Origin of the sequence: Pseudonocardia xinjiangensis, from assembly GCF_050948425.1 — a bacterium.
GTDB lineage: Bacteria > Actinomycetota > Actinomycetes > Mycobacteriales > Pseudonocardiaceae > Pseudonocardia > Pseudonocardia xinjiangensis.
Map to the genome: position 1 here is coordinate 1,187,955 of NZ_CP192009.1, position 57,671 is coordinate 1,245,625.

Genomic DNA, 57,671 nt, shown 5'->3' on the forward strand with positions numbered 1-57,671 from the left:
GCTGCGGGTGAGCCGGGTGCCCGACGCCCGCCTCGCCGGGGAGCTGGCCGCGGTGGCGGCGCTTCGGGCCGGCGACGTGACCGCCGCCCGCGCCGCCCTGAGCGAACACAGCGGCGTCGAGCAGGAGGACCTGCACGCGCTCGCCGAGCGGCTCGGCTACCGCCTGCACGTGACGTGGTGCGCCGCCCAGCCCGGCACCGTCGACGCCGTCTTCGCCACCGGCGACGGACCGCTCGCCGGGGACTACCTCCCGGCCGACGGCGGGCGCGTCGCCAACGACCCGACGGCGGCGCGCAGCGCGAGCGAGCTGACCGCCCGGCTCCGCACCGACCTGCGCGCGCAGCTGCCCGACTACATGGTCCCCGCCACGGTCGTCGTGCTGGACGAGCTGCCGATCAACGCCAACGGCAAGCTCGACCTCACCGCGCTGCCCGCGCCCGAACCGGTGGTGCGCCGCGGCAGCGGCCGTGCGCCCGCCACCGCGGTGGAGCGCACGCTGTGCGCTCTGTTCGCCGAGGTCCTCGACGTGCGGGGGGCCGAAGGGGCCGACCCCGGCGTGGGGGTCGACGACGACTTCTTCGCCCTCGGTGGCCACTCGCTCCTGGCCACCCGCCTGATCGGCCGCGCGCGCACGGCACTGGGTGCGGAGCTGGCGATCCGGGACCTGTTCGAGGCCCCCACGGTGGCCCGGCTCGCCGAGCGCGTCGGCGGCGCCCGACCGGCGCGGCCCGCGCTCGTCGCGGCCGAGCGGCCCGAGCGGGTGCCGCTGTCGCCGGCGCAGCACCGGCTGTGGCTGCTCGACCGGCTGGCCGAGGGGCCGGAGCGCGCGGCGGCCTACCACTACCCGCTGGCGGTGCGGCTGCACGGCGCGCCCGATGTCGCCGCGCTGCGGGCGGCCCTGGCCGACGTCACGGCCCGGCACGAGGTGCTGCGCACCGTCGTCGCCGAGCACGACGGTGTGCCCTACCAGCGCATCCTGCCTACTACCGACCCGGCCGCCGCGCCTGCGCTCGACGTCTCGCCGGTCTCCGCGGACGAGCTGACCGCGCGGGTCCGTGCGGTGGTCGAGCGGCGCTTCGACCTGGGCGCGGACCTGCCCCTGCGCGCTGTCCTGCTGGCCGTGGACGGCGGCCCGGAGCACGTGCTCCTGCTCGTGCTGCACCACATCGCCACCGACGAGTGGTCGGACCGGCCGCTGCTGTCCGACCTGGACGCCGCCTACGCCGCCCGCCGGGCCGGGGTGCTCCCCGACCTCGCCCCGCTGCCGGTGCAGTACGCCGACCACACGCTCTGGCAGGCCGACCTGCTCGCGACTCTCGGTGCCGAGCAGGAGGCGTTCTGGACCGAGGCGCTGGCGGGGCTGCCCGAGGAGATCCCGCTGCCGGTGGAGCACCCGCGTCCCGCGGTCCGCCACGGGACGGGGGGCCGCGTGCAACGGGAGCTGCCCGCGCCGGCGGTGGCCGCCCTGCGGGCGTTGGTCGCGCGCACCGGGACGAGCATGTCGATGCTCACCCACGCCGCCACGGCGGCGCTGCTGCACCGGCTCGGTTCCGGCGACGACATCCCGCTCGGGGTGCCCGTGGCCGGGCGGTCCGACGCCGCGCTGGAGGGCTCGGTCGGGTTCTTCGTCAACACTCTGGTGCTGCGCTCGGACCTGTCCGGCGACCCCACGTTCACCGAGCTGCTGGCCCGCACCCGGGCCACCGACCTGGCCGCGTTCGACCACGCCGACCTGCCGTTCGAACGGGTGGTCGCCGCGCTCGGAGCCCGGCGTGAGGCCGGGCGGAACCCGCTGTTCCAGGTGATGAGCGGCTACCACCAAGTGCCGCCGGAGCCGGACACGCTGCTGGGCCTGCCGGCGCGGCCCTACGACACGGAGACCGTGCACGCCAAGTTCGACCTGCACGTCACGCTCACCGAGCGGCTCGGCGACGGCTCGGTCACCCTGCTGCTGGAGCATGCCACCGACCGGCTCGGCGCCGACGCGGCGAGCGCACTGATGGACCGGCTCGTGCGGCTGCTGGAGCAGGTCGGCGCCGACTCCGACCGGCGGGTCGGCGCGCTGGACCTGCTGACCGCCGCGGAACGGGTCGGTGCCCTCGCTGCCGGTACCGGACCGGCGGTGGCCGTTCCCGCCGCCACCCTGCCCGGGCTGCTCGCCGAGCAGGCCGACCGCACGCCCGAGGCGCTCGCCCTGGTCGTGGACGGCGACGGGGAGCCGCAGCGGCTGTCCTACTCCGAGCTCGACCGGCGGGTCGACGCCCTCGCGCGCGAGCTCGCCACTCGCGGGATCGGCCGCGGTGCGCTGGTGGCGGTGGCGCTGCCGCGCTCCGCGGAGCTGGTGGTGGTCCTGCACGCCGTGGTGCGGGCCGGGGCGGCCTACCTCCCGCTCGACCCCGACCTGCCGGCCGAGCGGCTGGCGTTCATGCTCGCCGACGCCGCGCCCGCCGCCGTGCTGACCACCGCGGCGCTGCGGGCCGCGACGCCGTGGCCGCACCGCACCGGCGTGGTGCTCGCCGTCGACGAGCCCGGGTTCGCCCCGGGCGGAGCGGGACCCCGGCTGGCCTGTCCCGCCGGTCCGGCCGACCCGGCGTACGTGATCTACACGTCCGGCTCGACGGGCCGGCCCAAGGGCGTGGTCGTGCCGCACGCCGGCATCGTCAACCGGCTGGCCTGGATGCAGGACGAGTACCGGCTCACCCCGCATGACCGCGTGCTGCAGAAGACGCCGTCGAGCTTCGACGTCTCGGTGTGGGAGTTCTTCTGGCCCCTGCTCACCGGGGCCGCGCTGGTGGTGGCGCGCCCCGAAGGCCACCGCGACCCCGCCTACCTGGCCGCGCTCGTCGTCCGCGAGCGGGTGAGCACCGCGCACTTCGTGCCGTCGATGCTCGCCGAGTTCCTGGCCCACCCGGACGCGGCGGGCTGCACCGGGCTGCGCCGTGTCGTCTGCAGCGGCGAGGCGCTGCCCGGCGCCACGGCCCGGCGGTTCGGTGAGCTGCTGCCCGGCGTGCGCCTGGACAACCTGTACGGCCCCACCGAGGCGGCGGTCGACGTCACCCGGCACGCCGACGCGGGCCGCACGACGGGCGCCGGGGTCCCCATCGGCACGCCGATCTGGAACACCGGCGCGCACGTGCTCGACCTGCACCTGCAGCCGGTGCCCGACGGCGTGGCCGGCGAGCTGTACCTGTCGGGCGTCCAGCTCGCGCACGGCTATCTGGCCCGGCGGGGCCTGACCGCGTCGCGGTTCGTCGCCGACCCCCACGGGCGGCCCGGCGAGCGGATGTACCGCACCGGTGACCTCGCCCGCAGGTTGCCCGGGGGCGAGCTGGAGTTCCTCGGCCGCGCCGACGACCAGGTCAAGATCCGGGGCTTCCGGGTGGAGCCGGGGGAGATCGAGGCGGCGCTGCTCGCGGCTCCGGCGGTGACGGCCGCGGCCGTCGTCGTCGACGAGTCCGCCGCCGGGGAGCCGCGCATCGTCGGCTACCTGACGGGTGCGGGGGCCGACCCCGCCACCGTGCGGTCGCACGTGGCCGACCGGCTGCCCGCGCACATGGTGCCCGCGGCCCTCGTCGTGCTCGACGCATTGCCGCTCAGCCCCAACGGCAAGCTCGACCGCGGAGCACTGCCCGCCCCCGACCTCGCGGCCGGCCCGGGCGTCGAGGCTCCCCGCACCGAGCGGGAGGCGGTGCTCTGCGCACTGCTCGGGGACGTCCTGCAGGTCGACACGGTCGGCGTGCACGACGACTTCTTCGCCGCAGGTGGCACGTCGTTGTCGGCGATGCGGCTGGTCGGGCGGATCCGGGCGGCCACCGGGGTCGACCTGGCCCCGCGGGCGGTGTTCGACGCCCCGACCCCGGCCGGGCTGGCGGAGCTGCTGGCGGGCGCCGTCTCGGTATCCGGGCAGGGTCCGGTGCGGCCCCCGCTCACCGCCGCGGCGCAGCAGGGGCACCGGCTGCCGCTGTCGGCGTCCCAGCGCCGGATGTGGCTGCACTACCAGCTGCGCGGCGTCGACCCGACCTACGTCGTCCCGGTGGCCTGGCGGCTGCGCGGCCCGCTCGACGTCGCCGCGCTCACCGCGGCGGTCCGCGACGTCGTTGCCCGGCACGAACCGCTGCGCACGGTCTACCCGGACAGCCGGGGGCCGGACAGCCAGGGCATGGCCTTCCAGCAGATCCTCGCGGCACCGGACGTCCCGCTGCCGCTCGTGGAGACCGACCGGGCCGGTCTGGGCGCGCTCGTCGACGCCGAGGTGGACCACGGTTTCGCGCTCGACCGGGAGCTGCCGGTCCGGGCGCGGCTCTACCGGCTGACCGGCACCGACGAGCACGTGCTGCTGCTGCTCGTGCACCACATCGCCACCGACGAGTGGTCGACGGGCCCGCTGGTGGCGGACCTCGCCGCCGCCTACACCGCGCGCGCGGCCGGGTCGATCCCCAGCTGGGCGCCGCTGCCGGTGCGCTACGCCGACTACACGACCTGGCACGAGCGGCTGCTGGCCGCGGTCGCCGACGACCAGCTGGCGTTCTGGCGCCGGGCACTGGCCGGCCTCCCGACCGAGCTGGCACTGCCCACCGACCGGCCGCGGCCGGTCGAGCTGAGCCACGTCGGGTCCACGGTCCCGTTCGCGGTGGACGCGGCGACCGCTGGTCGGCTCCGCGAGGTGGCGCGGCGCCGAGGCGTCAGCATGTTCATGCTGGTCCACGCCGCGGTGGCGGTGCTGCTGCACCGCATGGGCGCGGGCACCGACATCCCGCTCGGCTCCCCGGTCGCAGGTCGCGGCGACCCCGCGCTCGACGACCTCGTCGGGTTCTTCCTCAACACGGTGGTGCTGCGCACCGACCTGTCGGGCGATCCGACGTTCGCGGAGCTGCTCGACCGGGTCCGCGAGGCCGACCTCGCCGCGTTCGACCACGCCGACGTCCCGTTCGAGGCGGTCGTGGAGGCGCTCGACCCGGAACGCTCGCTGGCCCGGCATCCGCTGTTCCAGGTGATGGTCGTGCACCTCAGCGGCGTCACCGGGCAGGCGCCGGAGCTGCCGGGCCTGGCGGCCGAGGTGGAGCCCGTGCAGCGCGCGGTGTCGACGTTCGACCTGTCGGTGAACGTGGCCGAGGTGCCCGACGGGCTGACGGGCACGCTCGAGTACAGCGCCGACCTGTTCGACCGCACGTCGGTCGAGCTGATCGCCGCCCGGTTCACCGCCGTGCTGGGCGCCGTCGCCGCCGACCCGGAGGTGCCCGTCGGGTCGATCGACGTGCTGACCCCGGCGGAACGCGAGCGCGTGCTGCACACCTGGAACGCCACGGCACTCCCGGTGCCGGAGCGGACGTTCGGCGCGCTGTTCGCCGACCAGGTGGCCGCGCGCCCGGACGCGGTGGCCGTGGTCGACGGCGAGCGGGAGGTCGGCTACGCGGAGCTCGACGCGCGGTCGCGGCGCATCGCGCTGCTGCTGCGCCAGCACGGCGTCGGGGTGGAGGACGTGGTCGGGGTGGCCGTCCCGCGCACCGCCGACATGGTCGCCACCGTGCTGGCGGTGGTCCGGCTGGGGGCCGCGTGGCTCCCGCTCGACCTCAAGCACCCGGCGGAACGGCTGCGCGGGCTCGTCGAGGACTCGCACGCGGCACTCGTCGTGGCGACCGCCGCGGTGGCCGACGACCTGCCGGTGGTCGACGGGGTGCCGACGGTGCTCCTCGACGATCCGGCGGTCGCCGCGGGGCTCGTGGCCCCGGTCGCCGACGACCGGCTGCCCGGTGAGCCCGCCGGGCTCGGCCACACCGCCTACGTGATCTTCACGTCCGGCTCGACCGGGCGGCCCAAGGGCGTCGCCGTGCCGCACGACGGGATCGCGAGCCTCGTCGCCACGGCGGTCGAGCGGATGGGCGTCGACGCCGGGTCGCGGGTGCTGCAGTTCGCCTCGGTCGGGTTCGACGTGGCCGCGTTCGAGCTGGCCATGGCGCTGTGCACCGGCGCCACGCTGGTGCTGGCGCCCGAGGAGGTGCGCACCGCCGACCACACCCTGACCGACTTCCTGGCCGCGCAGCGGATCACGCACATGGTGCTGCCGCCGTCGCTGGTCTCGGCGCTCCCGCCGGACTGCGAGCTGCCGGCCGACTCGGTGGTGCTGGTCGGCACCGAGACCGTGCCGCCCGACCTGGTGCCGCGCTGGGCCGGGAAGGTACGGCTCTTCGCCGCGTACGGGCTGACCGAGGCCACCGTCAACTCCACGCTCTGGTGTGCGGACCCGTCCCGACCTGGTCCTGTGCCGATCGGCGTGCCCGATCCCAACACCCGCGCCTACGTGCTCGACGCGCGGCTGCAGCCGGTGCCGCCCGGCGTGGTCGGGGAGCTGTACGTGACCGGACGCGGGCTCGCCCGCGGCTACCTCGGTCGCCCCGGCCAGAGCGCGGCGCGGTTCGTCGCCTCGCCGTTCGGCGCCCCGGGGGAGCGGATGTACCGCACCGGGGACCGCGCCCGCTGGAGCCCCGACGGCCTGCTCGAACACCTGGGCCGCTCCGACGACCAGGTCAAGATCCGGGGCTTCCGGATCGAGCCGGGCGAGGTGGCGGCCGTGCTCGGTGAGCAGCCCGGCGTGGCGCAGGCGGCGGTCGTCGTGCACGGCGCTGCCCGCACGGCCCGGCTGGTCGGCTACGCGGTGGCGGCGACCGGGGCCGATCTGGACCCGCGCGCCCTGCGCGACGGCGTGGCGCAGCGGCTCCCGGAGTACATGGTCCCGGCCGTGGTGACGGTGCTGGCCGACCGGTTGCCGTTGACCCCGAACGGCAAGCTCGACCGGCGCGCCCTCCCGGAGCCCGACCTCGGCGCCACCACCGGTCGCGGACCGTCGACCGCCCGCGAGGAGCTGTTGTGCCGCCTGGTCGCGGAGGTGCTGAGCCTGCCGGCCGTGGGTGCCGACGACGACTTCTTCGCCCTCGGCGGCGACAGCATCGTCGCCATCACGCTGGTCGGGCGGATCCGGGCGGCCGGGCTGCAGATCTCGCCGCGGCAGCTGTTCACCCACCGCACCCCGGCCGCGCTGGCCGCGGTGCTCGACGGGGACGCCCGGCTCGGCACCCGCGCCGTGCCGACCGAGGTGCCCACCCCGCCCGACCCCGCCACCACCACGGGTGCAGCGGATACCGACGACTCCGGACCCACCGCCCCCACTCCGGCGCTGGTGGCGTTGCGCGACTCCGGGCTCCCGGTCGCAGGCCTCGGCTCGCCGGTGCTCCTGGCGGTGCCCGCGGGCCTGTCCGCGGACCGGCTCGCCGCTGCCCTGCAGGCCGTCCTCGACGCGCACGAGGCGCTGCGTTCCCGGCTGGTGCGCCCGGTCGACGGGCCCTGGTACCTGGACGTCGCGCCGCGGGGGAGCGTCCGCGTGGCGGACGCCGTTCTCCGGATCGAGGCCACGGAACCGGTCGCCACCGAGGTGCTCGCGCACGCCCGCGCCGCGAACGATCGGCTCGACACGGAGGCCGGCCGGATGCTCCAGGCCGTCTGGTTCGACGCGGGCCCCGACCGGCCCGGCCGCCTCCTGCTCGTGCTGCACCACCTCGTCGTCGACGGGGTGGGCTGGCGGATTCTGCTGGAGGACCTCGCGGCCGCCGCGTCCGGAGGCCGTCCGGCGCCGGTCCCGGTGCCCTACCGCGAGTGGGCCGCCCGCGTCGCAGCCGATGCCACGAGCCCGCAGCGCGAGGCCGAACTGCCGCTGTGGACCGGGCTGCTGGGCGCGCCCACACCGCTGTTCGCGTCCCGCCGGCCCGGCGCCGATCAGGCAGCGGTCGAGCGGAGCAGGCCGGCGGCCGGCCTGCTGTCCGCGGTGCCCGCCGCGGTGCATGCGGGTGTCGACGACGTGCTCGTCACCGCCCTCGCGGTGGCGGTGGCGCGCTGCCGTGCCCGGTGGACCGGCGACGGCACGGGGCCCCAGGGCACCGGGCTGCAGATCGCCGTGCAGGGGCACGGCAGGCGCCCGGAGCAGGTCCGGCACTCCGGGGACGCGCCCGACGAGGGCGCCGACCTGACCCGCACGGTCGGCTGGCTCGCCGACGTCGTGCCGGTCCGGGTGGACCCCGGCGCGGTGGAGCCCGACGCGCTCGCCGCCGCGGTGGCCCGCGTCCGGGACGACAGGGCGGCACTTCCCGACGGTGGCGCCGGGTACGGCGGCCTGCGCTACCTCAACCCCCGTACCGCGGCGCTGCTCGCCGGGGCGGCGCGGCCCGAGGTGTACCTGAACTACGAGGGCCGGTTCAGCCGGGCCGAGGCGACGGACTGGGCCACGGTCGTCGAGAACGACGCGCTCTTCGCCGACTGGGGCGAGGACCGGCCCGCCGAGTTCCCGCTCAGCGTCCTGGTCCGGGTGGCGGACCGGCCGGACGGGCCGGTCCTCACCGCGCGCTGGATCGCCGCGCCGGCCGGCCCGTCCCCGGCGGAGCTCGGGGAGCTCGTCACGGAGTGGTCACGCGTCCTCGACGAGCTGGAGCAAAGGTTTGCCTAACTTAATCTTGGTTGCCATACTCCGCACGTTCGGCGCGGGCCGCTCGGCCCGTGTCTTCCGCTCCCCGCACGACCTGGAGGTCCGGGTGCCCAGGAGAACGAGGCCACTGCTGGCCGCAGCAGCCACCGTGGTGGTCGCCGCCATGTTGGCGGCCTGCGGTGGAACCGCAGGTCAAGGGGGCTCCCCGGCGCCCGACGCGGCGCCGCCCGCTCCCGCCGGAGCCACCGACCAGTTCCCGGTGACGATCCAGCACAAGCTGGGCACCACCACCATCCCGGCAGAGCCGAAGCGGATCATCGCCCTCAGCTACGAGGAGGACACCCTCGGCGCGCTCGGGATCACCCCGGTCGCCTACGGCTCCAACGACTACCTGCCCGGCGGGAAGTACCCGTGGCTGGCCGGCAAGATCGACCTGTCCGGCTCCACGGAGCTGAAGAACGTCTTCACCGCGCCGAGCCTGGAGCAGATCGCGGGGCTGAAGCCCGACCTGATCCTTGCCACGAACTACTACGGGCTGGAGAACTACTACAGCCAGCTGAGCCAGATCGCCCCCACGGTCGGCTACCCCGAGGAGGCGGGCACCTCCAGCTGGCAGGTGATCAGCCGGATGATCGGTAGGGCCGTCGGGCGCAGCGCCCAGACCGAGCAGGCGATCGCCGCCACGGAGGGCGACATCAGCGCACTCGCCGCGCGCCTGCCCGGGCTCAAGGGCAAGACCTTCAGCTCCAGCTTCTACTACGACCCCGGCCAGCCCTTCGCCGTGATCGACGACCCCGCCACGATCTCGGTGGCGCTCTACACCCAGCTCGGGCTCGTCCTGTCCCCGACGGTCACCTCCACCGTCAAGGACCGCTCGCTGAGCATGGAGCAGATCGGGTCGTTGGACGCCGACTTCATGTCCATCGGCTTCGCCACGCCCGAGCTACGGAGCTCGCTCGAGGCCGCCCCGGCCTACCAGGCGATTCCCGCCGTGCAGGCCGGCCGGGCCTACGAGGCCGACGCCTTCACCGCCCAGACCTTCAACAACCCGACGCTGCTGAACATCCCGTGGCAGCTCGACCAGATCACCCCGACGCTGGAGAAGGTCGCCGCCGGGGCGGCCGGCTAGATCGGTGCCGACAGCAGAGCTCAACGGGATCCGCATCGGCTACGACGTCCGGGGCTCCGGCCCGCTCGTCGTGCTGGTGATGGGGCTCGGCAGCCCCGGCCGGGTGTGGCAGCTGCACCAGGTCCCGGCGCTGGTGCGGGCCGGGCACCGGGTGGCCACGTTCGACAACCGCGGCATCGGAGCGTCCGAGCCCGGGCCGCCGGGGATGACCATCGACGACATGGTGGCCGACACCGCCGCGCTGGTGGAGCACCTGGGCGGCGGTCCGGCGGCCGTGGTCGGCACCTCGCTCGGGGCCCGGGTGGTGCAGGAGCTGCTGCTCGCCCGGCCGGAGCTGGTGTCGCGGGCGGTGGTGCTGGCCGGGCACGGCAGGCTCGACGCCACGCAGCAGGCGCTGTCGGCCGGCGAGTGCGCACTGCACGACGCCGGCATCGCGCTGCCGCCTCGCTACCGCGCGGCCGTCACCGCGCTGCACAACCTCTCCCCGCGCACGCGGGCCGACCCGGTCGCGGTGCGCGACTGGCTCGACCTGTTCGAGATGTCGGACCCCGCGGCCGGTCCGGGGGTGCGGGCCCAGCTCGCGCTCGCCGAGTTCGAGGACCGCGGGCCCGCCTACCGGGCGATCACGGTGCCGACGCTGGTGGTCGGGTTCGCCGACGACCAGATGATCCCGGCCCACCTCTCCCGCGAGCTCGCCGCCGCGATCCCCGGCGCCGAGTACGCCGAGGTCGCCGACTGCGGCCACTTCGGCTATCTCGAACGGCCGGACGAGGTGAACGCGCTGCTGGTCGGATTCCTGGGAGCGTGCTGAACAACTCGGCCCTACTGGGCGATCGAGGAGTGCTTCCCAGGCCGCGGCGAGTCACTACCGACGTCGTGGTCACCGACCACCGTGACACGAACTGCTGTTGCAGTACCAGGTCGACGTAACGCTCCTGATCTCCAGCGCGCGGGTCAGCCCTTCGCTTCGCGGACGTCCGTTCCCTGCTCGGCGAACGCCTTGAAGTCCTGCATGTGCTGTTGCGACTGCTTGCGGAAGGCACCGCGCATGAGAGGCCCTACCAGTCGCATCGGCAAGCTGCTGAACCGGTATTCGTTCTCTTGCGCCCAGAGGGTCGCCTCCGGACCGGATTCAGTCAGTCGGTCGCGCACGTCGCTCCACATGCCCTTGGCGACGATTTCGCGGGCGAAGTGGACGACGCTGTCTCTCGGGATCCCGTGCAGGTTCGCCGGTTCTCGGCGCGTGATGGTCTCGGTGCACTCCATCTTCTGCTGTCCCATCTGCATTACGACGCGCGATTCGGTACCGACCTGCCCGTGCATGCCGCTCAGCGGTTCGTGCAGCACCATGCCGCGCAGCCACTTCGGCAGGTGTGCGGGGTCGGCGAGCAGCTGGGCCACCCTCTCCCGCGGCAGGGCGATCTCGATCGAGACGGTGTACTTCATGGCGGAGCGCTCCAGGTTCTCCTGGCGAAGGATGCACGCTAGCGGCCTCGCCGTATATAAGTCCAGACTTATAGGTCTTCCGCCGCGCCAGCGCGCACGTCCACCAGGGGGTGATCATCCCGCCGGACAGGCATCAGCTTCTCACTACACGCCGAAGTGCCGTTGCAGTATCAGGACAGCACGAGCGCCCGGTAGGCGGCGTCGCGCGCCGCCAGCTCCGCGTGTGACCCCTCGGCGGTGATCCGGCCGTCCTCGACGGAGACCACGCGGTCGACCACGGCCAGCAGGGCCGGGCTGGTGGTGGCCAGGATCGTCGTCCGGCCGCGGCGCGCGGCCCGCAGCCCGGCGGCGATCCTCGCCTCCGTGACGGTGTCCAGCGCGGTGGTCGGGTCGTGCAGCACGAGCACGGGGGTGTCGCGCAGCAGCGCCCTGGCGAGCGCGACCCGCTGCCGCTGGCCGCCCGACAGCGAGCGGCCCTGCTCGGACACGGCGGTGTCCGCGCCGTCCGGCAGGACGGTGATCACCTGGTCGGCCTGGGCGGCGCGGATCGCGGCGTCCAGGTCGGCGTGCTCGGGCGCGCCGGTGGTGATCGTCTCGTGCAGGGTGCCCGCGAACAGCTCCGCGTCGTGGGCCGCCACGAGGACCGCGGCGCGCAGCTCGTCGGGGTCGAGCTCGGCGAGCGGCACGCCGTCGAGCTCGACGGAGCCGGCGGCCGGGTCGTGTTCGCGGCCCAGGCAGCCGAGCAGCTCCGTGGCGGCGGCCGGGTCGCTGACCACCACGCCGAGCAGCTCACCGGGCGCGACGTCCAGGTCGAGCCCGGTGAGCGGGCCGCTGACGAGCCCGCGGATCCGCACCCCGCCGCGGACGGGGGACCGGGGAGCGGCGGTGCCACCGCTGACGGCGTGCGGCGTGCTCAGGAGCGCGGCGACCCGTTTCGCGGACGCCCTGGCCTGCGCCAGCGCCGCGTTGACCCGCCCGAAGACGTCCAGCGGCTCCAGGAGGAACTGGGCAAGGCCGACGGCGGCGACGAGCTGCCCGACGCTGATCTCGCCCGCGATCGCGAGCCGGCCGCCGACCAGCGCGATGAGCGCCAGGAACAGCCCGTTGACCACCAGCACCGCACCTTGGTAGCCGGCCTGCGCACCGGTGGCGCGCAGCGTGGCCGCGAGGGCGGCCCGGCTGGTGGCGGTGTAGCGCTGCACCGCGGTGCCCTCGGCGCCGATCCCCTTCAGCACGCGGACACCCGCCACGAGGTCGGCCGCCACCCCGGACGCCTGCGCGGCGCGTTCCTGCTCCGGCCCGCTGCGCCGCTCCAGCGGCTTGCCCAGCAGGTGCAGCAGGAACAGCAGCGGTGGGGTGCCCAGCAGCACCAGCAGCCCGAGCGGCACCGAGCTGCGCAGCAGCGCCACCGCCGCCACCGCGAGCGCGGCGAGCGCGGCGACGCCGTAGGGCAGCGCGAGGTGGATCGAGGCGATCCGTTTGGCGTCGGCCACGGCGACGCTCACCAGGCTGCCGGCCGGCCTGCCGGCTTCGGCGCCCCCTCCGGGGTGGAGCATCCGCTCCACCACCCACAGCCGCGCCTGCTGGTCGGCGCTGGCCTCCGCCAGCCACGTGACCCGGGCACCCGCGCGGTAGCAGAAGGACAGCACGGCGAAGTCGACGGCGAGCGCCGCCAGCACGGCCAGCAGGGCGGTGCCGTCCCCGGTGCGGACCGCGGCGTCGATCGCCACGCCGACGAGCACCGGGACGAGCGCCTCACCGATCTGGTGGCCGGACAGCAGAAGCGCCGCGAGGCCGAGCCGGCGGCGCTGGCCGGACACCGACGCGCGCAGCACCGACCGTGCCGTGCTCAGGGGGCCGCCCGCGGTCATCGGGCCTCCGACCAGGCGGCCCACAGCGTGGCGTAGCGGCCGCCCGCGGCGACCAGCTCCTCGTGCGTGCCGTGCTCGACCACCCGTCCGTCCTCCAGGACCACCACGTGGTCCGCCGCGGTTGCCTGGGTGAGCCGGTGGGCCACCAGGAGGCCGGTGCGGCCGGCCAGCGCCCGGTGCGCGGCCTGCTCCAGGAGCCGTGCTCCCGCGCTGCCCGCCTCGGCGGTGGCCTCGTCGAGGATCGCGACCGGCGGGTCGGCGAGGACGAGCCGGGCGAGCGCGAGCTGCTGGGCCTGGACGACGGTGAGCCCGTGGCCGCCGGCTCCGACGACGGTCGCCACGCCGTCGGGGAGCGCGTCGACCCAGGACCGGGCGCCGACGAGGTCGAGCGCCGAGTGCAGCTCGTCGTCGGTGGCGGCGGGCCGCGCCAGGCGCAGGTCCTCGGCGAGCGGGCCGGCGAAGACGTGCACCTCCTGGGTGACGAGCGCGACGGTGGCCCGCAGGACCGCGGGCCCCTGCTCGTCGAGCGGCACGCCCCCGATGTCGATGGTGCCGCGGTCGGGCCGGTGCACCCCGGCGATCAGCTTCGCGAGGGTGGTCTTCCCCGCTCCGCTCGCCCCGACCAGCGCGACGCGGGTGCCGGACGCGATCTCGAGGTCGATGTCGTCGAGCGCGTCGTGGCCCTCCACGTAGGCGTAGCCGAGCCCCTTCGTGCGCACCGTGGCGTCGACCGGGTGGACCGGCACCTCCGGCTCGCGCTGCTCCGGCAGGTCGGCCACGCCGATGATCCGGGCGAGGCTCGCCGCCGCGGACTGCACCGAGTCCAGCAGGAACAGCATCTGGTTGATCGGGCCGAACAGGTTGATGAAGTAGAGCGCCGCGGCGCTCGCCGTGCCGATCGAGACCGCGTCGGCGCGGACCAGGAGGAAACCCGTGGTGAGAACGGCCGCCACCCCGACGTACTCGGCGGCGTTGAGTCGGCCGAAGAAGGAGGTCTGCAGCCGCGTGACGGACATGGTGAGGTCGACGACCGCCTGGGACCGGACGCGGACCCGCTCGGCGTGCTCGCGCTGCAGCCGGAAGGCGCGCACCGTGGCCGTTCCGCCGATCGTGTCCAGCAGTTGCTGCTGCTGGGCGCCCCCCACCGTGCGCTGCTCGGCGTAGATCGGGCCGGACCGCCGCAGGTACCAGCGGGCCGTGAGGACCTGGATCGGCACGGCCAGCAGAGCGGCCACCAGGAACCGCCAGTCGAGGACGGCGAGCCCGACGAGGGTCAGCATGATCACCAGCGCGGACCGGGCGAACTGCGGGGCCGACACCCGGACGACCTCGCCGACCACGGACATGTCGCTGGTGACCCGCGCCGTGAGGTCACCCGCTCCGGCGGCCTCGATGCGTTCGAGCGGCTGGCCGAGCGCGCGGGCGACGAACCGCTCCCGCAGGTCGGCGAGCATGCTCTCGCCGACCCGGGTGACGAGCCGGATCCCGACCAGGGTCAGCAGGCCCTGGGCCAGCGCCACCCCGACGAGCAGGAGCACCGGCCCGGCGAGGGCCGAGGCCGGGCCGCCCGCCACCACGAGATCCACGACGGCGCCCAGCAGCGGGGCCACCAGCAGGCCGACCGCGGCGTCGGCGACCAGCGTGGCCAGTGCGAGCGCAGCGGCGGCCCGGCGCGGACGGAGCAGCTCCGCGAGGACGGCGCGGGTGCGAGCGGCCGGGGAGACGGGGAGCAGGGCGCGTGCGGGACCGGTGATCGTCACACTCACGTCGTGAGGTTACCCTTACCTCGCCGGAGGGAAATGCTGCCACCGTCCCGTTCGTCCGCTCCCGGGCGATGAGTCCGCGGCCCGGCCGGCGTCTACCCCTCATGCCCTTGTTCAGAGATCGTGACGCCCTCCCGACGCGCCTGACGGCAGGCAGAGACCTCTGGCCTGCTGTCCACTCCGAGCGGGCGGCCCTGGCGGCCGATCTCGCGGGGCTGACCGACGAGCAGTGGGCGACGCCGTCACTGTGCTCCGGCCTGTCGGTGCGTGACGTCCTCGCCCACCTGACCGCGGCGGGGAGCCTGAGCCCGGTGCGGTGGTTCGCCGGCGTGGTCCGCAGCCGGTTCGACTTCGACGACCAGGTGGCCAGGCGCCTGGCCGAGCAGCTGGGCGACACCCCGGCCGACACACTCGCCAGGTTCCGCGGTGTCGTCACCAGCACCACGGCCCCTCCGCTGCCGAGGATCGCGTTGCTCGGTGAGGTCGTCGTCCACGGCGAGGACATCCGGCGTCCCCTGGGGATCGAGCGCGACCATCCGATCGAGGTCCTCACCCGGCTCGCCGAGTTCTACACCCACTCCGACCTCATGTTCCCCGGCAAGACCCGGGTGGCCGGGCTGCGCCTCGTCGCGACGGACGGCCCCTTCACGACGGGCACGGGTCCACTGGTCTCCGGCACGACACTGGCGATCATGATGGCGACCGCCGGTCGCGCGGTCTACTGCGACGAGCTCACCGGCGACGGCGTCGCGACCCTGCGCATCCCGCGGTGAGTCACTGCTACGCCGCGCGGGGCAGGAAGGGCACTTCGAGCTCCTCACCGTCCTGCACCACCAGCGCGGTACCCGCCGGTACCTCCCGCCACATCCCCGGCAGGTCGACGAGCGGCTCGGAGACGATCACCCTGGCCTCGTCGGAGAAGTGCTGGAAGCGCTCGTTCTCGGGATAGAGCAGGCGCAGGTCACGCACCGACGAGCTGACGTGGAGCGTGTTCGCCTCCGTGTCGCTCGCATACCGGGCGGCGACGAGGCGCGCCCCGTCAGTGACCCCCACGGTCATCTGCAGGGGATGGTCGGACCCGATCCGCCGGCCGGCGGCCTCGATGCACCCCGCCATGCGCTCGAGGCCGCCGACCGGGTCCTCGGCCAGCCCGAACGTCAGCGCGAGATAGAACATCAGCTCCGAGTCGGTGGAGCCCTCGACGGCGGGGAAGAGCTCCGGGTCGACCTGCATGAGCAGGTCGCGCCGCACGCGGGGGAAGGCGTCGATCATCCCGTTGTGGACGAACATCCAGTGGCCGTACCGGAACGGGTGGCAGTTGGACTGCTGCACAGGAGTGCCGGTGGCGGCGCGGACGTGCGCCAGGAACAGCGGCGAGCGGATCTGCGCGCTGAGCTCGCGGAGGTTGTGGTCACCCCACGCCGGTGACGCGCTGCGGAACAGCCCCGGCCCGTCCGCCGTGCCGTACCAGCCGAGGCCGTAGCCGTCACCGTTGGCGATGGCGACGTCGGGGGCATGGCTCTTGCTCTGCTCGATCAGCGAGCGCTCAGGCTGGTAGAGCAGCTCCTCGGGGCGGATCGGGTCGCCGATGTAGCCCAGCCAACGGCACATGCGCCCGACTCTCGCAGGTGCGCCGGGCGACCGCTACGACCCGACGGGCTACTCCTGCCCCGGGGCGCGACCGCGGAAAGGGCGTGCGGCCCGGAGCCGCCGTCCCGATCATGACCGGATGGATCGTGCCCTGGTCAGCAGCATCGCCCACACGTGGCATCCCATCGCCGCGCCCGTCTCGCCGTCGAACGCCCGGACGTTGCTCCGGCGCCTCGGCTGCCCACCGGACGGCGACGTCGTGGACCTGGGATGTGGGCAGGGGGAGTGGCTCCTCGCGCTGCTCCACGAGCAACCCGGGGTTCGAGGGACAGGAGTCGACATCTCGGAACCGGCACTGGCCGGGGCGCAGACCAACGCCGGGCGCCGCGGCGCCGGTGGACGGATCACATGGGTCCATGCGGACGCCGCCACCTGGAGCGGGGGCGGGTACGACGCCGTCATCTGCGTCGGCGCGAGCCACGTGTTCGGCGGCCTGACCGCCACACTCGCTGCGCTGCGCGCACATCTGCGGCCCGGGGGCCGGGTGCTGTTCGGTGACGCGATCTGGGAAACGCCACCGAGCCCCGCCGCCCAGCGGGCGCTGGAGGCCGGTCCCGACGACTACCCGGACCTGGCCGGCTTCCTGGAGCGGGTCGCCGACCACGACTATGAGGTCGGCTACGGCCACATCAGCACGCTGGAGGAGTGGGACGACTACGAGTGGTCCTGGACCGGGTCGCTGACCGAGTGGGCGCTCGCGGAGAACACCACCGAAGCCGACCGGCTGTACGCCCTGGAGGTGGCGCGCAGCCACCGCAGCGGCTGGCTCGCCGGCTACCGGGGACAACTCGGGTTCGCGACCGTCGTCCTGCGCACCTGACCCAGCGGGCGTGGCACGTGTCCCGGTCGTGTCTCAGATTGAGACGGCGCCGGGTCCCGATTCTCGCCGCCGGGCTGTCTACCGTCGGGTCCACGGACGTTTCCGGAGGAGGACCGACGATGGCATCCGCGGTGCGCACAGTGATCAGCCCCGGCCGGTACGTCCAGGGGAAGGGCGCGATCCGGCTGCTGGGGGAGTACCTGAAGCAGATCGGCTCGACGCCGTTGATCGTCGCGGACGACCTGGTGTGGGGTCTGGTCGGCCACGACATCGAGGCGTCGCTGAAGGCGGCGGACCTCCCCGTGAACCGGACGGGGTTCGGCGGCGTCCCCAGCGCGCACGAGGTCGACCGGGTCGTTGGCGTGATCAGGGAGGCCGGGGCGGACGTGGCGGTGGCGGCCGGGGGCGGCAGCACCATCGACGTGGTGAAGGCGGCTGGCCACCTCGCGGGCATCCGCTGGGCGAACTGCCCGACCGTGGCCTCCACCGACGCCCCGTGCAGCGCGCTGTCGGTGATCTACACCGAGACCGGCGAGTTCGAGGAGTACCGGTTCTTCCCGAGGAACCCGGACCTGGTGCTCGTCGACTCCCAGATCGTCGCGAACGCGCCGGCATCGATGCTGGTCGCCGGGGTGGGCGACGCGCTGGCGACGTGGCTCGAGGCGCGCGCCACCGCCCGGTCGAGCTCGCACACCATGGCAGGCGGCCTGCCGACGCTCACGGGCACCGCGCTGGCCCAGCTGAGCTGGGACGTGCTCTGGGAGAACGCGCTGCCCGCGGTGGACGCGGTGCGGGACCACCAGGTCACCCCGGCCGTGGAGAAGGTGATCGAGGCGAACACGCTCCTGTCCGGACTGGGGTTCGAGTCCGGTGGCCTCGCCGCCGCCCACGCCATCCACAACGGGTTGACGGCGGTGGCCGCCACCCACGGGCTCGCGCACGGGGAGAAGGTGAACATCGGCTCGCTCACCCAGCTCGTCCTGGAAGGGGCGCCGACGAGCGACATCCGGGAGTTCGTCGAGTTCACCACGCGGGTCGGGCTGCCGACCACCCTGACGGAGGTCGGGCTCAGCGCGGACGACACCGACGCGCTGCGGACGGTGGCGGACGCCGCGACCCTCGAGGGCGAGACGATCCACTCGATGCCGTTCGAGGTGCGCAGCGACGACGTCGTGAGCGCGCTGGTCTCCATCGAGCGGTTCGCGACCAGGACACGCGAGGAAGCCGGCCTCCCGGCCCCGGTCCGCTACGAAGCCCACTGAGGCAGCGACTCGCGGGCGCGCGCGACATGGACACATGTTGCGGTTTTCGGGGCCGGAGAACAGCGACAGGTGTCCATGTCGCGGCCCACGCCGTGCGCCATGATCGTCTCGTGGACGAGCTGAAGGCACTGGCACAGCCCCTGATCCGGCCGGCGGAACCGGCTGATGCGGAGGTCGTGCACCGGTTCATCGTCGAGCTCGCGGAGGCCGAGCAGTTCCCCGGCCCGGTGCTGGCACAGCCCGGGGACGTGGCGGAGGCGCTGTTCGGCGAGCGTCCCGTGGCCGAGGCCGTCGTGGCGACGGTCGACGGGGAGCCTGTCGGGTTCGCGCTGTTCTATCCCACCTACAGCACGATCGCCGGCCGGCCCGGCATCCACCTGGAGGACCTGTACGTCCGCCCCGAGTACCGGGGGAGCGGGCTGGGCCAGGCGTTGCTCGGTCATCTCGCCGACCTGGCGGTGCGCCGCGGATGTGCCCGCCTCGAGTGGTGGGTGTTGCGCACCAACGAGCCGGCCCTGCGCTTCTACCGTCGTCTGCACGCCCGTGGGCTCGACGAGATCGAGGTGCTGCGGCTGGACGGTGAGGCCCTACGCGAGCTCGCGGCCGCCCAGGGTGACCGCGCGGCGGATGGCGTCGGCGGCATCCGTTCCGGCTCGGGTGGTCAGTGAGTTGAGAGCGGCCACGAGCTGCTTCTCCTCGTAGGTGAAGTGGGTCTCCAGCACGGCGGCCAGCCCTTCCAGCTCGGCCCGGAGGCGCCGGGCCTCGGCCGGGTCGGGCGTGGCGGTGCAGCGGTCGACCAGGTTCTCCAGGTTGTGCAGGATCGTGGTCACCACGTGGTGGTCCTGGGTCAGCTTCCGCAGCACCGGTGCGAGCTCGGGAACGTCGGCCGCGAGCACGGGGAAGGCACCGCTGTCCTCGCCCGTGTGGTGCTCGGTCAGGGCCGAGCAGAACGTCAGGCAGTGGGCCAGCAGATCGCGGGGCCGGGTGCCGTGGCCGTCCAGGTAGGAGTCGACGTCCTCACGCAGCAGGAGGAGCTCCTCGCGGAGCCAGGCGTGCATGTCGATCAGCTGGGTGCCGAACGACATCAGGCGGTCGTCGCGGCTCGGGGATGGGGTCATGGTCGTCCGAAGGTCCGGCGCCTCCATGCCCACGACGGTCTCCGAGCCGGGTGCACGCGACGCTGCCGGTGATCCGATCAGCTCGCTGCCGTCGCCGTCAAGACGGTGACAGGATCGGAGAGACCCTCCCCCGGCTTCGAGGAGACACACGTGAGCAAGGCGATCCTGGACGGCACGTCGTTCAAGCTCGGGCTCTTCTCCGCCAACTGCTCGTCGGGCCTGGCCGTCACGACGGTCCCCGACCGGTGGTCGGGGAGCTGGGAGGACAACCTGCGGCTCGCGCAGCTCGCCGACGAGGTCGGGATCGACTTCCTGCTCCCCATCGCGCGGTTTATCGGCTACGGCGGTGAGACGAACTTCCACGAGGGCGTGCTGGACCCGACGGTGTGGGCGGCGGGTCTGCTCGCGCACACCCGCCGCATCTCCGTGTTCGCGACGGTCCACACCGCGTTCAACCATCCGATCGTCGTGGCGAAGCAGTTGGCGACGGTCGACCAGATCGGCCGCGGCCGGGCCGGCATCAACATCGTCGCCGGCTGGAACAAGCCCGAATACGACGCGTTCGGGGTCGACCTGCCCGAGGACCACGACGAGCGGTACGCGCTCGCGCAGGAGTGGTGGGACGTGGTCGGGAAGATCTGGAGCACGCCCGGGCAGTTCGACCACGACGGCCGGTTCTTCCACCTGCGACACGTGGAGGGGATGCCGAAGCCGTTCGACGGTCCGGTGCCGGTGCTCAACGCCGGGTCGTCCCGGCAGGGCCGCGACTTCGCCGCACGCAACGCGAACTTCGCGTTCACGATCGTCGGCGGCCCCGAGGACGGCGCCGGGATCGTCCAGGCGGTGCAGGCGGCGGCCCGCGACACCTACGACCGAGCGGTCGGGGTGTTCACCCTGGGGCACGTGGTGTGCCGGCCGACCCGGGCGGAGGCCGAGGAGTTCCTGCACGACTACGCGGGCGAGCGGGCCGACTGGGAGGCGGTCGACAACCTCATGGCGCTGCAGGGACTGCACGCGCAGTCGTTCACGCCCGAGATGCTGCAGACGTTCCGCAGCCGGTTCGCCGCCGGCCACGGCAGCTGCCCGCTCATCGGCACGCCGGACGACGTCGCCGACGGGATCGAGCGGTTCCACCGGGCCGGGTTCGGCGGGATGACGCTGTCGTTCCTGGACTACATCGACGAGCTGGGCTACTTCGCGCAGGAGGTACTGCCCCGGCTCGAGGCGAAGGGGATCCGTCTTCCGGTCTGATCCCCGCTGAGCCACTACGTCACGCGACGGAGCGTCCCCGGCGTGCCCCGCGGTGCCGGGCCAGGCGCCGCAGGAGCGGCAGGGCGGCGAAGCCGACGCCTCCCAGCGCGACTGCGCCGACGCCGAGGTCGACCGAGACCCGGCCCTGTTTGGCCCAGTACACGTCCTGCAGGTCGAGCAGCAGCGCGAACTCGTCGACGATCAGAGCGAGGCCGGAGCCGTACGCCCCCGCAACCAGCGGGTGCCGCCGTACGCGGTCGTCCCCGCGGACGGCGACGGCCCCGACCCCGCTGAGCAGGCCGATGCCCCACATGTAGTGGTGGATGTGCGCCCCACCGACACTGACGTTCCGGAACGGGCCCTTCTTGTCCCGGATGCTGTAGGTGACCAGGCGGACCGCCGCGAAGGTGGCGGTGAACGCCAGCCAGGACACCAGCGTGGCCCGTTCCCCGGGGCCGAGGTCCTCGTGGAAACCGGTGCGCAGTTCGTCGACGGTGGAGAGGTCCGCGGCGCTCGACGGGGACGGTGCCGTTGTCGTCATCAGGCCAACGTAAGGCCCCGCGGCCGTCCCTCAGGGACGATCGCCGCTGAAACCCCTGGTAGTGGTGTGTATCGCAGCGCGATCGGGTGCCTGCTGATCGGCGGTGAGGCTGCCGAGCACGGCCAGTGCCTCGGCCGTGGCCGATCCGGGCTCGGCGCGGTAGATCTTCAGTACCACGTCGGGCGAGCCGTTGGGGCGCAGCGACTCGAAGACGAGGTCGAGGTCTCCCACCAGCGGGTGGCGGAGCTGGAACGTGTCGGACGTCTTGTCCTTGACCTCGGCCTTCGACCAGAGCCGGGCGAACTCGGCGCTGCGCACGCAGAGCTCGCCGACGAGGGCCGTGAGGTCGGCGTCGTCCGGGTCGAGGACGGCGGACGCGCGGAGGCCGGCGACGCAGCCCGTGGCGACCTTGTTCCAGTCGCGGTAGAAGGTGCGGGCGTTCTCGTCGACGAAGAGGAGACGGGCCAGGTTGTCGCTGTGGCGGTGGCCGGCGTACAGGGCGCGCCCCAGATGGTTGGCGCCGATGACGGTGTTGCAGCGGTCCAGCAGCACCGCGGGATGGCCGTTCCAGTCGGCGATGAGCGCCAGCAGGTTGGCGCCGACCTGCCGGTGGGCCCGCGCGGCGGCCGGCGCGGGGCCCGGGACGGCGACGGCGAAGAGGTAGCGCTGGGCGTCGGGCCCGAGCCGCAGCGCCCGTCCGAGCGCGTTGAGCACGCCGGCGGACGGGTGCTGCTCGCGGCCCTGCTCGAGCCGCGCGTAGTAGTCGAGGCTGAGCCCGGCGAGCGAGGCCACCTCCTCGCGCCGGAGCCCGGGAACGCGCCGGACGCCGCCCACGGGGAGGCCGACCTCACCGGGCAGGACCTGCGCCCGGCGGGCCCTGAGGAACTCCCCCAAGCGGTTCGCCTTCGCCACCTGGCCATGGTAGGCCGGGGGCACCCCCGGAGCGGGTGGCTCCGGAGGGACCTGCGACACCTCCACCGGGCGCGCGGATCAGCGGCCGATCGGGGTCATGTCCGGGTAGCGGGCGCCGACGGGCGGCTGCAGGGAGCGGAGGCGGCTGCGCTGCTCCGCGCTCAGCACGATGTCGGCCGCGGCGGCGTTCTCCTCGAGCCTGCTCACCTTCTTCGTGCCGGGGATCGGGACGATGTCGTCACCCTGGGCCAGCAGCCAGGCCAGCGCCACCTGTGCGGGCGTCGCGTCCAGCTCCTTCGCGACGGCCTCGACCTCGTCGACGATCCGCAGGTTCTGGGTGATGGCGGCCTCGGCGAAGCGCGGGTTGTTCCGGCGGAAGTCGTCGTCGGCGAACTGGTCGAGCGACCGGATCTGACCGGTGAGGAAGCCCCGCCCGAGCGGCGAGTAGGCGACGAGCCCGATGCCGAGCTCGCGCACGAGCGGCAGGGTCTCGGCCTCCGGGTCGCGCGTCCACAGCGAGTACTCGTTCTGCAGCGCGGTGATCGGGTGCACGGCATGCGCCCGCCGGATGGTGTCGGGCCCGGCCTCGGACAGGCCGATGTAGCGGACCTTGCCCTCCGCCACCAGCTCGGCCAGTGCGCCGACGGTCTCCTCGATCGGCGTGCCGGGGTCGACGCGGTGCTGGTAGTAGAGGTCGATGTGGTCGGTGCCGAGCCGCCTCAGCGAACCCTCCACCGCGATCCTGATGTTCTCCGGCGTGCTGTCGAAGCGGCGCACCGGCCCGGAGCCACCCGGCGCCTGCGCGTCGCGATAGGTGAGCTGGCCGAACTTCGTGGCGAGCACCACCTCGTCCCGGCGGTCCGCGAGCGCGCGGCCGACGAGCTCCTCGTTGGTGAACGGCCCGTAGACATCGGCGGTGTCGATGAGCGTGATGCCGAGGTCGATGGCGCGGTGGATGGTGCGGATCGACTCGGCGTCGTCGGTGCCGGCGCCGGTGTAGGCGCCTGACATGCCCATGCATCCGAGGCCGAGTGCCGAGACGGTCAGGTTGCCCAGTGCTGCGTTCCTCATGGACGCCTCTTTTCTGGTCGAGTGGTTGCGGGATCAGGTGGTTCGGAGGGCTCGGGCTCGCAGCGTGGTCACCAGCCAGAGCAGGAAGGAAGCGGCGCACAGGCCGCCGCCCACGATGCAGACCGCGTTCCAGCCGCCCGCCGCCCACAGGGCCGAGGCGACGACGGAACCCACGGCCCCGCCGACGAAGCTGCCCGTGATGTAGGCCGTGTTGACCCGGCTGCGGGCCTGTGGCGACGCCTGGAACATCTGGGCCTGGTTGAGGATGCGCTGCGACTGGATCGCGACGTCGAGGAGCACGATCCCGATCACGAGCCACGGCACGGAGAACCTCCCGATGTCGCAGACCGCCCAGGCCACCACGGCGAGCAGCCACGACAGGCCGGTGGCGCGGACGGACCAGCCACGGTCGTGCAGCCGCCCGGAACCCTGCGCGGCGACGGCTCCGACGAGTCCGGCGAGTCCGAACAGCCCGATCACGAAGGTCGAGTAGCTGTACGGCGGCCCGCTGAGCAGGAAGGTCAGCCCGGTCCAGAAGACCGAGAACGCGCCGAAGCTGACCGCTCCGTAGAGCAGCACGATCTGCAGGGTGGTGTCGCCGCGGACCAGCCCGGGGATCGAGCGCAGCAACGCGCCGTACGGCTGCCTCTGGCGCGGGATGTCGTGCGGGATCGTCCGGGCCAGTACCAGCGCGAGGAGCAGCATGACCACCGCGGCGATCACGAAGACCGCCCGCCAGCCCAATGCGCCCGCGATGAGCCCGCTGACGACCCGCGCCGCCAGGATGCCGGTGAGGGCTCCGCTGAGCACGATGCCGACCACCCGGCCGCGGTCGGCGTCGGTGGCGAGGTCGCTCGCGAACGGGATCAGGATCTGCCCGGCGACGGTACTGACGCCCACGGCGACCAGCGCAGTTACCAGGATGGCGATGCCGGGGGCGACCGCGCACGCGGCCAGGCACACCGCCGAGAGCAGCATCATCAACGGGGCCAGCCGCCGCCGGCTGCGGATGTCACCCAGCGGGACGATGAACATGATCCCCAGCGCATAGCCGACCTGGGTGGCGGTCACCAGCAGGCCCGCGGTGCCCTGCCCGACGTGCAGGTCCCGGGCGATCACGTCCAGCAACGGCTGGGCGTAGTAGAGGTTTCCCACCGCGGCGCCGCTGGCCACGGCCAGCAGCAGCACCACCCCCCGGGAGAGCGGTGCTCGTTCCACGGCGGCGGCCCCGGCCTGCCTGGCCGGAGCCGTATCCACACGTTTCACGTCGAGAGCTCCTCGTGACCGGTTCGAGAACGCGGGATCGCCGCTGGCGATCCCTCGATCCACGGTAGGAGCCGGAGAGGGCCGGTGGGGGGGTGAGCCGCACCCCCCGTGAGTGGCCTCCGTCGTCGACGGGCTACTCGTTGACGACCTCGAGCCGCCGGCCCGTGGTGAGCGGACCCAGGATGCCGACGTCCACCGCCACCACGACCATCGCGGCGCACACGATCGCGAAGAGCGCGCCGACACCGGCGTCGTTCAGCACGGGGACGAGGACGAACGGCATCGCCGCGGTCGTGAGGCGGGACAGCGCGTACGTCCCGCTCGACGCGGTCGATCGCAGATGCGTCGGGAAGATCTCGGCCTGGTAGATGTGGTAGGCGTTCGAGAAGACGTTGCTGACGGCCGTGTAGAGGAAGCCGAACACGAGGATCGTGAGCATCGAGTTCGAGAAGCCGAACGCCAGGCCGAAGACCGCCATCAGGAGCCCGGCCCCGACCACCAGGTACTTGCGTTCGACCCGCTCCACGACGGGCAGCGAGAGCGCCGACCCGATCGGGTAGCCCAGGTAGGTCACCCCGGTGAACAGCAGGGACTCCGAGATCGGATAACCCTTCGCCGTGAGCACGAGCGGGACCATCGTGCCGAACCCGTAGTAGCCGATGGTCTGGAAGATGTGGAAGACGACCATCATGCCCGTGCGCCTCTTGTACGGAGGCACCAGCAGGGCACGCGCGCCGGTCGGCACCGGTCGGGTTCGAGGGCGGCCCGCGTCCGCGGCGGGCGGGCTCGGCGGGGCGGGCCGGACGGGCTCCGACGGCAGGCCGTGTGCCTCGTTCTCGAGCCGGGTGACCACCTGGTCGGCCTCCTCGGTGCGCCCCACGGACTCGAGCCATCGCGGCGACTCCGGCAGTCCGCGGCGCAGGAGGAACACGACGAAGGCGCCGAGCGCGCCGATGACGAACATCCACCGCCAGCCCGCGACACCTAGCCACGTCGTCATGGCGAGCGAGTGGGCGAGGAAACCGAGCACCGGCACCCCGATGAAGCCGAGCGTGTAGGCCCAGGCGATGTACCGGCCGCGGCGGCGCGCCGGCAGCAGGTCGGTGAGGTAGGTGTCCGCGAGAGGCAGCTCGGCCCCGAGGCCGACCCCGGCGAGGAACCTCGTGGCGACGAGCCACACGGCGCTCATGCTGAACGCCCCGAGCAGGGAGAACAGCGAGTAGATGGAGAGGTTGAGCAGGAACGCGCCGCGCCGTCCGAGACGGTCGGCGAACCGTCCCAGCACGAGCGCCCCGACGAACATCCCGATGAACGTCGAGGAGAGGACCAGCGGGAGCTCGGCCTTGGAGAGCCCGAACTCGCCCACCAGCACGCTGCTGAGCACGCCGGTCAGGAAGACCTCGTAGAACTCGAAGAACAGGCCGAGGCCCACGGCGACGGTGGCCCGCCGCTGGGTGCGGGTGACCGGCAGCCGGTCGATCCGCTCACCCACCTCCCCTGGCTGGTCGCGCGGGGCCTGTTCGAGTGGCCCCCGTGTCCCACGTGTCTCGGTCAATCGATCCTCCTTGAACGGTCGGACAGTCGGACACATTGGTGGAAGTGGAACCCACGATGTGAACGTCGACTCACCATGCTGCGACCGCGAGATGGGACCGTCAAGAACCCGTGCCCGGCATTGTGGGACGCGGACGGGACAGACCGGACGAGCCGGTGGCGAACGCCCCCGAGCCCGGCCCCGGCGGTGCCGGGAGCGGTGTCCGGAGGGGCCGCGGAGGGATCGGCCGCGGGGATCGCGGGGTCAGTCGCCGGTGGCGGTGGCCCTGATGTCGGCGACCGGGGCGGAGAGGTTCTCGGCGCGCATCTCGGCGCGGAAACCGATGCGCCGCGAGGCGTCGCGAGCGAGCTCCATGACAGTCGGAGCCCACCGGCCGGCCTCGGCCGGGCCCAGCCGCTGGAGCGGGGCACCGATGCCCAGGGCGGCGACGAGCTCTCCGCTGAGCCCGAACACCGGTGCACTGATGGAGGCGGCGCCGGCGTCCCGCTCCTCGAAGCTGGCCGCGTAGCCGGCGCGCCGGATGGCGGCGAGCTGTCCGGTGAGCTCGTCGATGTCGACGGTCGTGTGCTCGGTGAACCTGCCCAGGCCGTGCCGGACCGCCTCCTGGCGCGCGGTCGGATCCCAGGCGAGCAGCACCTTGCCGGCCGATCCTGCGTGCAGCGGCATGACCATGCCCACCACGAACAGCCGGATCACCGGATGCCGGGACTCCGCGAGCGAGACGACCGTGCGGAAGGGGCCGTGCCGGACGTAGAGGCACGCCGTCTCACCCGTCCGGTCGCGCAGCGCCTGCAGCGCGGGCCGGGTGAGCCGGACGATGTCGAGGCCGAACGTGCCCGGCGCGGCCCACTGCACGAAGTCCAGGCCGATCCGGTAGCGGTCGTCGTCGCGGTCGAGGAAGCCCTCGACCACGAGGTTGCGGACCAGTCGCTGGCAGGTGCTCGGAGGCAGCCCGGTCGTCCTGATGATCTGCTGCAGGGTCAGCTCCGGCTGCTCGATGCTGAACGACCGCAGGATCTGCGTGATCTTGCGCAGCACGAGTACCGGCACCACAGACGTGCGGCCGTCATCGTCCGGCATGCCTTCACTCCTGTCCCGCTGTGAGATGACGCATCGTATCGATCTCTGCCTTGACGCCCGATCGTCGTATCCACATGCTAGATATCGAAGTCATATGGTGGGCGTTCAGGGATGACTGCATGACAATCCTGAGGGCTGCGGCACGCGACACCGCCCGGCGGCTGCGCGCAGGAGGAGTGACCTGAATGGACGCCGAGCGAGACGTTCTGATCACGGACGTCGTGCTCCGGGACGGCCTGCAGGACGAGCCCATCTCCGTCGCGCCACTGGACCGCGTCCGCGTCGCCCGCCGGCTGCTCGACGCCGGCCTCGTCTCGCTGGAGGTCGGTGCCTTCGCCAGCCTGCGCCGGGTGCCGCAGATGGCCGGGTCCGACGCGGTGCTGCGCACTCTCGTCGCCGAGAGCACCGCCGCGCTGTACACCCTCGTGTTCACCGAGTTCGGTGCCCAGCAGGCCGTCGAGGCCGGTGCCCGCTCCGTGCGGGTCGTCGTCTCCGCGACCGACCGGCACAGCAGCGCCAGTGTCGGCGTCTCCACCGCGGAGGCACTCGACCGCCTCGGCCCGGCCTTCGGGGTGTTGCAGGCCGCGGGCGTGACCGCCGAGGCGTGCGTCGCACCGGCCTTCGTGTGCGCGTTCGACGGCGACATCCCGCCGGAGCGGGCGGCGGCGACGGCCCGGCGGCTGGTCGAGCTCGGGGCCGTGGTGGTGCACCTGGCCGACACGGTCGGGGCGGCCCAGCCCGGCGCCGTCACGCGCACGGTCGCCGCGGTCCGCGATGTGGTTCCCGATGTGCCGCTCGGCCTGCACCTGCACGACACCCACGGGATGGCCCGGGCCAACGCGTGGACCGCCTTCCAGCTCGGCATCACCCGCTTCGACGCCGCGATCGGCGGTCTCGGCGGCTGTCCGTTCGCCCCCGGGTCATCGGGCAACATCGCCACCGAGGACCTCGTCCAGATGTTTCACCGCGAGGGTATCCGCACGGGCATCGACCCGGAGAAGCTGCGTCGCGTCCGCGACGAGCTCTCGGTCGTCCTCGGTCATGCGCCCCTCTCGGCACTGTCGCGTGTTCCTCCGGACGTGCCCGGAGCCGCCGGAGGTGACCCGGCGCGGTGCGGGCCGCCGCTGGTCCCATGAAGATCGGGACGCTCGTAAGCTCGAGGCGTGGGGCTGCCCGACGTGCTGGTGTGCGGAGCCGGCATCGCCGGTCTCACGCTCGCCTACTGGCTGAGCCGGCACGGGTTCCCGACCACCGTGGTCGAGCGCGCACCCGCGCTCCGGGCCGGCGGGCAGTCCGTGGACCTCCGCGGGGCGGGATACGCCGTGGTCGAGCGGATGGGGTTGCTCGACCGGATGGGCGAGGTGGCCCTCGACCATCGAGGGTTCGCGTGGGTCGACGCCGTGGGGCGGGTGACCGCCCGGATTCCGGCGGAGCTCTTCGGAACTCCGGAGCGGATGTCCAAGGTCGAGGTGCTGAGGGGTGATCTCGTCCGGGTGCTCCACGGCGTCGGCGTCGGTGCGGTCGAGTACCTGTTCGACGACACGATCTCCGCCATCGTGCAGGACGGCAGCGGCGTGACCGTCTCGTTCCGGAAGGCGGGTCGCCGCCGGTACGGCCTGGTGCTCGGGGCCGACGGCGTGCACTCCGTGGTGCGTCGCCTGGTCTTCGGCCCGGAGGCGCGCTGCGTCCGGGCCGTGGGCGGGTACACCGCGTGGTTCACCGCTCCGGACGCCGGTGATCTCGACGGCTGGTTCGTCACGCACAACGCTCCCGGTGGCCGCGCCGTCTCGCTGCGGTCCGGACGCTCGCCCGGTGAGTCGAAGGCCCGGCTGAGCTTCACCTCGGCGCCGGGGGAGCACGACCGGCACGACGTCGCCGCGCAGCAGGACCTCGTCGCCCGCCGGTTCGCCGGGGTCGGCTGGAAGGCCCCGGCGTTGCTCGGGGCGATGCGCGCGGCGCCCGACTTCCGGTTCGACTCGATCAGCCAGGTCCGCCTCGCCCGGTGGTCGCGGGGCCGGGTCGGCCTTGTCGGTGACGCGGGCTACTGCCCGACGCTGCTCACCGGGCTGGGGACCAGTCTCGCCATCGTCGGGGCCTACGTGCTGGCAGGCGAGCTCGCGACGGCCGGCGGTGACCACCGCGCCGGGTTCGCCCGCTACGAGCAGGTGTTGCGGCCGTACGTCAGGAGGGGGCAGAGCCTGCCGTTGGGCATGCACGGCTTCGCACCCACCGGTGCGGGCGTGATCCGGCTGCAGGCCGCGTCGATCCGCTGCGCGACGAGCCGGCCGTTGCGTGGTCTGCTGGCCCGGCAGCTGGGCCGGGTCGGGCAGTTCGCACTCCCCGACTACGGCCGCGGCTGACGGCCTGCGCCGTGGCGCCGGGCCGGTAGCGTCATCCCGGCACCCGGCCGGCCCGCCGGGGCGTACGTGCGCCAGCACCCGGATTGCGATCGTCGTCACGCACCGGCGACAGGAGCCACGGTTCCAGCAAGGCTCGTTCCACCGCAGCCTTCTGCAGCCCTCGTACCCCGAGAGGAACCATGTCCGTCCCCACGCCAGACGTCCTCCCCGCACCGGACGCCACCGTCACCGTCGGCGCCTACCTCGCCACCCGCCTGCGCCAGCTGGACGGTCCCCACGTCTTCGGTCTTCCGGGTGACTTCAGCCTCGGCCTGCTCGACGAGATGCTCGCCGTCCCCGGCATCGAGTGGGTCGGCTGCACCAACGAGCTGAACGCGGCCTACGCCGCCGACGCGTACGCCCGCGGCCGTCGCGGGCTGGCGGCGGTGGTCACCACCTACGGGGTCGGCGAGCTGTCGGCCATGAACGGCATCGCCGGCAGCTACGCCGAGGACGTCCCGGTCGTACTGGTGAGCGGAATGCCACCCACGAAGGCCCGGGCCGAGGGTCTCCTGCTCCACCACACGCTGGTGGACGGCGACCACGACCACTTCGTCCGTGCCTACCGCGAGGTGACCGCCGCGGGCACCGTCCTGCGCGCCGCGACGGCGGTGGGGCAGATCGACCGGCTGCTGCTCACCGCGATCAACGAGGGCAAGCCGGTCTACCTGGGCATCCCCGCCGACGTGGCGGTCGCGCGCGTCCCGGCCGCGAACCTGGCGCTGCCCCTGCGCCGCTCGCCCAGCGACCCGACGTCGATCCAGCAGTTCCGGGCCGCGCTGGTGGCTCTGCTCGCGGCAGAGCCTTCACTGACCGTCCTCGCGGGGCCGCGGGTGCACCGGCGGCGACTGGAGGGCGAGCTCGCGAAGCTGGCCGATCTGCCGGGCGTCCGCATCGCGACGCAGGCGGGCGCGAAAGCCATGCTCGACGAGCGCCACCCCGCGAGCCTCGGCACGTACATGGGCGCCATGACCAGGTCCGCGGCCACCCGGGACGCCGTCGACGGCGCGCCGCTGCTCGTACTGGCCGGCACGACGCTGAGCGACGTGCTCACGGGGCTGTTCACCCACCGGTTCTCGCCGGAGGACGCCGTCGAGCTCGGCTTCGAGAGCGCCCGGATCGGCGCCTCCCTCTTCCACGGCCTGCACATGGACGACTCCTTGCGGATCCTGCACGAGGTGGTGGCCGAGCGGGGCTTCCCACCGTTGCCACCGCTGCCGAAGGAGCCACGGCCCGGCGTCCCGGATGCGCCGGACTCCGACGTGCTGACGCAGGGCCAGTTCTGGGCGGAGGTCCAGCAGTGGATGCCCGAGGGGGTGACCGCGATCGCCGACGCCGGTACCGCCCTGTTCGGGGCGCTGGCCCTGCACATGCCGCACAACTCCGACCTGCTGGCCCAACCCGTCTGGTCGTCGATCGGGTACACCCTGCCCGCGACCCTCGGCATCTCTCTCGCCGTGCCGGAGCACCGCAGCGTGCTGTTCATCGGTGACGGTGCCGCACAGCTGACCATCCAGGAGCTGGCCACGATCCTGCACGGTGGGCACACGCCGATCATCGTGCTCATCAACAACGCCGGGTACACGATCGAGCGGGCCATCCAGAGCCCGCATGCGGTCTACCAGGACATCACCAGCTGGGACTGGGCGGCACTGCCGTCCGTGCTCGCCCCCGGAGTACCGGTGCTCACCACGACGGTCCGCACCCGGGAGGCCCTGGCCCTGGCACTCGTGCAGGCCCGGGAGTGCACCGACCGGCTGGTGCTCGTCGAGGCGGTCCTCGACCCGTCCGACGCCCCCGAGCTCCTCGTCGAGCTGGGCCGCGGCGCCGCGCGCGCGAACGGGGCGCCGCCACCCGCCGGGTGACCGATGTCCCATTCGGAAATGCTCCTCGCCGGCCAGGTAGTTGTAGCGTGCTAACTACCTAGCGAGCTTCTTGGGGTGGACATGCCCGAACTTGACCGGCGCCACAAGACGGCGATCCTGTGGATCTGTTGCATGGGGCTGTTCATCGTCGGGTTGGACAACACGATCGTCAACCTGGCCCTGCCCTCGATCGGCCGCGAGCTCCAGGCCTCGGTGTCGAGCCTGCAGTGGGTGATCGACGCCTACACCGTCGTGCTCGCGAGCCTGCTCATGCTGGCGGGCTCGACGGGCGACCGGTTCGGTCGCAAGCGCGTGTTCCAGATCGGTCTGGTCCTGTTCAGCCTCGGATCGCTGCTGTGCAGCATCGCGCCCGGCATCGGGCTGCTGATCGTGTTCCGGATGCTGCAGGCCGTCGGCGGCTCGATGTTGAACCCGGTCGCGTTGTCGATCATCACGAACACGTTCACCGAGCGCCGCGAGCGGGCGAAGGCCATCGGCGTCTGGGGCTCGGTCGTCGGGCTGAGCTGGGCGCTCGGCCCGTTGTTCGGCGGCGTGCTGGTGGACAGCATCGGCTGGCGGTCGGTCTTCTGGATCAACGTGCCGATCGGGATCGCCGCCGTGCTGCTCGTGGCCCGGTTCGTGCCGAACTCCCGGGCGGCACGGCCGCGGCCGCTCGACCCGGTCGGGCAGGTGCTGCTGATCGTGCTGCTGGCCACGCTGACCTACGCGATCATCGAGGCGCCCGGCCTGGGCGTCCGGTCGCCGTGGATCATCGGCTGCGCGGTCGTGACGATCGCCTCCGCGATCGCCTTCGTCCGCTACGAGCAGCGCAAGGACCAGCCGCTGCTGGACATCAAGTTCTTCAGGAGCGCCCCGTTCACCGGCGCCACGCTCATCGCCGTCGGCTCGTTCGGCGTGATGGCGGGCTTCCTCTTCCTCAATGCCCTGTACCTGCAGGAGGTGCGCGGGTTCACACCGCTGCACGCCGGCCTGCTCACGCTGCCGATGGCCGTCATGACGGCGGTGCTGTCGCCGATCTCGGGACGCCTCGTCGGAACGCGCGGCCCCCGGCTGCCGCTGCTGGCGGGTGGCCTGGCGATCGCGGTGGGCTCCTTCCTGCTCTCCGGGCTCACCGCACAGACGCTGCTGATGGTGGTGCTCGCCTACGCCGTGTTCGGGGTCGGGTTCGGCTTCATCAACCCGCCGATCACCACAGCCGCCGTCTCCGGGATGCCGATGGCGCGGGCCGGCGTGGCGGCAGCGGTGGCGTCCACGAGCAGGCAGGTGGGCGCGACGCTCGGGGTGGCGGTGCTCGGATCGGTGGTGACGGCCCGGATCGTCGGGCCGCTGTCCACCGGCTTCGTCACCGCGGCGCATCTCGGTTGGCTGATCATGACCGCGATCGGTGTGGCGATGTTCGTGATCGGCCTGGTGACCACCAGCAAGTGGGCACTGCGCACCGCTCAGGTGTTCGACGAGCCCGGCGACCGGCCGGCCGGCACGACGGTGGCCGCACCGGCGAGGTAGCCGGTCGGCCCCGCGCCGTCAGGGCGTGGCGAAGGCCGGGTCGCGCGGAGTGGCCGGCGCGCTCTCGGGCAGAAGGATCCGGTCGGTGCGCGTGTAGATGTTCATCGAGCCGTCGCGGATGAAGCCGGCCATGGTGAGGCCGCACTCCTCGGCGAGCTCGACCGCGAGCGACGACGGCGCCGAGACCGCAGCGATCACCGGCACGCCGGCCATGACGGCCTTCTGGGCCAGCTCGAACGACGTGCGCCCGGACACCGTGAGGACACAGCCGCTCGCTGGGATCCGGCCCTGCAGCAACGCCCACCCCAGGACCTTGTCGACGGCGTTGTGCCGCCCGACGTCCTCGCGCACGACCAGCAGGTCGCCGTCGGCGGTGAACAGCCCGGCCGCGTGCAGCCCGCCGGTGCGGTCGAAGACCTGCTGGCGCCGCCGCAGGGCGTCGGGCAGGCCGGCGAGCACCTCCGCGGACACCTGCGTGGGGTCGGCGGCGGGGGAGTGCCGCGACTTCAGGCGCACGGCGTCGAGCGACGCCTTCCCGCACACCCCGCACGACGAGGTGGTGTAGAAGTTGCGCTCCACACCGGGGTCCGGGGCGGGCACACCCGGCGCGAGCCCGACGTCGAGAACGTTGTAGGTGTTGCGGCCGTCGGCGTCGACGGAGTCGCAGTAACGCGCGGTGCTGATGTCCGCGGCACTGCCGATCACGCCCTCCGTGAGCAGGAAGCCGTGGGCGAGCTCGACGTCGTGGCCCGGCGTGCGCATCGTGACGGCCAGCGGCTTGCCCGCGACCCGCAGCTCCAGCGGCTCCTCGACGGCGATGGAGTCGGGCCGCCGGGTGGCACCGTTCGGGGTGACGCGCAGTACCGCGCGCCGCGCGATCAGACGCCCCATGGTCGTGCTCCCTGGTCGAAGGGCAGGAGACGCGCGGCGATCGCCGCGGCCGGGCCGGGGTCGACCACGGCGAGCGCGTCGGCGACCGCGGCCCCCCGGAGCATCGCCGGCCCGTTGTGGCCCACCGGCTCCGCGCCGTGGGGGCCGACGCGCACCGGGACCAGCCGGGTGCACACGGCGTGGCGGGGCAGCCCACCCGGAACCGGGGCCGCCACCAGGACGGGCAGCGGCTCACCGCGCAGCCCGCTGATGACGGGGACCGCGAGGGTCAGGAAGGCGGCGAGCGCGGCGAACGGGTTGCCGGGCAACCCCACCACCAGCCGCCCGTCGCGCAGCCGGGCCAGGGCCTGCGGGTGACCGGGACGGCAGGTCACGCCGTCGACGAGGAGGTCCGCCTCGAGCGCGGCGAGCGCCGGACGCAGGTGGTCGGCGGGACCGGAGGCCGAGGAGCCGGAGACGAGCACCAGGTCGGCGTCGGCGTCGGCGATGGCGTCGAGGAGCAGGGCGCGGGAGTCGGGCAACGCGGCGGTGGCCACCGCCCGGGCACCGGCGCCGGCCAGCAGGCCGGGCAGCATGGGGCCGATGGCGTCGCGCACCCGGCCCGGCCCCGAGGGCCCCTCGGAGACCAGCTCGTCGCCGGTGACCAGCGCGGCCACCCGCGGGTGCGGATGCACCGGCAGCCGGTCCAGGCCCAGCGTGGCGACGAGCCCGAGCACGGCGGGGTGCACCACGATGCCTGCCGGCAGCAGCTCATCGCCCGCCGAGCACTCCTCGCCGGCGCGGCGCACGTGCCTGCCCGGCGTGACCGACCCGGCGACCCGGCGACCGTCCACGACGGCGTCCTCGTCGGGCAGCACGGCAGTGGTGCCTGCAGGCACGGTCGCACCGGTGACCACGGCGAACGCTTCGCCGGCACGCAGCTGAGCGGGCGCGGAGGTGGCGACACCGACCCGGCCGACGAGCGTCCACGGCGCCGCGCCGCAGACCGCGTAGCCGTCCATCGCCGAGCGGTCCACCGGCGGCACGGCGGACGGCGCCACCACGGGCGCGGCCAGCACCGCCCCCTCCGCGTCGGCGATCGGGACCCACCGCACGGGCAGCGGCCGCGCGGCCGCGTGGGCCCGCTCCCGCGCGCCGTCCCAGGACAGCGACGTCACGGGCGGTGCGAAGGCGGTGCTCATCAGTCCGCCGGGCGGAGGAGCTCCGCCGCCCGCACGGCCATCGGGTCGAGCCCCTCGCCGCCGGAAGCGACGTGGGCCAGCAGCGCTGCCCTCATCCGCGGCTCCCAGAAGTCGCGCAGGTGCGTGGCCACCGCGGCGGCCGCCACCTCGAACGGCTGGTGGGCGAACTGCACGGCGACCTCGTTGGCCAGCCGCACGTGCGGGGGGACGGTGGTGGTAGACATCGTCAGTCCCCCGCCGTGACGACCGGCCGCTGTGCCAGCTCCTCGCGGACGGCGACCTGCGCCGACGAGAGCGCCACCTGCACAGCGGTGACCTTGTACTCGGGACAGTTGGTGGCCCAGTCGGAGTTGTCCGTGGTGATCACGTTGGCTCCGGTGACCGGGTGGTGGAAGGTCGTGTAGCAGACGCCGACAGGCATCCGTTCCGACACGACGGCCCGCAGCGTGGTCCGACCGACCCTGCTGGAGAGCGCGACCATGTCGCCGTCGTTGATCCCCCGCACCTCCGCGTCGTGCGGGTGCAGCTCGAGGAGGTCCTCGGGGTGCCATGCGGAGTTGGCCGTGCGGCGGGTCTGCGCGCCCACGTTGTACTGCGACAGGATCCGGCCGGTGGTGAGGATCAACGGGAACTTGCGCGTGCTGCGCTCCTGGGTGGGCACGTAGACCGTCTCGACGAGCCGGCCCTTGCCGCGCACGAACCCGTTCTCGTGCATGATCGGCGTGCCCTCGGGAGCCGCGTCGTTGCACGGCCACTGCACGCTGCCGACCTTGTCGAGGTGGGCGAACGAGACGCCGGCGAACGTCGGGGTGGTCACCGCGATCTCGTCCATGATCTGGGCGGACGAGTCGTAGTGCATCGGGTAGCCCATCGCCTGCGAGATCTCGCAGATGATCTCCCACTCCTGCTTGCCCGTCTTCGGCGCCATCACCGGGCGCACCCGGTTGATCCGCCGCTCGGCGTTGGTGAACGTGCCGTCCTTCTCGAGGAACGACGTGCCGGGCAGCAGCACGTGGGCGAACTTCGCCGTCTCGTTCTCGAAGAGGTCCTGGACGACGACGAGGTCGAGCGCGGCGAGCGCGGCGTGCACGTGCGTGGTGTTGGGGTCGGACTGGGCGATGTCCTCGCCCTGCACGAACAGCGCCCGGAACGAGCCGTCGATGGCCGAGTCGAACATGTTGGGGATGCGCAGGCCGGGCTCATCGAGCAGCGGCACGCCCCAGAGCTGCTCGTAGACGTCACGGGCGCCGTCGTCGGAGACGTGCCGGTAGCCGGGCAGCTCGTGCGGGAAGGAGCCCATGTCGCAGGAGCCCTGCACGTTGTTCTGCCCGCGGAGCGGGTTGACGCCCACGCCGTCGCGGCCGATGTTGCCGGTGGCCATCGCGAGGTTGGCCATGCCCATGACCGTGGTGGAGCCCTGGCTGTGCTCGGTGACGCCGAGTCCGTAGTAGATCGCGCCGTTGCCTGCGGTCGCGTAGAGCCGGGCCGCGGCCCGGACGTCGGCGGCGGGGACCCCGGTGATGTCCGCGACGGCCTCGGGGCTGTTCTCGGGGCGGGCGATGAACGTCTCCCACTCCTCGACGCCCTCGCAGCGCTCCCGCATGAACTCGCGGTCGGCGAGCCCCTCGGTGACGATGACGTGCGCGATCGCGTTGACGATCGCCACGTTCGTGCCGGGCGCGAGCTGCAGGTGGTGCTCGGCCTCGATGTGGGGCGAGCGGACGAGGTCGATCCGTCGCGGGTCGATGACGATCAGCTTGGCGCCCTGGCGCAGCCTCCGCTTCATGCGCGACGCGAACACCGGGTGGCCGTCGGTGGGGTTGGCGCCGATCACCAGGATCACGTCGGCCTTGGCGACGGACTTGAAGTCCTGCGTGCCCGCGGACGTGCCGAAGGTCTGCTTGAGGCCGTAGCCGGTGGGGGAGTGGCAGACGCGGGCGCAGGTGTCGACGTTGTTGTTGCCGAAGACCGCGCGCACCATCTTCTGGACGACGTAGACCTCCTCGTTCGTCGTCCGCGACGAGGTGATCGCGCCGATGGAGCCCGGTCCGTGCTCGGCCTGGATCTCGCGCAGCCGCCGTGCCGTGAACTGGATGGCCTCGTCCCAGGAGACCTCGCGCCACGGGTCGGTGATCGACTCGCGCAGCATCGGGGCCATCACGCGGTCCGGGTGGCTGGCGTAGCCGAACGCGAACCGGCCCTTGACGCACGAGTGGCCCTCGTTGGCGCCACCGTCCTTGTAGGGCACCATCCGCACCAGCTCGTCGCCGCGCAGCTCGGCCTTGAACGAGCAGCCGACACCGCAGTAGGCGCACGTGGTGACCACCGACCGGGTGGGCATGCCCAGCGCCACCACCGACTTCTCCTGCAGCGTGGCCGTGGGGCAGGCCTGCACGCACGCGCCGCAGGAGACGCAGTCGGACTCCATGAACGACACGCCGGCGCCCGCGGCGACCTTCGAGTCGAAGCCGCGGCCCTCGATGGTGAGGGCCAGGGTGCCCTGCACCTCGTCACAGGCGCGGACGCAGCGCGAGCACGCGATGCACTTGGAGGCGTCGAAGTCGAAGTAGGGGTTGGACGTGTCCTTGAGCAGGTCCATGTGGTTGGCGCCGGCCTCGACACCCGACCCGTAACGGACCTCGCGCAGGCCCGTGACCCCGGCCATGTCCTGCAGCTCGCAGTCGCCGTTGGCCGAGCACGTCAGGCAGTCCAGCGGGTGGTCGGAGATGTAGAGCTCCATGACCCCGCGGCGCAGCTTCCCGAGCTTCTCGGTCTGCGTGCGTACGACCATGCCGGGCGCGACGGGCGTGGTGCAGGACGCGGGCGTGCCGCGCGCGCCGTCGATCTCCACGACGCACAGCCGGCAGGAGCCGAACGCCTCCAGGCTGTCGGTGGCGCAGAGCTTGGGGATGTCGAGCCCGGCCTCCTTCGCCGCGCGCATGACCGACGTGCCCGGTGGCACCGTCACGGCCACCCCGTCGATGGTCACCTCGACGGTGGCCGCACCCTCGCGGGCGGGCGTGCCGAAGTCGGGCTCCTTGAGCAGCGTCATCGCGCTCCTTCGCTACGCTCGGTCGTGGCTTCGACGAGTCGCTGTGTCGATGATTCGCTCGCGAGCTTGCTCATGGTGTGCCCCCGTCGCTTGTTCCTGTGGTGGTGGTCGCCGGGACGCCGAAGTCCTCGCCGAAGTGGCGCAGCGCGCTGCGCACCGGCAAGGGGGTGAGGCCGCCCATGGCGCAGAGCGAGCCGTCGGTCATCAGCTCGCACAGGTCGTCGAGCAGGACGAGGTTCTTCGAGCGGTCCTCGCCTGCGCGGATGCGGTCGATCGTCTCGACGCCCCGCACGGCACCCACCCGGCACGGGGTGCACTTGCCGCAGGACTCCTCGGCGCAGAACGAGAAGGCGAAGCGGGCCATGGAGGACATGTCGACGGTGTCGTCGAAGACGACGATCCCGCCGTGGCCGACCATCGCCCCGGCCGCGGCGAACGACTCGTAGTCCATCGGCAGGTCGAACTGCGTGGTGGGCACGTAGGCCCCCAGCGGGCCGCCCACCTGCACCGCGCGCACCGGACGTCCGGACGCGGCGCCGCCGCCGAGGTCCTCCACGAGCTCGCCGAGGGTGATCCCGAAGGCCGTCTCGACGATCCCCCCGCGGGCGATGTTGCCGCCGAGCTGGAAGACGTTGGTGCCCAGCGAGCGACCCATGCCGTAGGCCGCGTAGGCGGCGGCGCCGCCCGCGAGGATCGTGGGCACCGTGGCCAGCGAGAGCACGTTGTTGACCACGGTGGGGCGGCCGAAGAGCCCTTCGAGGGCCGGGATCGGCGGCTTGGCCCGCACCGTGCCGCGCTTGCCCTCGAGGCTCTCGAGCATCGAGGTCTCCTCGCCGCAGATGTAGGCGCCTGCGCCCACCCGCACGTGGAGGTCGAAGGTCAGCTCCGAGCCGAGGATCCGCTCACCGAGCCAGCCCCTGGCGCGGGCGATCTCGATCGCGGCGGTGAGCGTCTCGACGGCCTCCGGGTACTCCGAGCGCAGGTAGACGTACCCCTCGGTGGCGCCCACCGCGTGAGCTGCGATCGTCATGCCCTCGATCAGCGTGAACGGGTCGCCCTCGATCAGCATCCGGTCGGCGAAGGTGCCGGAGTCGCCCTCGTCGGCGTTGCAGCAGACGAACTTGATGTCCGCGGTGGCGCCGAGCACCGTGCGCCACTTGATCCCCGTGGGGAAACCGGCGCCGCCCCGGCCGCGCAGCCCGGAGGACACGACCTCCTCGACCACGGCGGCCGGCTCCATCGCGAGCGCGGCCCGCAGCCCGGCGTAGCCGCCGTGGGCCTCGAAGTCGTCGGCCGAGAGCGGGTCGACGACCCCGACGCGGGCGAACGTCAGCCGCTGCTGGCGGCGCATCCAGGGCAGGTCCTCGACGAGCCCGAGCCCCTCCGGGGTGGCGTCAAGCAGCCCCGCGGCGACGAGCCCGTCGACCTCCTCGGGCGCGACCGGCCCGTAGCCGACCCGGCCGGCGGGCGTCTCGACCTCGACCAGCGGCTCCAGCCAGAGCATCCCGCGGGAGCCGGTGCGCACCACCTCGACCGCCCGGCCCGCGGTGGCCGCGGCTGCGGCGATCCGCTCGGCCACCTCGTCGGCACCGACGGACCGGGCCGCGGCGTCGCGCGGGACGAACACCCGCACCGTCACTGCGTTCATCGGGCCTCTCCCAGCAGGGCGTCGAGACGGGCCGGGGTGACCCGGCCGTGGAGCCGGTCGCCCACCTGCACAGCCGGACCGAGCGCGCAGTTGCCGAGGCAGAAGACCTCGTCGAGCGTGATGGCGCCGTCGGAGGTGGTCTCACCGAAGCCGACGCCGGTGCGCCGCTTCGCGTGCTCGCCGAGCGCCTCGGCCCCGACCGCCTGGCAGGCCTCCGCCTGGCACACCCGCACCGTGGTGCGGCCGCCCGGGGCGCGCCGGAAGTCTCGGTAGAAGGTGACCACGCCGTGGACCTCGGCGACCGAGAGGTTGAGCACGTCGGCGATCACGGGGACGTCCGCCTGGTCGACGTGGCCGAGGTCCTCCTGCACCGCGTGGAGGATCGGGATGAGGGGGCCGCGCACGTCGCGCAGCGTGGTCGCGATGTGCCGCACGTGCTCGGCACGCACCGCCGCGAGATCCGTGACGTCCGTCGTCATGAACAAGACTGTCGCGGTCTGAGGTGTCTCAGGTCAAAGCAATCATGGCTATCCCGTGATAACCGCCGTCTATGAGCGACTTCGCACGTGCCGCCGCAGCAACTCGTCGAGCTCGGCCCGCAGGTCGACCTGCGCCGCCACATCGAGGACGGCCCGCGCGAGCATCGGCTCGGGGACGCGGTCGGGCAGCACCAGTCCGATGCGGTGGCTCTGCGCGGGCGCGACCATCGGCACGATCCGCATCCCGTCGGGCACCCCGAACAGGTGCAGCCAGGCGTGGGCGATGATCGTCGACCAGCGGTGGGTGGCCACGTGCGCGTACAGCACCGACACCGCGTCGGCCTCCAGCATCGGTTCCACCGCGACCCCCACCGCGGCGAAGGCGCGGTCGAGGATCCGCCGGTTCTCCATCACCGGGGACAGCAGGCACAGCGGCAGGGTGGCGACGTCGTCCCAGGGGGCGCTGCTCCGCTCGGCGAGCGGCGAGTCCTCGGGTGTGAGGAGCAGGTAACGCTCCCGGTAGAGCGGCACGGTCCGCACCGAGCCGCCGAGCCCCTCCCCGTCGACGTAGGTCATGCCGACGTCGAGCTCGTACTCCGCGAGCTTGCGCACGATCTCGCGGGAGGACAGCGACTCGATGGAGATCCGCACCCGTCCGTGCTGGTCGCTGAACGGCGCGGTGAGCAGCGGTGCCGCGGTGAGCGCCGTGGGGATGGCGCCGATGCGGAGCTTGCCGGTGAGGCCGCCCGCCATCCGGTCGAGGTCCTGGCGCATCGCGTCCTGGTCGGCGAGCATCCGGTGGGCCCAGACGACGACCCGCTCGCCCTCCGGCGTGAACCCGCCGAAGCGGCGCTCCCGCCGCACGATCTGCACCCCGAGGTCGGACTCCAGCCGGCGGATGGCCGCCGACAGTGCGGGCTGCGACACGTGGCAGGCGGCAGCCGCCCGCGCGAAATGCCGCTCCCGCGCCAGAGCGCTGAGGTATTCGAGCTGGCGCAGGAGCACCGGACAGGGATACCGGCGACGGCCCCGGAGCGCAAACAGCGCTGCGCGCTCCGTGGCGATGCCCGGGCGCCGCCGCCGAGCCGCCGGTCCGGGTCGTGGTGACGTGTGCCACCGGCAGGGGCGGGGCAATTGCCGATATCTTGCAGGAGCGTTCCCCGTGAAAGGTGTGCCATGACATCCCCGACCGTTTCTGCCGCGTCCTCGCGGTGGGCGACCATGCGTTCGGCGCTCACTCCCGCAGATCGGTCCGCAATAGGCGGGATGTTCGGGTTCGTGCTCCTTCTGCACCTTGTCGGAATCGTCGTTCTGATCGTCTTGGTGGTGCCCGCCCACTACGATCTCGGCAGCACCGGCACGTACGGGCTGGGCGTCGGCGTGCTGGCCTACACGCTGGGAATGCGGCACGCGTTCGACGCCGACCACATCGCCGCGATCGACAACACCACCCGCAAACTCATCGCCGGGGGCGGGCGACGCCCGCTGTCGGTCGGGTTCTGGTTCTCCCTCGGGCACTCCACCGTGGTGTTCGGGCTGGCGTTCCTGCTCGCCGTCGGGGTGAAGGCGCTGGTGGGGCCGGTCGAGGACGAGGGCTCGGAACTGCACTCGATCACGGGGATCCTCGGTGCCACGGTCTCGGGGGCGTTCCTGTGGATCCTCGGGATCCTCAATCTCGTCGTGCTCGTCGGCATCGTCCGGATCTTCCGGAGGATGCGCACCGGGGAGTACGACGAGCAGGAGCTCGAGCAGCAGCTCGACAAGCGCGGCTTCATGAACCGCTTTCTCGGCGGACTCACCCGCTCGATCTCGAAACCGTGGCACATCTACCCGGTCGGCGTGCTCTTCGGGCTGGGTTTCGACACCGCCAGCGAGGTGGGTCTGCTGGTGCTGGCGGGCGGCGCCGCGGCGTTCAGCCTGCCGTTCTACGCGATTCTGGTGCTGCCGATCCTGTTCGCCGCCGGAATGAGCCTGCTCGACACGATCGACGGCATCTTCATGAACTTCGCCTACGGCTGGGCCTTCGCCCGGCCGGTCCGCAAGGTCTTCTACAACATCACCATCACCGCGCTGTCCGTCGCGGTCGCCCTGGTCATCGGGACGATCGAGCTGCTGTCGGTGGTCACGGAGCAGGCGGGGATCACCTCCGGCCCGCTCGCGGCCATCGCCGCGATCCCCCTGGACTACGCGGGCTACGGCATCGTCGCGCTCTTCGCCCTGGCCTGGCTGGTCGCGTTCGCCGTCTGGAAGTTCGGGCGCGTGGAGCAGCGGTGGTCGGACCGGACCACGGACACCCCCTGACCCCGCGAGTCGCCCGTTCCCGGTCCGCGAGTCGCCCGTTCTCCATCTGCGAGTCGCCCCGCTACCGAGCCGTCAGTGGCTGGATCAGCCGGTTCATGCGCTGCGACGGCGTGACGCCGAGCTCGCGCTGCACCAGCCCGCGGTAGCGCTGGTAGTGCTTGAGCGCGCAGGCGCCGTTGCCCTCGGCGATGTAGACCTCGATCACGGCGCGATGGGCGCTCTCCCGGACGGGCTCGACAGCGACCGCGGCCGAGGCCGCCTCCAGTGCGAGGAGGTACCGGCCCGCCGCCATCAACTGCTGGGCGAGGCTCTCCAGGGTGTGCGTCCGCACCTGGTCCCAGCGCTCGCGCTCGAGGCGGAGCCACTCGTCGGACCAGTCCGGTAGCAGCTCGCGGGACAGCGCCGCGATGATCGTCTCGGCCTCGTCGCCGAGGCCGCCGCCGTCACCGATGTGCCGGATCCTCTCCAGGATCGAGCGCAGGTCCACCTCGATGCCCGGCTGAAGCCGCAGCCGGGCTCCGGTGGACTCGATGGCCACGACGTCGCCGATCCGGCTCGCCTTCCACAACGCCGAGCGGAGATTGGCCGGCGCACGGTTGCGGAGACTGTCGGGCCAGAGCCGTTCGGCCGCGGTGGACCGGTGTATCCAGCCGTTCTGGAGAGCGAGCAGCGCCAGCAGTCGCTGGGCGCCGAGCGGAAGGTTCACGCGGGTGTGGGCGCGGCCGATCTCCAATCCTCCGAGCAGGGAGAGCCGCAATGCGTTGTCCTGCAAACCTGCCCCCTTGAGCGGGTCTTTCGTGAGCCCCCGACCCGAACCCGTTCGATCCTGCCCAACTGATGTCGGGAGCACATCCACCACACGGTGACCGGGTCGTCACCGCATAGCCCACGCGGCCCACCCCCAACGGACGCTGTTGTGTCTCCGACTCATCTCTGAACCATTTACGGCCCAGGTCAGAGGGTGGGAGCGCGATGGTGGGGCGGATGGCGCCGCGCCCTCGGGTGTGACCTGGTCAATGGGCCGGCGACGTTCTGGCCACACCGGAACCACCCGTGCGGAACGCGGCTCGCCGACGCTCTCCGCAGTGAACAGCCGAGGGTGGCGGCGCCAATGGTGATCATTCGTCGCCGGCCCCGGTGCCAGGCCGGCACACACCCGGAGAAGGGATCAACGAATGACCAGGCGTGCTCTTCTGGTGGGGATCAACAACTATCCGGATCCGCGCAACAATCTCAACTCCTGTGTGGAGGACACGCTGGCGTTCCGGTCCCTGCTGCTGCAGACCTACGGGTTCGACTCGGCGGCGGTCCAGCTCCTGCACAACCAGGACGCGACGTTGGCGAAGGTCCGGGCGGGTCTCGACACCCTGTTCGCGGACGTGCAGGCCGGGGACCAGATCGTGTTCTTCCAGTCGTCCCACGGCTACCGCTACCCCGAGGGCAACACGATGGTCGAGGTCCTGTGCCTCTACGACGGGTTCCTCAAGGACACCGAGTTCGCTGGACGCACGCAGACCCTGCCGCCGGACGTCCTGACGGTGGTGCTCGACTCCTGCCACTCGGGGGGCATGAACAAGCTCTTCTTCCCGGCAGGCGACGTCCAGGTGGCGCGGGCCAAGGTGTGGCAGCCCAGCGCCGAGGAGGCCGAGCGGGACGCCCAGCTCTACGCCCAGGTCACCAACTTCAAGTTCTTCGGCCGCCGCTCCACGGCCGACAGCGGAGCGGTCGCGAAGAACCTCGTGCTCGACCCGGTGGGGGTCGCTCCGAGGAAGGACATCGGCCAGGGCTCGGTCGACCTCAACGGTGCGATGTTCGCCGCCTGCCTCGCCGACCAGACCGCCGCTGCCGGCAGCGCGCCGACGCAGAACCTGTCCGCCTTCACCTACGGGCTGGTGCAGGAGCTGAACCCGGCAATCTCACTCGCCGAGCTCAACCTCCGGGTCGGAGCCCGCCTGGCGCGACTCAACATGAGTCAGACGCCCACCGTGGAGGCACCCGCGCTGCACCCGGAGCTACTGACCGAAACCTTCATCACGATGCAGCAGCCCACGGGCACGCCGACCGACGGCACCGCGGGCCCTGTCGCGCCGGTCGTGAACGGGTTCGACCCGGACGCGTGGCTGCGCGCCCAGCTCGGCATCCCCGCCTGACCCCCGACGACCCACCGATCTCGTCTCGCAGGCCGGCGCCGGTCCGGCCGGATCTCACAGGAGGAACCATGACCGCGGTACTCGACCCGAAGCTGGAGCAGGTCAAGAAGCAGATCGAGGGCGCGTTCGCCAGCGCCCCCCTACCGGGTAAGGCCCACGCGCCGGGCATCGCCGTGCACGACGCCTCGTCGATGGCCTGCGCGATGCTCGCCGCGTACCACACGGCCGCTGAGGTGAACCCGGCGAAGGCGTTCCGGAGCAAGGCGTTCACCCCGCACGTCCGGCTGGCCGACCCGGCGCAGCTGCAGGACAAGGCCTGGTGGAACACCGTGCTCGACGTCATCCAGACCGTCGCGCCGGTCGTCATCAACGCGGTGAGCAAGGACTACACGGCCCAGCCGCCGCAGCTGGCGAGCATCATCCAGGCGTTGCCCGCGGAGCGGCGCAACGACCCGGGGTTCGTGGACTACGCCACCTCCGTCCTGCTCAACCTCGGACAGGCGACCGTGCAGGCCATGTCGGGGCAGAAGGACTTCCGCGACCCGAACGCGCAGATCCCGATCCCGCAGCCACCGCCGGGGATGGACAAGGGCTGGTTCGACGACGTCTGCGATTTCGTCAGCGATGCGGCCCCGGTCGCGCTGCCGATCATCATGAGCCTCCTCTAGTTCTGCGCCGGTGCCGGAGAGCCCGCCCCCCACACCCGCCGGTTCGAGCACCGGCCCGGACCCCGATCCGGTGCTCGAATCGGCGGCCCGGGCCCTGGCCGGTCTCGTCCAGCCGGACCTGACGGCGTTCCCCGAGCCACGGGTGTGGGAGGCGATGACCTCCGTGGTCGGGGACGGCGGGCAGGCGGGCGATGGCCTGGGGCGGCTGCGCGCCCGGATCCACGAGCTGAGCGGGGCGATGACGAGGCTCGAGGACGCCGACATGGCGGAGTTCGGCTTCCGGAGCAAGGAGTTCGGAGCGGTCTACCAGCGGTTGGTGGGGCTGTTCACCGAGCGGCTGCTGATCATCGGCCGGGGGAGTCCGCAGTTCCTCTTCGTCCCCCACCGACCGACCAGTGACGGGTGAGCCGGATGAGTGCGCGTACGTACCGGGGTGCCCCCGCGGGCCCGGGCGCCGGTCGGCGCTGGTCGGCGAGCCCCCTGCTGGTCGACGACGACGTACCCGGCGAGATCGTCCGCGACGTCGTCGAGACCCGTTCCTCGGACGAGGGTGACCTGCTGGGAGTGCTGGTCGAGCTCAACCTGACCGCGGGAGCAGTGCCGGGCGAGACGCTGGAACGGTTCCTGGTCCGGCACGCCGGGGTGCTGGACGCGCCCTCGTCCGCACGGCCCGCCCCGCGCCCCGTCGCCGCCGCGTACGTCCGGTGCCTGCTCAGCCGCGCCGAGATCCGGAACCTCCTGCGCGCCGACGACTCCGCGCCGCCACGCACGATCTTCCGGATCTGGCCCGACTACGTGATGCACGCGCAGGTGGACCGTTCGATCAGCACGATCAAGGCCGACGCCGCGGCGCGGACGTACGGCACGACGGGGGCGGGCATCGTCTGGGCGGTGCTCGACAGCGGCGTGGACGCCGAGCATCCGCACTTCTCGTGCGGGACACTCACCGACCCCGCGGTGCGGGACCTGCACCGGGACTTCACGTGGCTCGTCCGCGACGATCCGCCCCCGCCGGCGCAGGCCCCCGGACCGGCGCTGATCGACGAGCACGGCCACGGCACGCACGTCGCGGGCATCATCGCCGGCGCCGCGCCCCCGGACCGGCCGCCCCACCTGGCCGTGCTGGCGCCCACGACGGGCGACGACGGCGACCTGCCGCGGTGGACCGTCCGGGGGCTCGAGCCGGGCCGGGCCGTCAGCGGGATGGCCCCGCTCGCCCGCCTGGTCAGCCTGAAGGTCCTCGACAGCGCGGGCGGCGCTGCGCGGACCACGTCCAGCGCGGTGATCGAGGCGCTCGAGTACGTGCGCACGGTGAACGCGGGCGGGCGGCTGCTGCGGATCCACGGCGTGAACCTCAGCATCGGCTGCCCGTGGTTCTTCCGCGACTACGCCGCCGGCCAGAGCCCCCTTTGCCGCGAGCTGGACCTGCTGGTCGGTACGGGGGTGGTGGCGGTCGTCAGCGCCGGCAACGGCGGGTACGGGAGCGAGCGGGGCGGCGGGCCGCACGGGGTGCTGTCGAGCATCACCGATCCCGGCAACGCCGACCGCGTGATCACGGTCGGCGCCACGCACCGGGACAAGCCCCATACGTACGGGGTGTCCTACCTGTCCTCGAAGGGGCCCACGCTGGACGGCCGGCTCAAGCCCGACGTGCTGGCGCCGGGGGAGCGGATCACCTCGTGCGCCAGCGGCCGGTTCCGGGCGGCGATCCCGGCCCTGCCCGCCGGACGGGATGCGGCCTGCTACGCGGAGGACAGCGGTACCTCCATGGCCGCACCGCACGTGTCGGGTGCCATCGCCGCCCTGCTGTCGGTGCGTCCCGAGTTCGTCGGCCGGCCCGACGACGTCAAGGAGCTCATCACGACCAGCGCGATCTCGCTGGGCCGCGACCGGTTCTTCGAGGGGCACGGGCTCGTCGACCTCATGGGTGCGCTCGCGCGGATCTGACCCGGATCCGAGACAGATCTGAAAGGACACGCAGATGGCCAGTCCGATCGGCGGTTGCCGGCGCTGGGAGATCAGGTTCGAGAAGGACGGCCGTGTGCTCACCGACGACGGCCTCGCCGCCGAGATCGGTCCGGGGCCGGTCACCGACCTGGTGGTGTTCAGCCACGGGTGGAACACCTCGGAGAGCAGTGCCCGTGACCTCGGCAACGGCCTGTTCGAGATGGTCGTCGCCGAGCTCGCACCCTCGCGGCGGCTCTCCACCGGCCTCGTCACGGTCCTGTGGCCGTCACTCCTCTTCCCCGAGGACGAGCCTGCCGCCGACGGTCCCGTCGTCACGAACCCCGGGGACGCGCAGGGCGCCGAGGGCCCGCCGCCGGTCCGCCTCCCGCCCGGCGAGCCGTCCACCGGGGCCGAACTCGCGGTCGCCCTGTCGCCCGCGTTCCCCAGCCGACATTCCGAGCTGGCCCGGATCGGGCAGCTCCTCGACACACGGCCGCAGGACGCCGGGCGCCTGGCGGAGCTGCACCGCCTGGCCACCGGGCTCGTCACCACCCCGAACGACGCGCCGGAGGACGCCGGGGAGGTAGCGGCATGCAGCGAGCCGACCGCGGTGGTGCTGGACGCGCTGTCCGGGCTCGCCCCGCGTGCCGGGGACGCGCAGGGCCTCGGAGTGTTCGACACGCTCTGGGACGGCGCCCGGGAGCTGGTCCGCGTGCTCAGCTACTACGAGATGAAGAACCGCGCGGGAACGATCGGCCGGCGGGGCCTCGGCCCGCTGCTGGCCCGGCTGCAGGGGCTGCGGCCGGATCTGCGGGTCCACCTGGTCGGGCACAGCTTCGGCGCCCGGCTGGTGGCGTTCTCCCTGCTCGGGCTGCCCGCCGGGCCGGCGACTCCGGTTCGGTCACTGCTGCTCGTGCAGGGTGCGTTCAGCCACTTCTCCTTCGCCGATCCGATGCCGATCGACGGCGCCCGCCGCGGTGCGCTGGCCGGCGTCGCCGATCGCGTCGACGGACCGCTGCTCGCCACCTTCACGGCAGCCGACCGCGCCGTGGGCTGGTGGTACCCGAACGCCAGCCGCCTCTCGCGGGATGACGACCAGGCTGCCGCCGTCCCCGGCTACCGGTGGGGCGGGATGGGGTTCGACGCCTTCCAGCAGGCCCGTACCGTCGACCAGCGCCTCGAACCGCCCGGCACGCCCTACGGGTGGAAGGCCGGCACGTTCTACCGCCTCGACGCGACGCACGTCGTGAACCGGCAGCTGTCGTGGTTCGCCGGTGCCCACAGCGACATCCGCAAGCCCGAGATCGCCTGGGCCGCCGTCACGGCGGCCGGGCTCGCGGACGGCTGACCCGGAGCTGCTCCGTGCGGTGCGGCACGGAGCAGCCGGTGGTCAGGCGGGGACGATCAGCCCGGTGGTCTGCGTGCGGGCAGCGTCGAAACGGGCCTGCGCGTCCGCCCAGTTCACGACGTTCCACCACGCCTTTACGTAGTCCGGCTTCACGTTCTTGTACTGCAGGTAGAACGCGTGCTCCCACATGTCGAGCATGACCACGGGGACGAGCCCGATCGGCACGTTGCCCTGCTGGTCGTACAGCTGCACGATGTGCAGCCGGCTGCCCAGCGCGTCCCAGGCGAGTACGGCCCAGCCGGAGCCCTGGATCGTGGTCGCCGTTGCGGTGAACTGGGCCTGGAACCCGTCGAAGGAGCCGAACTGCTCGTCGATGGCGGCGGCCAGCTCGCCGGTCGGCTTGCCGCCGCCGTCGGGGGACAGGTTGTGCCAGAACACCGAGTGGTTGATGTGGCCGCCGAGGTTGAACGCGAGCGACTTCTCCAGCCCGACGATCGCGCCGAAGTCGCCGGACTCCCGGGCCGCGGCGAGCTTCTCGAGGGCGTCGTTCAGCCCGTTGACGTAGGTCTGGTGGTGCTTGCTGTGGTGCAGCTCCATGATCTCGCCCGCGATGTGGGGCGCCAGTGCGCCGTAGTCGTAGGGGAGGTCGGGAAGCGTGTACTCGGCCATGGTTCTCCTCTGCTGATGATGTGCAGTCGCCAGTATCTTGCAACAGGGAGAGCCGGGTGGCAGTGTGAGGTTCTCCGTTCCGGTGGTCGTTCTGGCAGCTCGACTCGGGATCGGCCGCGGGGCCCGACGCCAGAGGTGTCGGGTCCCGCGAGTAGCTGTGACCCGATCTTCCTGTGCCGTTCATCCGATCGTGCGAGCATGATCCCGTTGTGGCGTTGCGTCGCATCTGTGAACGACAGGGGGAGGACCTCGCATGCCTCGCACTTCCGCTCCGGTCCGGCGGGCGGTCCTCGTGGGGGCGAGCGTCGTGCTCGCCGCCACCCTGACCGCCGCCACCACCGGTGGGGGTGACGGTCCGGGTGACGGCGCTGCCGGCGCGCCGGTCGCGGTCCAGCTGCTGGCGCTCAACGACTTCCACGGCAACCTCGAACCGCCGTCGGGATCCAGCGGGACGATCGCCGGGGCGCCCGCAGGTGGCGTCGAGTACCTCGCCACCCAGCTCGCGCAGCTCGCAGGCCAGGTGCAGCAGGAGAACACGATCACGGTGGCCGCAGGCGACCTGATCGGCGCGTCCCCGCTGCTGTCGGCCGCGTTCCACGACGAGCCGTCGATCGAGGCACTCGGGCTGGCCGGGCTCGACCTCGCGAGCGTGGGCAACCACGAGTTCGACGAGGGTGCCGACGAGCTGCTGCGCATCCAGAACGGCGGCTGCCACGCCGACGGCTGCGCCGACCCGGACCAGCCCTACAAGGGCGCGGAGTTCCAGTACCTCTCGGCCAACGCGTTCGTCACCGACACCGGCGAGCCACTGCTGGCGCCGTACGCGGTCAAGGAGGTGGCGGGCGTGCGCATCGGGTTCATCGGCATGACCCTGGAGGGCACCCCCGACATCGTGACGCAGTCCGGCGTGGCCGGGCTGGAGTTCCGCGACGAGATCGAGACGGGCAACCGGTACGCGGCCGAGCTGCAGAAGCAGGGCGTCGAGGCGATCGTGGTGCTCCTGCACGAGGGCGGCACGCAGGCCGCCAACGCCGGGATCAACGACTGCACCGGCCTGCAGGGCCCGATCGTGCCCATCGCCGAGGGCTTCTCCCCGGCGATCGACGTGGTCGTCAGCGGCCACACCCACCAGGCCTACAACTGCGTGATCGGCGGCAAGGTCGTCACCAGCGCCAGCTCGTTCGGCCGGCTGGTCACCGACATCGACCTGCAGATCGACCCCGCCACCGGCAACGTGCTCACCGCCACGGCCACCAACGTCGTGGTCGGGCGCGACGTGCCCGCCGAGCCGGCCGAGACCGCGCTGATCGCGCGCTACCGCACGCTGCTCGGCCCGATCGCCTCGCGGCAGGTCGGCGAGACCACCGCAGCCGTCACCCGCGCACAGGAACCGCTCGTGGGGTCGCTGGCCGGGGAGTCGTCGCTCGGCAACCTCATCGCCGACGCCCAGCTCGCGGCCACCGACCAGGAGCAGGGCGCGGTGGCCGCGTTCATGAACCCCGGTGGCGTGCGCGCCGACCTGGACGCCGGCCCCGTCACCTACGAGGAGGCGTTCACCGTCCAGCCCTTCAACAACTACCTGACCACGGTGGACCTCACCGGCGCGCAGCTCGACTGCCTGCTGGAGCAGCAGTTCGTCACCGAGCGCACGCTGCAGCCCTCGGCCTCGGTGGCCTACACCGTCGACCCGAACGGCGCGGTGGGCACCGCGGCCGACCCCTGCTCGGGCACCCGCGTCGGAGCACTCAGCATCGGCGGCACGCCCGTCGACCCCGCGGCCACCTACCGGATCACCGTCAACAGCTTCCTCGCCGACGGCGGCGACGGCTTCTCGGTGCTCACCCAGGGCACCAACCGGGTGGTCGGCGGCCTCGACATCGACGGCTTCGCCGCCTACCTCACCGAGGTGGGCCCGGTGGCGCCGCCCGCCACCGACCGGATCACGGTGGCGTGAGGCCCCTCAGGCACCTCAGGTCGGGTACGACCCGCCGTCGAGGGCGATGACCTTGCCGGTCAGGTAGCCGTTGCGGAGCATGGCGAGCGAGAGGTCGGCCACCTCCTCGGTGGTGCCCAGGCGGCCGACCCGGATGTTCGGGGGCACCGGGTCGTCCGGTCCGAACGGCAGCATCCGCGTGCCGGCGATCAGGGCCGGGGCGATCGCGTTGACGGTCACCCCCGACCCGGCGACGCGCGCCGCGAGATGGTGGGTGAGGCCATGCAGGGCCGCCTTGCTCGCGGCGTAGTGCGGCCCGATCACCCCACCGGTCAGCGCGGCCACCGAGGAGAACAGCAGGATCCGGCCGAACCCGCGCTCGATCATCCGGGGCAGCGCCCGCTGGGCGAGGAAGAACGGTGCCCGGACGTTGACGGTCATGGTCTCGTCCCACAGCGGCCCGTCGACGTCCTCCCACGACGTCTGCGTGCCGGCGCCCGCCGCGGCGACCAGCACGTCGAGGCCGCCCAGCCGTTCGGTGGCCGCGTCGACGACCCGGGCCGGGGTGGCGGGGTCGGCGAAGTCGGCCTGCATCACCGCGGCGCGGCGGCCGAGCGTGCGCGCGTGGTCCGCCGCCTGCTCGGCCTCGGCGGCGTGTCCGCTGTAGGTGAGCAGGAGATCGGTGCCGCTCTCGGCGAGCCGCCGGGCGAGCGCCTGGCCGATGCCACCGGACGCTCCGGTGACCAGGGCCACCCGATCGCGCAGAACCGTGTCGATGCCGCTGTCGGCCACGTACGTCCTCCTGGGTCGTCCTGACGAGCCCCCGGACGTCGACGGTACGACCAGGGTGGAGATCTCCGAACGCCCTGCCGGTCACCTCGCGGACGATTACGCTCCCCCGAACGGCTTCGTCTGGGGGTGGACGGCTGATGCGCACCACGATCCGTCGGTTTCTCGCTGCGCTCGCGACCGTGACGTTCATGGTCGCGCTCGCGTCCTGTGCCGACTCGGGCACGGCGCCCCCGCTGCCGGGCTCGGCCGACACCAGCCGCTACGACGCCGTCATCGCCGCCTCACCGGTGGCCGACCCGGCGGCGATCACCCCGGGATCGTGGGCCGACAAGGTCAGGCAGCGCGGCACCCTGAACGTCGGCGGTACCGACGCCGGGCCGCTGTTCTCCCTGAAGGACCCCGCCACCGGCAAGGTCACGGGCTTCGACGCCGGCCTGTCGCAGATGCTGGCGCACTACATCACCGGCAAGCCCACCGACAACACGGCGCTCACCATCACCACCGTGGACACCCGCGAGACCCTGCTCGAGAACGGCACGGTGGACGCCGTCTTCGCCACGTACACGATCACTCCGCAGCGCGCGGCCAAGGTGGCCTTCGCGGGTCCGTACTACTCCTCGGGCGACGCGATCATGGTGAAGGCCGACAACACGACCATCCGCACCGCCGCCGACCTCAACGGCAGGACGGTGGCGACCCAGGCGAACTCCACCGCCGTGCTCGCACTGCAGAAAGCCGCTCCGGGGGCCAACGTCCTGCTGTTCCAGGAGGACGCCCAGTGCGTGGCCGCCGTGCAGCAGGGCCGCGCCGACGCGTACGTCATCGACCAGGGGATCCTGATCTCCGACGCCAGCACCAACCCCGCCGTGAAGGTCGTCGGGGAGCCGTTCAGCACCGAGCCCTACGGCATCGGGCTACCGCTCAACGACCCCACGGCCAAGGCCTTCGTCAACGACTGGCTCGAGGCGATCTACGCCGACGGCAGCTGGGCGAACCTGTGGAAGGCCACCATCGGCACGGTCGTCAGTGGCGATCCGCCCGCCCCGCCGGCGATCGGCTCCGTCGAGGGCTCCTGAGCACGCGGTGCAGGTCGTCACCGACAACATCGGCTTCCTGCTCGGCGGACTGCTGGTCACCCTCGAACTGACCGCGCTCGGGTTCGCCGGCGCGCTCCTGCTGGGCACCGTGCTGGCAGTGTTCCGGGTGAGCCCGATCCCGCCGCTGCGGGTGGCGGGCACCGTCTACGTCGAGGTGCTGCGCAACATGCCGCTGCTCAGCCTGCTCGTGCTGTTCGTGTTCGGGCTCCCCGACATCGGCCTGACCTTCTCGCTGTTCACGTCGGCGGCGGTCTGCCTGGCGGCGTTCGGCGCCGCGTTCGTCTGCGAGGCGGTGCGCGGCGGGATCAACACGGTGGCGGTCGGGCAGGCCGAGGCCGCCCGGTCGCTCGGTCTCACCTTCACCCAGACGCTGCTGCACGTGATCCTGCCGCCCGCATTCCGGACGATGGTGCAGCCGCTGGTCAACATCTTCATCGGGATCGCGCTCGGGTCGTCGCTCGCCGCGGCCGTGGGGGTGAGCGAGCTGACCAACCGCACGCAGGTGCTCAACCTCCAGTCGGCGCAGGCGGTGGTGCTGTTCCTGGTGAGCGGCGCCATGTACCTGGCGATCGCGCTGCTCGGCGGCCTGGTCGGGGGCGCCCTGGAACGGCGGCTGTCGGTGCGGTCCCGGTGAGAACGGTCGTGGGCGAGCCCGCACGGGTGCTGTTCGACGAACCGGGACCCCGCGGCCGGGCCCGGATCCGGCTGTTCACGGTGCTGGGGCTGATCGTGATCGCCGCGCTGCTCGCGCTGGCGCTGTGGCAGTTCGGCCGCAACGGCCAGCTCGGGCTCAGCCGGTGGGCCCCGTTCGTCCAGGTGTCCTACCTGTGGTTCCTCTGGCAGGGGATCGTCGGGACGATCGTCGCGACCGCGCTGGCCGCGGTGATCTCCTTCCCGCTCGGCGTGGTCCTCGCGCTCGGCAGGCTCTCGAAGCGGCGGATCCTGCGCTGGCCGGCCATCGGCTACATCGAGCTGTTCCGGGGCATCCCGCTGCTGCTGCTGATCTACGCCTTCCTGCTGGCGCTTCCCCGGTTCGGGATCAACCTCCCGATCCTCTGGAAGCTGGTGGTGCCGATCGTCCTGGTCAACGTCGCGGTGCTGGCCGAGATCTTCCGGGCCGGGATCCTGGCGGTGGACCGCGGGCAGTACGAGGCCGCCGCCGCGATCGGGCTGCGCGAGGGCACCGCCATGCGCACGGTGATCCTTCCGCAGGCCGTCCGGCTGGTGATCCCGACGCTGGTCACCCAGCTCGTCGCGCTGCTGAAGGACTCCACGCTCGGCTACGTCGTCAGCTACCCGGAGCTGATGAAGCAGGGCAACAACCTCACCGTCTACACCCACCTGCTGATCCAGACCTACCTCATCGTCGCCGCGATCTACGTCGTCGTGAACGTGGCTCTGTCACGGCTGGCCGTGTGGCTGGAGCGCCGGCTCGGCACCCGCGTGCGCCGCAACGTCGCCCGGGCCGAACCCGCCGGAGCCGCGCCGCCGACGATGGCGTGACCGCCCGGCACATAGCAGCAAAGCCACTTTCATGCCAGCAGGTTGCGTGAACGTGGCTTTGCTGCAACGGCTGCGGGCTGATGCGCCACGGTCCCGCCGGACCGAAGTCCAGCGGGACCGTGACTGGCCGCTCGGCTCCCGGGGGGATTGGCGCCGAGCGGTTCTCTCAGGGCTCGCAGGACGGCATCGAACCGTTAACCGCGGCCTACGGGAAACCTGGACAGTTGTCAGGCTTCCCGGTCGGTGCCCGCAGCGACGAGGTGCGCGGCTCCGCGGCTGTCCGCCTGCCGGACAGGGCGGGAAAACCGGGCCGCCCAGCTGTCCGCAAGCCGGCTCGATGCTGCTCTGACCAGCACTTATCGGGCCACCATGATCGACCGCAGGCTCGGGGTTCCCGGCGCCGGCACAGCCGGCCGGAACGACGTCGGCTCGGTCGGCGTCCCCGTCTCTCCGGCCCATCGGGCCCGTTCGCTCGCGAGACCATGTTCACCCGGTTGGGGCTCGCGTGCCTGCTGGCATCGGAGCCGCCCGTTGGGTCCGATGCCCGGTGCCTGTCGGGCCATGCTGCGGCGGTGCTTCTCCGCCGACCGCAGGTGAGCTCTACTGATCATGCGACAGAGAGGTTCTGACGCCTCGACGAGGAGGAGGTCCGGATGCCGGCCGTGGATCTGATGCGCCGGGCGTTGCGCGACCCGCTGTGGGGGAGGTCGTGACCGCGGTCCGGGTGGAGCGCACGGGTCCGGTCACCACGGTGTTCCTGCACCGCCCCGCCCGCCGCAACGCCGTGGACGGGGCCACCGCCGCCGCACTCGCCGACGCGTTCCGCGCCTTCGACGCCGACGACGAGGCCGCGGTCGCCGTGCTCCACGGCGAGGGTGGCGTCTTCTGCGCAGGCGCGGACCTGACGGCCGTGGGCACCGAGCGCGGCAACCGCGTCGCCCCCGACGGCGACGGCCCGATGGGGCCGACCCGGTTGCGGCTGTCGAAGCCGGTGATCGCCGCGGTGTCCGGCTACGCCGTCGCGGGTGGGCTGGAGCTGGCTCTGTGGTGTGACCTGCGGGTCGCCGACGAGACCGCGGTGTTCGGCGTCTTCTGCCGCCGCTGGGGCGTCCCGCTGATCGACGGCGGGACGGTGCGGCTGCCCCGGCTGATCGGCACCAGCCGCGCGATGGACCTGATCCTCACCGGGCGGCCGGTCGATGCGGAGGAGGCGTTGGCGATCGGGCTGGCCAACCGCGTCGTGGCGGCGGGGGAGGCTCTCGCGGCCGCCCAGGAGCTCGCGGCGCAGCTGGCCGGGCTCCCGCAGCCGTGCCTGCGGCACGACCGGCTGTCCGTGCTCGACCAGGAGGGGCTGTCGGAGGCCGATGCGCTCGCCGTGGAGTTCGCCCACGGCCAGGTGTCGCTGGCCGCCGACGCGCTCGACGGAGCCGCCCGGTTCACGAACGGAGCCGGCCGCCACGGGACGTGACGCGGGCGCCCGAGGTTCAGGAAAGCCACTTTGCAGAACGCTCAGGGCAGGAAAGTGGCTTTCCTGAACCTGGCGGGGCGCTGCGGGGCGCCTTATTCTCCGCCGGTGCATCAGCTCGCCCAGGTCAACGTCGCGCGGTTGCGACGACCCCTGGACGACCCGTCGATGCGGGAGTTCGTGGCGGCGCTCGGGCCGGTCGAGCGGTTGGCCGCGGTCGCTCCCGGGTTCGTCTGGCGGCTGACCTCGGACGGCGTCCACGGCGTGTGTGTGCAGCCCGAGACGGGCGGCCCGATTTTCGTCAACCTGACGGTGTGGCGGGACTACGACGCGCTGCACCAGTTCGTCTACCGCAGCCCGCACGCGGGCTACCTCAAGCGACGGTCGCGCTGGTTCGACCCCACCCCGCAGCCCTCCACGGCGCTGTGGTGGGTGCCGGCCGGCTCCGAGCCCACCGTGGACGACGCCCTCCGGCGCCTGCGCCATCTCCGCGACCACGGCCCGTCGGCGCGGGCCTTCTCGCTCCGCAGGCGGTTCACCGTCGACGGCAGGCCGGTGCGCGCCGCCCGTCGGGGTGGACCGGCCCGGGTACCGGACAAAACGGACCACTGGGCCCGTACGATCGGATCATGACCCGTCGCGCGACCGCGCCCGTCCTGACCGCCCTGATCGCGCTTGTCTTCGTTGCCGGATGTGGGGGCGAGGGTTCGCAGACCGACTGCGGGCTCGACGGCTGCACGATCACCTTCCCGCGCAGCGGTGCCGCCGCCGTGTCGGTGCTGGGCATCGAGGCCAGGGTCGTCGGCGTCGAAGGGGGCACCGCGCAGCTGGAGGTCGCCGGGCAGCAGATCGCAGTACCGGTGGGCGGGGAGACCCAGGCCGAGGGCTTCACGGTCGGTGTCGAGCGGGTCACCGACGCCGAGGTCGTGGTGCGCGTCCGGCCCTGAGCGGGCTCAGCCGAGCGCGGCGTCCAACAGCTGCTCGATCGGCAGCGGACGGGCGGCCGGGTCCTTGGCCCGGTCGTCCCACCGCCGCAGGTCCATCGCGTCGGCGGCCAGCCGGTGGCGCAGGAAACGCTCCACCTCGCCCCCGCTCGCGGGGCCGCCCTGCTCGGCGAGCGTGCGCACCGAGGTGGGGGAGAGCAGGGCGAGGTAGTCGGGGTCGGTGGCCACCAGGGCCCGCTTGGCCAGCACGTGCGACCCGACCAGCCAGCCGGCCTCGGCACCCAGCAGGCCGGTGACGTACGCGGCGCCCGCCCGCTCGTGCGGGGCCTGCGGCAACGTGGCCTCCACGTGCGGCAGCCTGCCGACGTCGTGCAGCAACGCGGCGGCCACCAGCGCGGGACGGCTGCCCGCCGCCACGGCGAGCGTGCCGGCCTGCAGGGCGTGGGCGAGCTGGTCCACGTCCTCGCCGTCGTAGGGGAGGTCGGCCATCGCCAGCAGATCGATGCGCATGGTGTCGCGGGTGGTCATGGAGAGCGCCTTTCTCGGTAACGGGTGGTCAGAACCGGTCGCGCAGCCAGATCGCCAGCAGCTCGACCAGCATCACGGC

At 72.8% G+C, this 57,671-nt stretch carries 48 protein-coding genes (2 of these 48 cut by a window edge); 25 read left to right on the top strand and 23 right to left on the bottom strand.

Annotation, left to right across the window (positions count from 1 at the left end; all coding sequences use genetic code 11):
* The 3 genes in view from ACQPZA_RS05750 to ACQPZA_RS05760 are tightly spaced (at most 7 nt apart) and all read left to right on the top strand, a layout consistent with a single transcriptional unit that may run on beyond the window.
* Positions 1-8,491: the final stretch of a non-ribosomal peptide synthase/polyketide synthase gene (locus ACQPZA_RS05750; protein ID WP_433279025.1), read on the top strand. Its footprint begins 12,956 nt before the window's first position; the window shows 8,491 of its 21,447 coding nt (coding positions 12,957-21,447); the start codon falls outside the window, past its left edge; its stop codon occupies positions 8,489-8,491.
* Between the two features lie 7 nt (positions 8,492-8,498).
* Positions 8,499-9,599: an iron-siderophore ABC transporter substrate-binding protein gene (locus ACQPZA_RS05755; RefSeq protein ID WP_433279027.1), complete on the top strand. Its 1,101-nt coding sequence runs from the start codon at positions 8,499-8,501 to the stop codon at positions 9,597-9,599.
* Positions 9,600-9,603: 4 nt separating this feature from the next.
* A complete protein-coding gene (locus tag ACQPZA_RS05760) occupies positions 9,604-10,410 on the top strand; it encodes an alpha/beta fold hydrolase (protein WP_433279029.1) in 807 nt (268 codons plus the stop codon).
* Between the two features lie 143 nt (positions 10,411-10,553).
* On the opposite strand, the gene ACQPZA_RS05765 is transcribed toward ACQPZA_RS05760, so the two are convergent.
* The 3 genes from ACQPZA_RS05765 to ACQPZA_RS05775 form a co-directional block, all read right to left on the bottom strand.
* Positions 10,554-11,045: an SRPBCC family protein gene (locus ACQPZA_RS05765; protein WP_433279031.1), complete on the bottom strand. Its 492-nt coding sequence runs from the start codon at positions 11,043-11,045 to the stop codon at positions 10,554-10,556.
* 170 nt (positions 11,046-11,215) lie between these two features.
* Positions 11,216-12,916, bottom strand: a complete 1,701-nt coding sequence (locus tag ACQPZA_RS05770; RefSeq protein ID WP_433279033.1) for an ABC transporter ATP-binding protein — start codon at positions 12,914-12,916, stop codon at positions 11,216-11,218.
* A complete protein-coding gene (locus ACQPZA_RS05775) occupies positions 12,913-14,682 on the bottom strand; it encodes an ABC transporter ATP-binding protein (protein ID WP_433279035.1) in 1,770 nt (589 codons plus the stop codon). Before ACQPZA_RS05775 ends, ACQPZA_RS05770 begins: the two co-directional genes overlap by 4 nt.
* Before the next feature lie 101 nt (positions 14,683-14,783).
* On the opposite strand from ACQPZA_RS05775, the gene ACQPZA_RS05780 reads away from it, so the two are divergent.
* On the top strand, positions 14,784-15,452 hold the full coding sequence (locus tag ACQPZA_RS05780) for a maleylpyruvate isomerase family mycothiol-dependent enzyme (RefSeq protein WP_433279037.1): 669 nt from the start codon (positions 14,784-14,786) through the stop codon (positions 15,450-15,452).
* Positions 15,453-15,459: 7 nt separating this feature from the next.
* Here the strand turns inward: ACQPZA_RS05780 and ACQPZA_RS05785 are convergent, their stop codons facing one another.
* A complete protein-coding gene (locus ACQPZA_RS05785; protein ID WP_433279039.1) occupies positions 15,460-16,290 on the bottom strand; it encodes a class II glutamine amidotransferase in 831 nt (276 codons plus the stop codon).
* Between the two features lie 118 nt (positions 16,291-16,408).
* Between ACQPZA_RS05785 and ACQPZA_RS05790 the strand changes: the two genes are divergently transcribed.
* The 3 genes from ACQPZA_RS05790 (at position 16,409) to ACQPZA_RS05800 (ending at position 19,079) form a co-directional block, all read left to right on the top strand.
* On the top strand, positions 16,409-17,149 hold the full coding sequence (locus ACQPZA_RS05790; RefSeq protein WP_433279041.1) for an SAM-dependent methyltransferase: 741 nt from the start codon (positions 16,409-16,411) through the stop codon (positions 17,147-17,149).
* Between the two features lie 119 nt (positions 17,150-17,268).
* On the top strand, positions 17,269-18,411 hold the full coding sequence (locus ACQPZA_RS05795) for a glycerol dehydrogenase (protein ID WP_433279043.1): 1,143 nt from the start codon (positions 17,269-17,271) through the stop codon (positions 18,409-18,411).
* Positions 18,412-18,521: 110 nt separating this feature from the next.
* A complete protein-coding gene (locus ACQPZA_RS05800) occupies positions 18,522-19,079 on the top strand; it encodes an N-acetyltransferase family protein (RefSeq protein WP_433279045.1) in 558 nt (185 codons plus the stop codon).
* Here the strand turns inward: ACQPZA_RS05800 and ACQPZA_RS05805 are convergent.
* Positions 18,999-19,529, bottom strand: a complete 531-nt coding sequence (locus ACQPZA_RS05805) for a hemerythrin domain-containing protein (RefSeq protein ID WP_169398354.1) — start codon at positions 19,527-19,529, stop codon at positions 18,999-19,001. The two genes, ACQPZA_RS05800 and ACQPZA_RS05805, sit on opposite strands and share 81 nt — an antisense overlap.
* Before the next feature lie 150 nt (positions 19,530-19,679).
* Here ACQPZA_RS05805 and ACQPZA_RS05810 point away from each other — a divergent pair, with 150 nt between their 5' ends.
* The gene (locus tag ACQPZA_RS05810; protein ID WP_433279047.1) at positions 19,680-20,780 is read left to right on the top strand and encodes an LLM class flavin-dependent oxidoreductase; all 1,101 of its coding nucleotides are present in this window, start codon (positions 19,680-19,682) and stop codon (positions 20,778-20,780) included.
* A 19-nt stretch (positions 20,781-20,799) separates the two neighbouring features.
* On the opposite strand, the gene ACQPZA_RS05815 is transcribed toward ACQPZA_RS05810, so the two are convergent.
* From ACQPZA_RS05815 to ACQPZA_RS05840, 6 genes are all read right to left on the bottom strand, one after another.
* Entirely contained in the window at positions 20,800-21,321 is a 522-nt protein-coding gene (locus tag ACQPZA_RS05815; protein WP_169398356.1) for a hypothetical protein, read from the bottom strand.
* 30 nt (positions 21,322-21,351) lie between these two features.
* Entirely contained in the window at positions 21,352-22,233 is an 882-nt protein-coding gene (locus ACQPZA_RS05820) for a helix-turn-helix transcriptional regulator (RefSeq protein ID WP_433279049.1), read from the bottom strand.
* A 78-nt stretch (positions 22,234-22,311) separates the two neighbouring features.
* Positions 22,312-23,304 (bottom strand): aldo/keto reductase, encoded by a 993-nt coding sequence (locus tag ACQPZA_RS05825; protein WP_433279051.1) that lies wholly within the window; start codon positions 23,302-23,304, stop codon positions 22,312-22,314.
* Positions 23,305-23,337: 33 nt separating this feature from the next.
* Positions 23,338-24,570 carry an MFS transporter gene (locus ACQPZA_RS05830; protein ID WP_433279053.1) on the bottom strand — a complete coding sequence of 411 codons (1,233 nt, stop codon included), beginning with the start codon at positions 24,568-24,570 and terminating at the stop codon, positions 23,338-23,340.
* Positions 24,571-24,703: 133 nt separating this feature from the next.
* On the bottom strand, positions 24,704-26,062 hold the full coding sequence (locus ACQPZA_RS05835; RefSeq protein WP_433282688.1) for an MFS transporter: 1,359 nt from the start codon (positions 26,060-26,062) through the stop codon (positions 24,704-24,706).
* Between the two features lie 306 nt (positions 26,063-26,368).
* Entirely contained in the window at positions 26,369-27,205 is an 837-nt protein-coding gene (locus tag ACQPZA_RS05840) for an IclR family transcriptional regulator (RefSeq protein ID WP_433279055.1), read from the bottom strand.
* A 185-nt stretch (positions 27,206-27,390) separates the two neighbouring features.
* Here ACQPZA_RS05840 and ACQPZA_RS05845 point away from each other — a divergent pair, with 185 nt between their 5' ends.
* From ACQPZA_RS05845 to ACQPZA_RS05860, 4 genes are all read left to right on the top strand, one after another.
* Positions 27,391-28,341: a hydroxymethylglutaryl-CoA lyase gene (locus ACQPZA_RS05845; RefSeq protein ID WP_433279056.1), complete on the top strand. Its 951-nt coding sequence runs from the start codon at positions 27,391-27,393 to the stop codon at positions 28,339-28,341.
* 27 nt (positions 28,342-28,368) lie between these two features.
* Entirely contained in the window at positions 28,369-29,565 is a 1,197-nt protein-coding gene (locus ACQPZA_RS05850; protein WP_433279058.1) for an FAD-dependent oxidoreductase, read from the top strand.
* A gap of 179 nt (positions 29,566-29,744) precedes the next feature.
* The gene (locus ACQPZA_RS05855) at positions 29,745-31,469 is read left to right on the top strand and encodes an alpha-keto acid decarboxylase family protein (RefSeq protein WP_433279060.1); all 1,725 of its coding nucleotides are present in this window, start codon (positions 29,745-29,747) and stop codon (positions 31,467-31,469) included.
* 81 nt (positions 31,470-31,550) lie between these two features.
* A complete protein-coding gene (locus tag ACQPZA_RS05860; RefSeq protein ID WP_433279062.1) occupies positions 31,551-32,996 on the top strand; it encodes an MFS transporter in 1,446 nt (481 codons plus the stop codon).
* Positions 32,997-33,014: 18 nt separating this feature from the next.
* Here the strand turns inward: ACQPZA_RS05860 and fdhD are convergent, their stop codons facing one another.
* The 7 genes from fdhD to ACQPZA_RS05895 form a co-directional block, all read right to left on the bottom strand.
* On the bottom strand, positions 33,015-33,887 hold the full coding sequence (fdhD, locus tag ACQPZA_RS05865) for a formate dehydrogenase accessory sulfurtransferase FdhD (protein ID WP_433279064.1): 873 nt from the start codon (positions 33,885-33,887) through the stop codon (positions 33,015-33,017).
* Positions 33,875-35,068, bottom strand: coding sequence for a molybdopterin molybdotransferase MoeA (locus ACQPZA_RS05870; protein WP_433279065.1), 1,194 nt, complete (start codon positions 35,066-35,068; stop codon positions 33,875-33,877). The genes fdhD and ACQPZA_RS05870 overlap by 13 nt, the downstream gene beginning before the upstream one ends.
* The gene (locus ACQPZA_RS05875; RefSeq protein WP_433279067.1) at positions 35,068-35,292 is read right to left on the bottom strand and encodes a formate dehydrogenase subunit delta; all 225 of its coding nucleotides are present in this window, start codon (positions 35,290-35,292) and stop codon (positions 35,068-35,070) included. The genes ACQPZA_RS05870 and ACQPZA_RS05875 overlap by 1 nt, the downstream gene beginning before the upstream one ends.
* A gap of 2 nt (positions 35,293-35,294) precedes the next feature.
* Positions 35,295-38,120 (bottom strand): formate dehydrogenase subunit alpha, encoded by a 2,826-nt coding sequence (gene fdhF / locus ACQPZA_RS05880; RefSeq protein ID WP_433279069.1) that lies wholly within the window; start codon positions 38,118-38,120, stop codon positions 35,295-35,297.
* 70 nt (positions 38,121-38,190) lie between these two features.
* Complete coding sequence (locus ACQPZA_RS05885; RefSeq protein WP_433279071.1) at positions 38,191-39,768, bottom strand: formate dehydrogenase beta subunit; 1,578 nt, start codon at positions 39,766-39,768, stop codon at positions 38,191-38,193.
* Complete coding sequence (locus ACQPZA_RS05890) at positions 39,765-40,247, bottom strand: formate dehydrogenase subunit gamma (protein WP_433279073.1); 483 nt, start codon at positions 40,245-40,247, stop codon at positions 39,765-39,767. The genes ACQPZA_RS05885 and ACQPZA_RS05890 overlap by 4 nt, the downstream gene beginning before the upstream one ends.
* Positions 40,248-40,316: 69 nt before the next feature.
* Positions 40,317-41,252, bottom strand: a complete 936-nt coding sequence (locus ACQPZA_RS05895; protein ID WP_433279075.1) for a LysR family transcriptional regulator — start codon at positions 41,250-41,252, stop codon at positions 40,317-40,319.
* 216 nt (positions 41,253-41,468) lie between these two features.
* On the opposite strand from ACQPZA_RS05895, the gene ACQPZA_RS05900 reads away from it, so the two are divergent.
* Positions 41,469-42,548, top strand: coding sequence for a HoxN/HupN/NixA family nickel/cobalt transporter (locus tag ACQPZA_RS05900; RefSeq protein WP_433282690.1), 1,080 nt, complete (start codon positions 41,469-41,471; stop codon positions 42,546-42,548).
* Positions 42,549-42,609: 61 nt separating this feature from the next.
* Here ACQPZA_RS05900 and ACQPZA_RS05905 read toward each other — a convergent pair whose 3' ends face one another.
* Positions 42,610-43,320: an AfsR/SARP family transcriptional regulator gene (locus ACQPZA_RS05905; RefSeq protein WP_433279077.1), complete on the bottom strand. Its 711-nt coding sequence runs from the start codon at positions 43,318-43,320 to the stop codon at positions 42,610-42,612.
* 403 nt (positions 43,321-43,723) lie between these two features.
* Here ACQPZA_RS05905 and ACQPZA_RS05910 point away from each other — a divergent pair, with 403 nt between their 5' ends.
* From ACQPZA_RS05910 to ACQPZA_RS05930, 5 genes are all read left to right on the top strand, one after another.
* Entirely contained in the window at positions 43,724-44,698 is a 975-nt protein-coding gene (locus ACQPZA_RS05910; RefSeq protein WP_433279079.1) for a caspase family protein, read from the top strand.
* A 68-nt stretch (positions 44,699-44,766) separates the two neighbouring features.
* Positions 44,767-45,366 (top strand): hypothetical protein, encoded by a 600-nt coding sequence (locus tag ACQPZA_RS05915; protein WP_433279081.1) that lies wholly within the window; start codon positions 44,767-44,769, stop codon positions 45,364-45,366.
* Positions 45,367-45,376: 10 nt separating this feature from the next.
* Entirely contained in the window at positions 45,377-45,772 is a 396-nt protein-coding gene (locus tag ACQPZA_RS05920; protein WP_433279083.1) for a hypothetical protein, read from the top strand.
* A 5-nt stretch (positions 45,773-45,777) separates the two neighbouring features.
* Positions 45,778-47,313 (top strand): S8 family peptidase, encoded by a 1,536-nt coding sequence (locus tag ACQPZA_RS05925; protein ID WP_433279084.1) that lies wholly within the window; start codon positions 45,778-45,780, stop codon positions 47,311-47,313.
* Positions 47,314-47,347: 34 nt separating this feature from the next.
* On the top strand, positions 47,348-48,661 hold the full coding sequence (locus tag ACQPZA_RS05930) for a hypothetical protein (protein ID WP_433279086.1): 1,314 nt from the start codon (positions 47,348-47,350) through the stop codon (positions 48,659-48,661).
* Positions 48,662-48,703: 42 nt separating this feature from the next.
* Here ACQPZA_RS05930 and ACQPZA_RS05935 read toward each other — a convergent pair whose 3' ends face one another.
* Positions 48,704-49,330 carry a superoxide dismutase gene (locus ACQPZA_RS05935; RefSeq protein ID WP_433279088.1) on the bottom strand — a complete coding sequence of 209 codons (627 nt, stop codon included), beginning with the start codon at positions 49,328-49,330 and terminating at the stop codon, positions 48,704-48,706.
* Between the two features lie 253 nt (positions 49,331-49,583).
* On the opposite strand from ACQPZA_RS05935, the gene ACQPZA_RS05940 reads away from it, so the two are divergent.
* The gene (locus ACQPZA_RS05940; RefSeq protein WP_433279090.1) at positions 49,584-51,284 is read left to right on the top strand and encodes a bifunctional metallophosphatase/5'-nucleotidase; all 1,701 of its coding nucleotides are present in this window, start codon (positions 49,584-49,586) and stop codon (positions 51,282-51,284) included.
* Between the two features lie 15 nt (positions 51,285-51,299).
* Here the strand turns inward: ACQPZA_RS05940 and ACQPZA_RS05945 are convergent, their stop codons facing one another.
* Positions 51,300-52,055, bottom strand: coding sequence for an SDR family NAD(P)-dependent oxidoreductase (locus ACQPZA_RS05945; protein WP_433279092.1), 756 nt, complete (start codon positions 52,053-52,055; stop codon positions 51,300-51,302).
* Between the two features lie 137 nt (positions 52,056-52,192).
* On the opposite strand from ACQPZA_RS05945, the gene ACQPZA_RS05950 reads away from it, so the two are divergent.
* From ACQPZA_RS05950 to ACQPZA_RS05975, 6 genes are all read left to right on the top strand, one after another.
* The gene (locus ACQPZA_RS05950) at positions 52,193-53,131 is read left to right on the top strand and encodes a glutamate ABC transporter substrate-binding protein (RefSeq protein ID WP_169394690.1); all 939 of its coding nucleotides are present in this window, start codon (positions 52,193-52,195) and stop codon (positions 53,129-53,131) included.
* A gap of 7 nt (positions 53,132-53,138) precedes the next feature.
* Positions 53,139-53,786 carry an amino acid ABC transporter permease gene (locus ACQPZA_RS05955; RefSeq protein ID WP_169394691.1) on the top strand — a complete coding sequence of 216 codons (648 nt, stop codon included), beginning with the start codon at positions 53,139-53,141 and terminating at the stop codon, positions 53,784-53,786.
* An 8-nt stretch (positions 53,787-53,794) separates the two neighbouring features.
* The gene (locus ACQPZA_RS05960) at positions 53,795-54,655 is read left to right on the top strand and encodes an amino acid ABC transporter permease (protein WP_433279094.1); all 861 of its coding nucleotides are present in this window, start codon (positions 53,795-53,797) and stop codon (positions 54,653-54,655) included.
* A gap of 709 nt (positions 54,656-55,364) precedes the next feature.
* Positions 55,365-56,123 carry a crotonase/enoyl-CoA hydratase family protein gene (locus ACQPZA_RS05965; RefSeq protein ID WP_433279096.1) on the top strand — a complete coding sequence of 253 codons (759 nt, stop codon included), beginning with the start codon at positions 55,365-55,367 and terminating at the stop codon, positions 56,121-56,123.
* 105 nt (positions 56,124-56,228) lie between these two features.
* Positions 56,229-56,753 carry a DUF3291 domain-containing protein gene (locus ACQPZA_RS05970; RefSeq protein WP_433279098.1) on the top strand — a complete coding sequence of 175 codons (525 nt, stop codon included), beginning with the start codon at positions 56,229-56,231 and terminating at the stop codon, positions 56,751-56,753.
* A complete protein-coding gene (locus tag ACQPZA_RS05975; protein ID WP_169394695.1) occupies positions 56,750-57,067 on the top strand; it encodes a hypothetical protein in 318 nt (105 codons plus the stop codon). Before ACQPZA_RS05970 ends, ACQPZA_RS05975 begins: the two co-directional genes overlap by 4 nt.
* Before the next feature lie 6 nt (positions 57,068-57,073).
* Here ACQPZA_RS05975 and ACQPZA_RS05980 read toward each other — a convergent pair whose 3' ends face one another.
* Together ACQPZA_RS05980 and ACQPZA_RS05985 are read right to left on the bottom strand one after the other, a co-directional pair.
* Positions 57,074-57,592, bottom strand: coding sequence for an HD domain-containing protein (locus ACQPZA_RS05980; protein ID WP_433279100.1), 519 nt, complete (start codon positions 57,590-57,592; stop codon positions 57,074-57,076).
* A gap of 28 nt (positions 57,593-57,620) precedes the next feature.
* On the bottom strand, positions 57,621-57,671 hold the end of the coding sequence (locus ACQPZA_RS05985) for a PhnE/PtxC family ABC transporter permease (RefSeq protein WP_433279102.1). Its footprint extends 711 nt past the window's final position; the window shows 51 of its 762 coding nt (coding positions 712-762); the start codon falls outside the window, past its right edge — the gene reads right to left on this strand; it ends in the stop codon at positions 57,621-57,623.

Coding starts and splice junctions, on each gene's coding strand:
- ACQPZA_RS05765 (WP_433279031.1), bottom strand. CDS start 11,045: ATGAAGTACACCGTCTCGATCGAGATCGCCCTGCCGCGGGAGAGGGTG.
- ACQPZA_RS05770 (WP_433279033.1), bottom strand. CDS start 12,916: ATGACCGCGGGCGGCCCCCTGAGCACGGCACGGTCGGTGCTGCGCGCG.
- ACQPZA_RS05780 (WP_433279037.1), top strand. CDS start 14,784: ATGCCCTTGTTCAGAGATCGTGACGCCCTCCCGACGCGCCTGACGGCA.
- ACQPZA_RS05785 (WP_433279039.1), bottom strand. CDS start 16,290: ATGTGCCGTTGGCTGGGCTACATCGGCGACCCGATCCGCCCCGAGGAG.
- ACQPZA_RS05790 (WP_433279041.1), top strand. CDS start 16,409: ATGGATCGTGCCCTGGTCAGCAGCATCGCCCACACGTGGCATCCCATC.
- ACQPZA_RS05795 (WP_433279043.1), top strand. CDS start 17,269: ATGGCATCCGCGGTGCGCACAGTGATCAGCCCCGGCCGGTACGTCCAG.
- ACQPZA_RS05805 (WP_169398354.1), bottom strand. CDS start 19,529: ATGACCCCATCCCCGAGCCGCGACGACCGCCTGATGTCGTTCGGCACC.
- ACQPZA_RS05815 (WP_169398356.1), bottom strand. CDS start 21,321: ATGACGACAACGGCACCGTCCCCGTCGAGCGCCGCGGACCTCTCCACC.
- ACQPZA_RS05825 (WP_433279051.1), bottom strand. CDS start 23,304: ATGAGGAACGCAGCACTGGGCAACCTGACCGTCTCGGCACTCGGCCTC.
- ACQPZA_RS05840 (WP_433279055.1), bottom strand. CDS start 27,205: ATGCCGGACGATGACGGCCGCACGTCTGTGGTGCCGGTACTCGTGCTG.
- ACQPZA_RS05845 (WP_433279056.1), top strand. CDS start 27,391: ATGGACGCCGAGCGAGACGTTCTGATCACGGACGTCGTGCTCCGGGAC.
- ACQPZA_RS05855 (WP_433279060.1), top strand. CDS start 29,745: ATGTCCGTCCCCACGCCAGACGTCCTCCCCGCACCGGACGCCACCGTC.
- ACQPZA_RS05860 (WP_433279062.1), top strand. CDS start 31,551: ATGCCCGAACTTGACCGGCGCCACAAGACGGCGATCCTGTGGATCTGT.
- fdhD (WP_433279064.1), bottom strand. CDS start 33,887: ATGGGGCGTCTGATCGCGCGGCGCGCGGTACTGCGCGTCACCCCGAAC.
- ACQPZA_RS05870 (WP_433279065.1), bottom strand. CDS start 35,068: ATGAGCACCGCCTTCGCACCGCCCGTGACGTCGCTGTCCTGGGACGGC.
- ACQPZA_RS05875 (WP_433279067.1), bottom strand. CDS start 35,292: ATGTCTACCACCACCGTCCCCCCGCACGTGCGGCTGGCCAACGAGGTC.
- fdhF (WP_433279069.1), bottom strand. CDS start 38,120: ATGACGCTGCTCAAGGAGCCCGACTTCGGCACGCCCGCCCGCGAGGGT.
- ACQPZA_RS05885 (WP_433279071.1), bottom strand. CDS start 39,768: ATGAACGCAGTGACGGTGCGGGTGTTCGTCCCGCGCGACGCCGCGGCC.
- ACQPZA_RS05890 (WP_433279073.1), bottom strand. CDS start 40,247: ATGACGACGGACGTCACGGATCTCGCGGCGGTGCGTGCCGAGCACGTG.
- ACQPZA_RS05900 (WP_433282690.1), top strand. CDS start 41,469: ATGCGTTCGGCGCTCACTCCCGCAGATCGGTCCGCAATAGGCGGGATG.
- ACQPZA_RS05910 (WP_433279079.1), top strand. CDS start 43,724: ATGACCAGGCGTGCTCTTCTGGTGGGGATCAACAACTATCCGGATCCG.
- ACQPZA_RS05915 (WP_433279081.1), top strand. CDS start 44,767: ATGACCGCGGTACTCGACCCGAAGCTGGAGCAGGTCAAGAAGCAGATC.
- ACQPZA_RS05925 (WP_433279084.1), top strand. CDS start 45,778: ATGAGTGCGCGTACGTACCGGGGTGCCCCCGCGGGCCCGGGCGCCGGT.
- ACQPZA_RS05930 (WP_433279086.1), top strand. CDS start 47,348: ATGGCCAGTCCGATCGGCGGTTGCCGGCGCTGGGAGATCAGGTTCGAG.
- ACQPZA_RS05935 (WP_433279088.1), bottom strand. CDS start 49,330: ATGGCCGAGTACACGCTTCCCGACCTCCCCTACGACTACGGCGCACTG.
- ACQPZA_RS05940 (WP_433279090.1), top strand. CDS start 49,584: ATGCCTCGCACTTCCGCTCCGGTCCGGCGGGCGGTCCTCGTGGGGGCG.
- ACQPZA_RS05950 (WP_169394690.1), top strand. CDS start 52,193: ATGCGCACCACGATCCGTCGGTTTCTCGCTGCGCTCGCGACCGTGACG.
- ACQPZA_RS05975 (WP_169394695.1), top strand. CDS start 56,750: ATGACCCGTCGCGCGACCGCGCCCGTCCTGACCGCCCTGATCGCGCTT.
- ACQPZA_RS05980 (WP_433279100.1), bottom strand. CDS start 57,592: ATGACCACCCGCGACACCATGCGCATCGATCTGCTGGCGATGGCCGAC.